Origin of the sequence: Nitrococcus mobilis Nb-231 (genome assembly GCF_000153205.1) — a bacterium.
GTDB classification, from domain to species: domain Bacteria; phylum Pseudomonadota; class Gammaproteobacteria; order Nitrococcales; family Nitrococcaceae; genus Nitrococcus; species Nitrococcus mobilis.
Map to the genome: position 1 here is coordinate 2,865,157 of NZ_CH672427.1, position 41,231 is coordinate 2,906,387.

Sequence of the window (41,231 nt, forward strand, 5' to 3'; positions counted from 1 at the left end):
GTAGAAAATAGCTTAATGGAGTTTGGCGATGCGCTGATGCTGATGTGAACCATTCCATGGACGCTGGCTCCGTTTGGTCGTTATACTAAATAATTCTTAACTATGAAGAATCAACTGTTAATATCGTATAGTTAATTTTTCGTTACAAGGTATTTGCCGCTTATGTTGTACGGCCTATTCGAGTTGCCTGTGTGGGGTTATGTGCTAGTCACGCTCGGGTTGACCCACGTTACGATTGTTAGCGTGACCATCTACCTGCATCGCCATCAGGCCCATCGTGGCATGGATTTGCACCCGGCGATTGCGCACTTCTTCCGTTTTTGGTTGTGGTTGACTACGGGGATGGTCACCTCCGAGTGGGTGGCGGTACACCGCAAGCACCATGCCAAAGTCGAGACCGGGGACGACCCGCACAGTCCCCAGGTGCTTGGCCTCAACGAGGTGCTCTGGCGGGGGACGGAGCTCTATAAAGCGGCGGTAAAGGATCCGGAAATTGTCGCAGCCTATGCGCATGGAACCCCCAACGACTGGATCGAACGCCATGTTTACCGACCGTACTCGTATTGGGGTCTTGGGTTGATGCTGCTCATCGATCTGCTTTGTTTCGGTGTGGTAGGTCTTACTATTTGGGCCGTGCAGATGCTGTGGATTCCATTCTGGGCGGCCGGCGTAGTCAATGGCGTAGGGCATGCGCTCGGTTATCGAAACTTCGAGCCGCCGGATGCATCGACCAACATCATTCCGTTAGGCATCTTGATCGGTGGGGAGGAACTGCATAATAACCATCACGCGTTTCCGAGTTCGGCCAAATTCGCCAGCAAGCCTTGGGAGTTTGACATCGGCTGGATGTATATCCGGCTCTTGCAACACTTGCGCCTAGCTCGAGTCAAACGGGTCGCGCCACACCCGGCCATCCGGGATAAGGCCGAGGTGGATATGGAGACAGCTGCGGCGGTGGTGCGAGCCCGGATGCACGTTTTGGCGATTTACGCGCGCCAGGTATTACTGCCTACCTTACGGGAAGAGTTGCAGCGTGCTGATGCGTCCTGCCGGCGCCTGCTCAAACGGGGGCGGCGCGCACTGCTGCGTGAGCAGAGTCTGCTCGATCGCCGAGCCGAGGCACGGTTGGAGAATGCGCTAGCGCAGAGCCAGCGTCTGAAGACGGTGTATCAGTTCAGGTTGCGTTTGCAGCGACTATGGGGTAGCTCCAATCTCTCTCACGAAACGTTGCTAACCGGGTTGCGGGAGTGGTGTGCGCAAGCCGAGCTCAGCGGTATTCAGGCTCTCCAAGAGTTCGCTCGCGGCCTGCGTGGCTTTACGGTGGTGCATCCGGCACTACGCTAAAAGGACAATAAAACCGAGCGTAACCGACCGCGCCGTGCCCGGTTACGCTTGGTGTTCTTCGCGGCAGCCCAGAATTACTTCAGCTTCGCCTCTTTATAGATCACGTGCTTACGCACGACCGGATCGTATTTGCGAAACTCAAGCTTATTGGGTGTATTCCGCTTGTTCTTGCTCGTAGTATAGAAGTGGCCGGTTCCGGCTGACGACACAAGCTTGATCTTCTCGCGCATGGCAGCTTACCTCAGATTTTTTCTCCGCGCAGACGGATGTCCTTGAGCACCTGGGCTATACCGATTTTATCGATTATTCGCATGCCCTTGGAAGAGACACGCAACCGAACCCAGCGTTGCTCGGTTTCCACCCAAAAACGATGGTAGTGGAGGTTGGGTAGGAAACGGCGCTTAGTCTTGTTATTGGCATGTGAGACGTTATTACCGGTGGTCGGGCGCTTGCCCGTCACCTGGCAAACTTTAGCCATGGCTGCTGCCTCCTCCTATGGGGTTCCCGATGGTGTCGCATGGATTGCGTAGATAATAGTCGCCTGCCCAGATACCGTACGTTGCCCCGGCGTTTGCGAGTCCCGAGCATTGAGTGTCTGGGCGGGGCCGGATTTTCTCTTTGAAAAGGCCCGACTTTTTGAAATCGTGTCGGCTTCTGAACCCTGCTTAGAACGATCGATGTCCGCAGCCTTGTGAAAAGAGGGGTTTATACCAGCATGCGGGTCCGCGTTCAACCTTGCCTACCTTGAATTTTCAGGGCGCGCCACCATTTTGTGCGTAACGAGTACGACGCTGTGTCGAAATCATATCAAGGAGGTGCTTTATGGCCATTCGTCGTTACGAGCCTTGGACGTTGTTCAACGAGTTGAGCAAGGAGCTTTCACGGATCTATGAGGGGCCGCCCGGTACGGATTCCAGCAGCCTCGCCACAAGTGACTGGGTACCGGCGGTCGATATCCGCGAGGAGGCCGGGCACTATGTAATCGACGCCGATCTGCCAGGCGTTCGGCCCGATGACATTGAAATCAGCATGGAAAATGGCATGCTGACCATAAAGGGAAGTCGTCAAGCGCAATCCCAGGAGTCGGGACCGGATTACAAGCGCACCGAACGGGCCAGCGGCGTTTTTTATCGCCGCTTCAGTTTGCCGGATACGGCGGATGCCGAGCGCATCAGCGCGCGTAGCGAGCATGGGGTGCTGCAGGTTACGATTCCTAAGCAGGAAAAGCTGCAGCCTCGACGGGTCAAAGTCGAGGGTTGACGATCCCCACCTGCGCGGGTCCGCTCAAGCGGGCCCGTGTGAATGATTGTGAGGTTTAGCGCGCGGCCACGGTGATGGAGTATAAGGACTACTATAAAATCTTGGGCGTTTCAAAAGATGCATCCGGTGACGAGATCAAGCGCGCTTATCGCAAGCTTGCCCGTAAATATCATCCGGATGTCAGTAAAGCCCCGGATGCCGAGCAGCGGTTCAAAGAAGTCGCCGAGGCTTATGAGGCGCTTAAGGATCCGGACAAGCGGCGCGCCTACGACCAGCTCGGCAGCGATTGGCGTGCCGGCGAGCAGTTCCGACCGCCGCCCGATTGGCAATTCAGAGGGGAATCCGGCTCCGGGGGCTTCAGCGATTTCTTTGATACGTTGTTTGGTGGGAGCGGCGATTCGCCGTTTGATGAGATGTTCGGCGGCGCTACCCCCCCGAGGGGGAGTTTTGCCAGGCGCGGTGAGGATCAGCTAGCAAAGATCACGATAACCCTAGAGGAAGCCTACCACGGGACGACCCGCGCCATCACGATGGAAGGTCAGGAAATCGATGGTCAGGGCCGCGCCCGGCGGACCCAGCGTAATCTGCGGGTCCAGATTCCTAGCGGCGTCCGCGAGGGCCAGCGTATCCGCTTGGCAGGGCAGGGTGGTTCAGGGCTAGGCGATGCCGGCTCCGGCGATCTATTCCTCGAGGTTCATATCGCGCCGCATAAGCTTTATCGGCTGCACGGCAAGGATGTGCACCTCGAGCTGCCGATCGCACCCTGGGAGGCGGCGCTGGGCACGACGCTCAATGTGCCGACCCTCGGTGGTCGGGTAGATCTGAAGATTCCGGCAAATTCCCAAAGCGGTCGGCGACTGCGGTTGCGGGGGCGCGGTTTGCCGGGTGATCCACCGGGCGATCAATATCTGGAGCTGCGCATTGTTAATCCCCTCGTTCAAACTGAACGGGCGCGCGAGCTGTTCCGTGAGCTCGAGCGGGAGCTGGGCTTCAATCCGCGAGCCGGATTTGGAAAGTAGTAATACGCCAAGCTTGCGGGAGAAGGCTGCCTTGAAAAGACGCTGCGTATCCCCAATCTTACCTCCGGGCTTCAGGTGGTTCAGCGCTTGAGGCCGGGTAACTTTGAAACGTGGCCAGCGCGCAAGGAGACAGCTATGGCGACTAAAAATGTTCCTCCCACCAATACGCATCACACCACCGATCATTTTGCCAAAGTAGCGCATGAAGCGGTCGATCGCGCCGCTCGGCATGGTGCTCAAGCTGAAGAGCATTTGCGCGAGGCTGGGGATCATTATAGCGAGCAGTCGCGTCAGGCGATCGATTGGATGACCCGGTACATACACGAACATCCATACGCCGCCCTCGGCTGGGCCGTAGCCGGCGGTTTCGTCCTCGGAAAGCTGCTGCGGTCTCGCTGAGAATTATGACTAATAAGGCGGAGCCGGATGCGGAGCGTGCCTCTGCAGAGGAGGACTCAGGAGCTCCGCCGTTAAGTGAAATCGTCGGTGCGTTGCTCAGCGCAAGCCAGCGGTTCGTTCGGGATGTGGGCGAGTTGTTGGGGCTGGAGACGCGGCGGGCTTTCCAGGCGCTTGCTTGGATGGCGGCGCTGGCGGTATGGGCGGGATTGCTGGGAGCGGGCACGTGGTTCTTGCTGCTCGCGGCGGCCTACACGGCGTTGATTGATTCGGGGATGGTCAGCGCGGCCGCGCTTTTGCTGCTCGCCGGGCTCAACCTGCTGGGAGCAGTTCTGGGTATAGTCATAATTCGCCGCTTAAGTAGGGCGTTGTTGTTTCGAGCCGTTCGTCGAGTAGTACTCGGGGAGTCGAGATATGCGTCGGTTAAGCCGCAGAATACGGGAGTGTGAAGCCGCTATCGGCGTGGATCGCCGCAATCTCGCCACCGCGGTGAGTGCATTGCGAGCTGGCGTCCGCCGCCGTGCCGGTAGCCCGCGAGCATTGGGCGTGGCATTCGGCGGCGGTTTAGTGCTTGGCTTGTTCGAGGGCGGTCGGGTATCTGCCCACGCAAACTTCCCGAGCAGTGCGTCGATGGTCAAGCGCTTCGCACGCGAAGCGCTTTGGCCACTTGGGATGAGCGCACTGCGTGTTCAGCTCCGCCGTGTGCTCGATGACGGCGCTGCTGCTCAGCGCCGCTGATAGACTTCGGCATCGGAGTCTCGAAACTCGCGGGCTTTATCACGCAAACCCTGCTCGACCGCTTCCTGCGGATCGGCGATTTTGTTTTGCTCGGCGTATTCGCGTACCTCCTGAGAGATTTTCATCGAACAGAAACGGGGTCCGCACATAGAGCAGAAGTGCGCTAGCTTATGCGCTTCCTTGGGTAGCGTTGCATCGTGAAACGCTTGCGCACGCTCGGGATCCAACCCCAAGTTAAACTGATCCAACCAACGAAATTCGAAGCGCGCCTTGGATAGGGCATTATCACGCAGTTGCGCTGCGGGATGGCCTTTGGCGAGATCGGCGGCATGCGCAGCGATCTTGTAGGCCACGATCCCCTCGCGCACATCGTGCTTGTCCGGCAGCCCCAGATGCTCCTTGGGCGTGACGTAGCAGAGCATTGCGGTGCCGTACCAGCCGATCATGGCCGCGCCGATTGCCGAAGTGATGTGGTCATAGCCTGGGGCAATGTCGGTCGTGAGTGGCCCCAGGGTATAGAAAGGCGCCTCATCACATAGGCGCAGCTGCTCGGTCATGTTCTCATGGATGAGTTGCATGGGCACGTGGCCAGGCCCTTCGATCATGACTTGGCAGTCGTGGGCCCAGGCCACTTGCGTCAGCTCTCCGAGCGTACGAAGCTCGGCCATCTGCGCCGCGTCGTTGGCATCCGCAATGGATCCCGGCCGCAGGCCGTCGCCGAGGGAGAAGGCGACATCATAGGCGCTCATGATCGCGCAGATCTCTTCGAAGTGCTCGTAGAGAAAGCTTTCGCGGTGGTGGGCTAAGCACCACTTGGCCATGATCGAACCGCCGCGCGAGACGATGCCAGTGACGCGCCCGGCGGTCAGCGGCACAAAGGCGAGTCGTACACCGGCATGGATGGTGAAATAATCGACGCCCTGCTCAGCCTGCTCGATCAGTGTGTCTCGGAAGATCTCCCAACTTAGCTCTTCGGCTTTACCGTCCACTTTCTCCAAGGCCTGATAAATCGGTACCGTGCCGACCGGTACCGGCGAATTGCGCAGTACCCATTCCCGGGTCTCGTGGATGTGCTGCCCGGTGGACAGATCCATGATGGTGTCGGCGCCCCAACGCGTGGCCCAGACCATTTTTTCGACCTCTTCCTCGATAGACGAGGTCACGGCCGAATTCCCCATGTTGGCGTTGATTTTCACTAAGAAATTCCGGCCGATGATCATCGGTTCGGACTCGGGGTGGTTGATATTGGCCGGAATGATGGCGCGGCCACGCGCCACCTCGCTGCGTACGAACTCCGGCGTGATCCGCTCGGGAATCTGGGCGCCGAACGATTGGCCGGGATGGCATCGCGCAAGCCCGCTCGCCGTTTGATAGCGTTCCTGGAGTTGGTTTTCGCGAATGGCGATGTATTCCATCTCCGACGTAATGATGCCGCGGCGGGCATAATGCATTTGTGTGACGTTGCGGCCTGACTGGGCTCGGCGCGGTGCGCGGCTATGCGTAAAACGCAGCGCCACAGTGGCTGGATCGGACCCGCGCCGCTTCCCGTAGCGTGAGCTCGGGCCTTCGAGCTGCTCGCAGTCGCCACGCTCCTCGATCCAACCGGCCCGCATTGCCGGCAAACCGCGGCGCAAGTCTACCTGATGGCCGGGGTCGGTATAGGGTCCGGAAGTGTCGTAAAGATAAAATGGAGCGTTGTGCTCAGGGCCGGTCGCCGAGGGCGTATCCGTGAGTGTAACCTCGCGCATGGGTACCCGAAGGTCCGCACGCGAGCCCTCGACGTAGATTTTGCGCGAGTTTGGAAACGGGCGTAGCACGGACTCATCCAGCCGCCCGGTACGGCTGCCCGGGGACTCTTGGGATCTGGCGCTCATCGTGTTGCCTCCTTACACTGATCGCAGAATGACGACACGGGGTGGGCGCGGGTGATAATCCGGGTGCCGGAAGCTTCCCTACGCCGGTGCTAACCGGGTCAGGTTCCAAGGGACTCTCTCAGCCCCCGGTCTTACCGGGAGCACCCCCACTTCGTCGAACAAGCGCTGTCAGTTTGAACTCGATTGGCGGCACTGGCTAGTCTGATGTGCCGGCGTAGTGCAAGCAACCGCTTGCTTGGCCTGTGCAAACCTTCTAGGCTTAAGCGCTATTTGCGCTGGGGTTATAGAGACAGTGATACGATGGTCGAGCTGAATTTTGCACAGGCGCGGTTCAATATGGTCGAGCAGCAGGTTCGGCCGTGGGAAGTGCTCGACGAGCGCGTGCTCGAGGTGCTCGAATCTTTGCCACGCGAGGCGTTCGTTCCAAAGCATTATCGCAATCTGGCCTACGCCGATCTCCAGCTCCCATTGCCGTACGGTGAAGTGATGATGGAGCCACGGCTCGAGGCTCGTCTGCTGCAGGCGCTCACTCCACATCCTGATGAAAGCGTGCTCGAGATTGGTACGGGCACCGGTTTTCTAAGCGCCTGTCTAGCGCAACTGGTGAGTCAGGTAACGAGTGTGGACATTCAACCGGAGTTCTGCAAGTTGGCCGCGGCGCAGCTCTCCGCGCAAGCAATTCGCAACGTACGTCTCGAGGTGGGCGATGCGGCTCGGGGTTGGGGTGGCGGTCAGCGCTATGACATGATTGCGGTTACTGGGTCTTTACCCGAGCTGCATGAAAATTACCATCGCAGCCTGAGCATTGGGGGGCGGTTGTTCGTGATCGTGGGGGAGCGACCGATTATGGAAGCGTTGCTCATCACGCGGGTGGGAGAGGATCAGTGGGCTACCGAGAGCTTGCTGGACACCAGCATCCGCCCCCTGCGCAATGCGCGTAGAACGGTGCGCTTCGAGCTTTGAAGAGTTTGGCTGGCTTGGGCTTGCAAGTGCACTGTCTCAAATTTTCGCAGCCTTGGAGAACCAGCGGATGGTTATCTCATTCACGGAGTTGCTGTGGCGCGTCCTGAGTCGAACGGAGTTCATGTCGGAGTGGGGCGGCCTTGAGCGAGCATGGACGTGAGCGCTCGATGAGTAGTGTGAGCCCTGACGGGCCAAAGCCGGGTACGGCGGTGCGAGTTATAGCCAGCCGTATCGGTACGCGATTGGCGGGCTTGGTGCTCGCTTCCGCCAGCTTCTGCACCTACGCGGGTGATGATTTGCTCAGCCTCTATGGGGTGGCCCGCGTCAACAACCCCGTGCTCAGGCAGTCCTTGGCGAACTACCAAGCCGTGCAGGAGCGCTGGCCACAGGCCCTGGCCGGCTTACTGCCGAATATCAGCGTGCAAGCCAGCCGCGAGCGCGTTCATTTGGACCAGACAACCAGTTTCGCCAGCGTCGATACCTATTTCTTCAATACCCAATACAGTATCGATCTGACTCAGCCGATCTTCGATTACAGCGCCTACCAGCGCCTGGATCAGGCCGATGCCCAGATCGCCCAGGCGGCAGCCCAGGTGCACGCGGCCGAGCAGGACTTGATGTTTAGGTTGGCGCAACGCTACTTCGATGTGCTCGCGGGACGAGCCGACCTGAGCTTCGCCCGCTCCGATCTCAAGGCCATCGAGCGCCAGCTCGAGCAGGCGGGGCAGCGCTTCGAGGTCGGCCTGATCGCACATACCGCGGTGGAGGAAGCCCGCGCTCGGCGTGACTTGGCGGCGAGCCGGCTTATTCAGGCTGAAAATGAGGTGGCCAACCGGTTAGAAGCGGTGCGACAGGTCATCGGCAAGCAACCGCAGTCGCTGGCTGATCTGGTCCGTAAGCCCAAGCTGAAGGGACCGCAGCCGGCTGAGGAGGGGCGCTGGCAAGCCGCGGCGATAGAACAAAATTGGCAGCTAATCGCCGCGCGCAAAGGGGCGGAGGCAGCTATGGAGAATATCCAGGTGCAGCGCGGCGGGCATTTGCCGACCATCGGTTTGACGGCCAATGCCACGCATCAGGATACGGGCGGAGTCTTCGGCGGCACATCCGATCGGCAGAGCATTGGTGTTCGGGGCGAGTTGCCGATCTTTCAGGGCTTCGCGGTGAGTTCCAGAGTCAGCGAGGCGCAGGCGCGTTATACCCAATCCCGCGAGCAGCTCGAAGAAACCCGGCGCCGTGTCGGCCGGGAGACATCCAATGCCTATCGAGCGGTGCAGACCAGTATCCGGCAGGTACAAGCGCTACAGCAGGCGGTGGTGTCGAATCGCAGTGCACTGAAGGCGACCCAGGCGGGCTACGAGGCCGGAACCCGCACGATCGTCGATGTCCTCGACGCGCAAAGCAATCTATTTAGTGCCGAACGGGATTATCAGCAGGCCCAATATGCCTATCTCGTCAGCACGTTGCGGCTCAAACAGACGGCCGGCACGCTGGACCCGCAAGATCTAACGGCGGTCAACAGCCTGCTCGGTTCCCGCTGAGCCCGATAGTGGCAGGTGGTTCGGTCAGCAGCGGATGAATGGTTTCATAGAGCCGCTGCGTCGCTCCCTTGTTGACCTCGAGCTGTTGTCGCGCCCGCTCGCCTAGAGCGAGTCGGCGGCGCTTGTTGCCAAGCAAGTCTGCAACAGCTTGTGCGAGGAAAGCCGTATCGGTTACCCGCACCAATCCCTCTACGGCTTCCAGGCCGGCGACGAGTTCGGCACAGTTGGACACATGCGGTCCGACCAACACCGGTATGCCGAGTGCCGCGGGTTCAAGCACGTTGTGTCCGCCCGCGGCGACCAGGCTGCCGCCGACAAAAGCTACGTCGGCTGCTGCATAGAGCAGCGGCAGCTCGCCCATGGTATCGGCTAGATAGACCTGCGTTGTTGAACGGACGCGCTCCCTGGTGCTGCGCCGGGCTGTCTCCAGGCCGCTGCGGCGGCACAGCGTGGCGATGGCCTCGAAGCGCTCCGGATGGCGGGGCACCAGTATGAGGAGGGCCTGCGGGGCATATGCATGCATAGTCCGCTGCGCTTCCAATACCAGGGGTTCTTCCCCTTGATGAGTGCTCGCGGCGATCCAGACCGGGCGCTGTGGGTCTAATGCGGCGCGCAGCGCGTGGCCAGCCATCAGGCTGACCGCGCTGATTTCGAGATCGAATTTCATATTGCCGTTGATCTGCACTCGCTGCACGGGCGCGCCTAATGTCCGGAAGCGGCGCGCGTCTGCCTCGCTCTGGGCCGCGATGGTGTGGAAGGCGCCGAGGGCGGGTCGCAGCAAGCCGGCCACGCGCCGATAGCCGGCGGCCGAACGCGCCGATAGACGCGCGTTCGCCAGCACCACGGGGATGCCACGGCGTTGCGCGGTGGCCAGTAGATTGGGCCAGATTTCCGTTTCCATGACGACCACTAGCCGCGGTGCTACGCGACGGAAAAAGCGCGCCACTACATCCGGCAGATCGTAAGGCGCGTAGTAATGGCGTACACGTGTGCCGAGCAGGGCGCGCACGCGCTGCGAGCCTGTCGGCGTGGTGGTGGTGACCACGATGGGAATACCAGGGTGCTCCGTCAGCAAGCGCTCGATCAGTGGGGCCGCCGCGACAGTCTCGCCCACGGAGACGGCATGGATCCAGACAGGACGACCCGCGATCGCGGGGATCAAGGCGAAGCGCTCTGCCCAACGCCGCCGATAGGCCGGCGCGCGGCGGGAGCGAAGCAGCAAGCGTGCCAGGACGACTGGCAGGCTCAGATAGAGCAGGATCGAATAGAGGCTACGCCAATGCATCCGTGTGCTGGTCTCCTTGCCGATGGTGCCAGGGCTAGAACAGCCCCTCTCGCAAGGTCTGGTATACTCGACGTGGCCTCTTGATGGAAGCGATGCCAGGGTGAGTGAACGCCGAGCCCGGAAGATTTATGCGGCCCGTTATTGGTCGAGTTGGCTCGGCGTGGGTTTGTTGCGCTGCATCGCCTGCCTCCCTTTTCCCTGGGCGCTTGCGGTGGGTGATCTCTTAGGACGGTTGTCCTACTATCTCGTACCCTATCGGCGCCGTGTCGTTGAAGCCAATCTCGCCCTGTGCTTACCGGATCTTAACGTTGCCGAACGCGCGGCCTTGGTCCGGCAGAACCTGCGTTTTACCGGGCGTGGCTTGGTGGAGGTCGGTATCGCTTGGTGGGGTAATCCCACTCTCATCCACCGTTTGGGCCATTTCGAGGGGCTTGAATACCTAGCGCAGGCGTTGAGCGAAGGGCGCGGCGTCATTTTACTCGGCGCGCACTTTACTCCGCTGGAGCTCACCGGGCGCATCATGCTCACTCAGATCCCCTTTCAAGTCATCTATCGAGAGCACCGTAACCCGGTGATCGAGCATTGTATGCGCGAGAATCGCCGCCGCCACTACGAGCGCATCGTGTGGCGTCGCGACCTGCGCAGTCTGGTGCGGGCGCTGCGTGAGCGGCGGGTCATCTGGTATCCACCGGATCAGGACTACGGGCGTCCACACTCGGTTTTCGCACCGTTTTTCGGTATTCCCGCAGCAACGCTTACCGCCACCGCGCGGCTCGTCCGACTCACCGGCGCGGCGGTCATTCCCATCTACGGCACGGCTCGGAAATCCGGTGACGGCTACACGATCCGCTTGTATCCGCCGTTGTGGGATTTTCCCTCGGGGGATGACAAGCAAGATGCCACCCGGCTCAATGCTGTGCTCGAGACTGCAATTCGTCGCCACCCCGAGCAGTATTATTGGGTGCATCGGCGTTTCAAAACACGCCCCGATGGCGCTTTGGGGCCTTACCCGATTCGCCGGCGCAAGCGGCTGCGACACAAACCATGAGAATCCCCGATTTTCACGAGCTTAACGTTTTGGTCGCAGGCGATGCCATGCTGGATCGCTATTGGTACGGTGAGGCCGGCCGTATTTCTCCCGAGGCACCGGTGCCGGTCGTGGCTATAGCCCGCAGCGAAAATCGCCCGGGCGGGGCCGCCAATGTTGCGCTGGCGCTCGCCGCACTCGGGGTCCAGACAACTCTTGTGGCTCCGATCGGTCACGATGAGGCGGGGACGGTGTTGCGCGGGCTGCTGGCCGCTGCCGGGGTCAGAACGCATTGGCTCGAGCAGCCGACCGGCACCACCATCACCAAGCTGCGGATAATCAGTCAACACCAGCAGATGCTGCGAGTCGATTTCGAGGGCTCAGCAGCGGCGGTTGCGGGGGTCTCGCCGGAGATCCTGGGGCAGAGCCTTTCCCGCGTGGATGCGGTCATATTCTCCGATTACGCCAAGGGAGCGCTGGCGCAGGTGGCGCCGCTGATTCATGCTTGTCGAGAAGCCGGACGACCGGTGTTGATCGATCCCAAGCGCTCGGAGTTCGCAGCGTACGCCGGTGCCAGTGTTCTCACTCCGAACCGCGCCGAGTTCGAGCGCATGGTTGGGCGCTGCGGCTCTGAGTTCGAGCGGGTCGAGCGCGCCCGCGAGTTGCTGTTGCGATTGGATCTCACGGCGATGCTGCTTACTCGGGGCGAGGAAGGAATGACCTTGATTGAACGCGATCGGGAAGCAGTCCATATCGCCGCGCGGGCCCAGGAAGTATTCGACGTGACGGGTGCGGGTGATACGGTGGTGGCCGTCCTCGGTGCCGCGCTAGCAGCGGGGGAGGAACTGGCGCAGGCGGCGGCGCTGGCCAATCTCGCCGCGGGCGTAGTCGTGGGGAAGCTTGGCACGGCCACGGTCAGTCTGACCGAGCTGCATGCGGCGGCGCAGCGCTGGCTTCCAGCAGCCGACGGCCCCTGCGGTATCGTTACCGAGGGCGAGCTGATCGCTTTGATGGACGGGCTGCGCCAGCGCCAGGATGTCGTGGTCATGACTAATGGCTGCTTCGATATCCTGCATCCCGGGCACATCGCCTACCTCGAGCAAGCCAAAGCCTGCGGGGACTGGCTGATCGTAGCGGTGAACGACGATGATTCGGTGCGCCGCCTCAAAGGCCGCGGTCGACCCATCAATCCGTTGGCGCAGCGGATGGCGGTTTTAGCCGGTTTGGCTGCGGTGGACTGGGTGGTGTCGTTCAGCGAGGATACGCCGGTACGCTTGATCGAGGCGATCGGTCCGGATGTGCTCGTCAAAGGGGGTGATTATCGGTTGGAGGAGGTGGCGGGTCACGAAGGAGTGCTTGCCCGGGGTGGGCAGGTACGGCTCCTGCCGCTCGAAGGCGGCTACTCGACCACCGGCATCGTGGAGCGAATCTATCGCGGCGGTAGCCGGCGCTGACCGCGGGTATCGAAGAGAACAAGCATGGCGGCGCCTCGCTCAGCACAAGCCAAACCCGCGGTTTCCATTTTGAGGTACCACCAGGTGGGCTATTTTGCGGCGCCGCGTCGGCACCGAACGTGCTACTGTCACGTACGCCGCTTCCGCTCGCAGATGAACTATCTCAAGTCCTTCGACTATAACGTCATCAGCCTGGATGAAGCGGTAGCCGGGCTGTTCGATGATCGTCCATTGCCGCCCCGGTCGGTAGTGCTCACCTTCGATGATGGCTATGAAGGCTTTCATGAGCATGCTTTCCCTATTCTTGCGCAGCATGGTTTCACCGCTACGATTTTCATCGTAACGGGCTTAGTGGGTCGCTGTGCCGAGTGGCTAAGCGCCGACCAAGTGAAGGCGCCGCTGATGTCGGCGGAGACTCTATGCGAGCTGCACCGCGCGGGGATCACATTCGGCTCGCACAGCAACACTCATCCTCGGCTCTCCGGTCTCTCCGTGTCCAAGCAGCGCGACCAGATTTTCCGCAGTAAAGCGGTGTTGGAGGAATTGCTGGCGGAAGAGGTGCGGCATTTCTGCTATCCCTATGGCGATTATGGGCGACAAACCCGGGAGTTGGTGGAAGAGGCCGACTACGCTAGCGCCTTGACTTGTTTGCGCGGCGCGGCGAACACTGCGCCCAATCGCTTTGAGATCCCGCGTAAGGCGATCTCGTTCGGCGATAATCTGGTCGGTTATTTTTGGAAGCTGCATATGAAGCATCAACGCAAGGTTCAGCCTGCCGATCGATGAAGTCGCTGCACATCCTCGGCAATCGCCAGTTGGGCGGGGCGGAGCGGTTTTATATCCGCCTGCTCCAGGCATTGAATGTGCCTGGGCACGAAACGATCGTCGCTAACCACGCCGGTCGCCCGGTCGCAACGCTCCTGGAGCGTCTCGGCGTGCCCCAGCGCCATCTCCCGTTCGTCAATAAAGGGGATGCGTTCTCTGTCCTGCGTTTGCGCCACCTTGGCCGCGCCGGAGCACTGGCAGTGGTGTAGCGGTATGAATCGCATCCTCATCATTCGGCTCTCGGCGATCGGTGATATCGTCATGGCCTCTGGGCTGATTCCGGCGTTGCGCCGCAAGTGGCCGCATGCCCATTTAGCGTGGTTGGCCGAGCCACCGGGGGCAAGCTTACTCGAGGCGAATCCGCGCTTGGACGAGGTGATCGTCTGGCCGCGGGCACAGTGGCGGCGACTGCGCGCCGAGCGGCGCTATCCTGAGCTGTTGGGCTCGATCCGCCGTTTCGTAGGTGGGCTGCGTGCGCGTCACTATGATCTGGTGTTGGATCTCCAAGGGCTGGCCAAAAGCGCGCTGTGGGCTTGGCTCAGTGGCGCGCCGCAGCGCATCGGCCTCGCCTCGCGTGAGGGCAGTCGGGGACTGATGACCCAGGTGCTCCAGCCGCCCCGCTCCGACCCCCGTATCGGTTCCGAATACCGCTACCTTGCCGAATGGTTCGGTATCACGGCGAGTTGTTTCCCAATGGATCTGGCACTGACCGCGGCCGATCGGCAGGGCGTGCGTGAGGCATTGGCCCGCCACGCGCTCGAGGGTGACTACGCGGTGCTGTGTCCGTTCACGACCCGGCTGCAGAAGCATTGGTTCGATGAATCCTGGCGTGAGCTGGCTGAGGTGCTCGCCGCGCGGTTCGGGCTGGCGTCGGTACTGCTGGGTGGTCCAGAGGTGCGCGGGAGGGGTGAGCGGATTGCTTGCGAGACGGGCGTTCCTCTGGTGAACCTAGCCGGTGCCCTGACCTTGCGGGAGAGTGCGGCCGCCATCGCCGGGGCGCGGCTTTTAGTCGGTGTCGATACGGGCCTGACCCACATCGGCACGGCCGCCGGCATACCCACGGTGGCGCTGTTCGGCTCCACCCGCCCCTATCTCGAGACGGACAGCCCTTTGACGCGGGTGCTCTATGGGGCGCTGTGGTGTTCGCCTTGCCGGCGCCGGCCGATCTGTGGCGGAGCCTACAGTTGCATGCGTCTGCATCGCCCCGCGCAGGTGCTCGCCGCGGTGCAATCGCTGCTGGAGGCAGCGCGGTGAAGGTGCTGCATGTCGAAAGCGGCCGGCATCTCTACGGTGGTGCACTGCAGGTGCTATTTTTGCTGCGCGGCTTGCAGGGCCTCGTCACCGAGCAAGTCCTGGTTTGTCCGCCAGACAGTGCCATTCGGCAACGGGGTGGGGCTTACGCGGATCGGGTCCACGCTGTTCCCATGCGGGGTGACGGCGATCTTCTCCTGATCCCCCGTCTGCGGCGCGTTCTCCGCACCGAGCAGCCCGATCTGGTGCACCTGCATAGCCGTCGTGGGGCCGATGTCCTGGGCGGCATCGCGGCCCGACTCGCCGGTATCCCTGTGATTGTCAGTCGCCGGGTCGACAATCCTGAACCGCGCTGGCAGGTTGCCGTGAAATACCGGCTCCACTCGCATGTGGTGACTATTTCAGAGGCGATCCGGCAGGTTTTATTGGCCGCGGGCTTACCCTCGGAGAAGGTAACCTGTGTGCCGAGTGCGGTGGATAGCGAGCTCTACCGACCTCAGGCGGAGTATGCTTGGTTCCGCCAGACGTTCGCCTTGAGCCGCGACGAGCGCACAGTGGGTATGGTCGCGCAGTTCATCCCGCGCAAGGGGCATCGGGTGTTGCTGGAGGCGATCCCGCAAGTGTTGCGCCGACACCCGCAGACGCGCTTTCTGCTCTTTGGTCAGGGACCGCGGCAAAGCGCAATTCGCCGCAGCGCCGAGCGGCAAGGGTGGGCGCAGCGCGTCGTATTCGCCGGCTGTCGCGACGATCTGCCGCGAATATTGCCTTGCCTGGATCTGTTGGTGCACCCGGCGTTTTTGGAGGGGTTGGGAGTCAGCCTGCTGCAGGCCGCTGCCTGTGGTCTGCCTGTGGTGGCAAGCCGCGTCGGCGGCATTCCCGAGGTCGTGCGGCCCGGCGAGAACGGTGAGCTTGTGGCACCCGGCGACGCCGAGCAGCTCGCTGTTGCCATCAACCGCTTGCTTGCCGACCGAGAGTTGGCCGCCCGGTACGGTCAGGCCGGGCGCGAGCGAGTGTTGCGCTCGTTCTCGATCCGGGCGATGGCCGAAGGCAACGCCGCTGTCTATGCGCGGGTGCTGGGGCGGACTCGAGCCTTGCCAAGCCATCCCGGACTCGCTTGAGAATACTTCTCGTCGCTTGGCTGGAAACGAGCTTCCCTCATGGCCGCGGTGCTGATCGCCTGCAGCGAGCTTACCGCTGCCCCGGCTGCCGTTTCTCGTTAGTATATCGTGAGATCGCGACGCGGCTGACGCCATGCGGCTGATAGCTGGCGATAAGTTCTCTCGCAGGGAACGTAACCTGAAAGGTTGCACAGTGTAACCGTATCGGTTTCACTCCTTGAATGATCAGAAGCTTTGCTCACAAAGGCCTGGAGCGATTCTACCAAACGGGTGGCAAATCGGGCATTCAGGCAGAACATGCTACGCGACTGCGGCTAATCCTCTCTAACTTGGATCAAGCGGAAGGTCCGAAGGACATGAATTTACCCGGTCTTAGATTGTATGAACTTAAAGGTAATCGTGAGGGCATTTGGACGGTTAAGGTCAGTGGCAACTGGTGCGTGACGTTTCGCTTTGTGGGCCGTGATGTAGAAACTGTGAATTACGAAGATTACCATTGACGAGGTTGGCTCATGAATATGCATAACCCCGCCCATCCGGGTGAGATTCTAAGAGAACTGCTAATTGAGCCTCTGGGACTGTCTATTACCGAGGCTGCCCGCCATTTGGGCATCAGCCGAAAGACCCTTTCCAAGGTGCTCAACGGTCGTGGCATGGTTACGCCGGAGATGGCGCTGCGGCTTGAAATGACATTCAGTAAGCCGAATGCGACCCACTGGCTCAGATTGCAAAACGCCTATGATCTCTGGCAAACCCGGCAACATTGTGCCGCTATCCACGTTACGCCTGTTGAAACCCGTGTTGCTTAATCTCTCTGTATCTCTCTGTTTGCCCAGCAGTTGCCGGCGGCTGAGCCCTCGCGATTGGATGCCGCTTGCCACGAAAACAGAATGAACCGCCGAATCCAGGCGACGTAGGCCCAATCGATCCGAATGCCGTATTGCTTGAACCGTATGCGATCACGCACTCGATCCAACAACAAACGCGGCCTCCCGACATGTCCGTTCTCCATCCGCGGTTATTGTCCGAGTTGCCACACACATCTCCATGTGTCTCAATGCGGTAGACGGAACGGGCTAAGAATATAGGACAATTTTGTCTGCGGATGGACGTATGTGGGGTCGACATTGATTTAATTTAAGTGATTAGAATCATGCGATTACAAGAGCTTTTCGTAACTTCTCATTAAGTCCGGGCGTAATGTGTGCGGGGTGGCGGAGGTAAGATTACGGTCGTGCATTAAATGCAAAATTATCAAGTGCTTATTGTTGATGGTAAGCAACGAACCACTCTCTTCAATGTCTTCTTGCCCGGACTTAATGAGAAGTTACAGCTTTTCGTAGTAATTCTCATCCTGTTCTGCGCGCATTCGTCTACAGAAGATAGGCTGAACCGCCCCGACTTTCCCGGAGGCTCCAACTCTTGAGAGGATGGAGCTATGAAAACCTTGACGAAGTATTCACCTGAAGTCCGGGAGCGTGCTGTGCGGCTGGTGTTTGAACACCGTGCTGAGTACGAATCACAGTGGGCGGCGGTCTGCTCCATCGCCGGCAAAATCGGCTGCACGGCTGAGACGTTACGTCGCTGGGTGCGCCACGTGCTCGCACATGCAAATGGCCGCCTGGATCTAGCTAAGGAGGACACTCGCCGGAGTCTGGAGACGTGGTGCGGCGAGAACCGTGGGTTGTCTGCGTACTTCGATCTGCTGATTGTGTCCGCTGATTACACCCGAGCGGCGCAGATATTGGTTACAGACACCTTGTCCAATCTGAGAAACCGGGTGCGCGCAGAGTTTTCCGGCTAACCCCGCAATCGGCCGGAGCGCCAAACGGCGGTGCTCTTGGGTTCCCGTTGCGCAGGTAAGCGTTTGCAAATCGATAAGTGCTACTTTAGTAGCACATTATGCGCACTGAACTCGTCACGACATTGAAGCGAAAGGCCACTGAACTTCTGAGCGATCTCGCTCGGGACAAGGAGCCCATCTTGATCACGCAGCATGGCCTCCGTTCGGCGTATCTGGTTGATGTAGACAGCTACGAGAAACTCCAGGCAAAGATGAAACTGCTCGAAGGCATCGCTCGGGGTGAAAGGGCGGTAGATGAAGGCAGGACTCTCACCCATGAACAGGCCAAATTCAAGATGGGCTGGTGGCTGAGCTAGTGTGGTCGGAGCCGGCTTTGGCAGACCTGGATGCAATCGCAGACTACATTGCCTTGGAAAACCCGGCTGCAGCAAGACGTCTAGTCCGAAACATCTTCGATCACATTGATCAACTCGAGGCACACTCGGACAGTGGGGCATTTCCTCAAGAGCTCAAGGGTCGACGCTATCGACAGTTCGTCGAGCCTCCGTGTCGGGTCATCTACCGGCACGACGAGAAGCAACAGCCCGTTTTCATCCTCCACGTAATGCGAAGTGAACAGAAACTCCGTAGGAGCAAGCTGCGTAGAGGCCGAAAAAAGTGAAAATTAGCAATGCGCTGCAAGTGACCTCTGGTCCGCTGCGCGCTCCAGCCCAACTTGAATGCAAGAGGAAATAAGGTCAGGCGCATAATTTACGACCCCTCCTTTTTCCCTCGGCCTCCGATGGACCGCATATTGCTATTCCGTTAGGCTGAAGTTCCGTTAATTGGCGCGCAAGCCATTGAAATTATTGGTTCATGAAAATTTGTAGCCATGTAATGACATGCAATAATTTCAATAGATTAGCGTCGCTTCACGTAACTTCAGTTTAGTTGGCGCCCGCGCCAATTCCGGCCTCTTTTCGCCCCTGCGACAATTTGTCGCATTCCCAGTGCCCTGCTGTACTTGTAAATTTACGCGTTCGATTAGTTCCCGACTCTGCAACCGGATGACATGCACTCAAGGGCACGACACGCGTCCTTTGCCCGTGATTTTGTCTCGAGAAGAGAGAGACAGCGGAAATCAGAGGCCATAGATGAGATGACACACCGAAAATCCATCCTTTCCGCTATCTTCCTGCTCCTAGCGCTTCCGGCAGCAGCCGCTCAACCGGTAAAGCTTCCCGCCGTCGTCGTTAAAGGCTCCGCCGAGACCGATCGGAATTTCAGCCCGTCGCTGACATCGCCGGACATCGAAGTCGCACGGGAGCGTATCGAGCGCACGCCGGGCGGCGTGGATGTGATTGATGCGGAGGAATACAAGGCAGGTCGTGTGTCCACTCTTCAGGATGCGCTCAAGTTTTCGCCCGGCGTTTATGTGCAGCCGCGATTTGGCTCCGAGGAGTCCAGGCTTTCGATTCGCGGCTCCGGCCTACAGCGCACATTCCATCTGCGTGGCATTATGCTGTTGCAGGATGGCGTGCCCATCAATAAGGCTGACGGTGGCGGCGATTTCCAGGGGCTGGAACCACTGGCCACGCGTTACATCGAGGTTCAACGCGGCGCGAACGCACTGCAATACGGCTCGACCACGCTGGGCGGTGCGATCAATTTCGTCACGCCTACAGGCTACGATGCCGCGCCCTTTCAGTTGCGCGTCGAAGGCGGCAGCTTCAATTACTTGCGCGGGCAGGCCAGCGTCGCAGGCGTCAAGGGCGATGCCGATTATTATCTATCGCTCAGCCATTTCTCGCAGGAGGGCTTTCGCGACCACGCCGATCAGAACACCCAGCGTTTGTTCAGCGATGTGGGTTATCGCTTCAGCGATAATCTCGAATCGCGCCTGTATTTCTCCGGCATAATCACCGACTCGGAACTGCCGGGCACTTTGACCAAGGCGCAACTCAAGGACGATCCCCGACAGGCGAACGCATTCAGCGTGATGGGCGATCAGAAGCGCGACTTCAACCGTGCGCGTGTCGCCACCAAGACTACTTACCGTTTCGGCGACTCGCGCATCGAAGGCAGCCTGTTCTACACCTACGAGCATCTTAACCACCCAATTTTCCAGGTGCTGGACATCGAGTACAACGATTACGGCGCCTATCTGCGCTATATCTCGGAGGCTGAGCTGTTCGGCCGCCAGAATATTTTCACGCTGGGATTCTCACCCCAGCGCGGAACCGCGCGCGACGACCGCTTCGTCAATGTTGGCGGTCAGGAGGGTGTGCGCACCAACAAGCTCTTCCAGGTCGCCGAGAATTACACACTGTTCGCCGAAAACCAGCATTACGTGATCCCCAAGCTTGCCATCGTCGTCGGCGCACAATACACGCTTGCCCGGCGTAAGCTCGACGACCGCTTCTTCGACGATGGCGTGGATAACAGCTTTGATCGTAATTATTGGAACTTCAGCCCCAAACTGGGCGCGCGCTATGAGTTCACCCCGCACAATCAGATCTACGGCAACATCAGCAAGAGCTTCGAGCCACCGAGTTTTGCCGAGCTGGCGGGCGGCCCCAACGTCACACAGAACAGCGCGCAGAAAGCCTGGACCTTCGAGATCGGCACGCGCGGCGACACAGAATGCCGTTCCTGTCTGCCGGGTATGACGCACCTTGGTTGGGATTTGACCTACTATTACGCTGACGTAAAAGATGAATTACTCAGCCTGGTCGATCCCGCGACCGGCCTTCCGCTGGGCACCGTCAACGCGAACGACACCATCCACCAAGGTGTGGAGGTGGGTTTATCCCTGGAGTTCCTGAACCATCTGGCTTTGCGCAGCGCTTATCTTTGGAACGACTTCCGCTTCGATGACGACCCGGTCTTCGGCGACAACAAACTCGCCGGTATTCCCGAGCATCTTTTGAACACCGAGTTTCTCTATCAGCACGCTAGCGGATTCTATGCCGGCCCGAACTTTACCTGGTCGCCCTCCGACTTCGCTGTGGACCACGCCAACACCTTGTTCAACGACAACTACGCCGTGCTGGGCTTCAAGTTGGGTTACAAGCCCAGCACACTCCAGGGGTTCAGCGGCTTTATCGATATTCGAAACATCCTCAATAAGAAATATGCGGCCGATACTGGCGTGCTTGCCAACGCCAACGGAATGGACGCTGCCGCCTTCCTGCCGGGCGACGGTGTGTCGGCCTACGCAGGCATCGAGTGGCGCCTTTGAGGAAAAAGAGGACCCGAGAAGCTGGGGACTACCTTCGGATTTTAGCGGTTGCCGACTGGGGGTAATCCGACGGACTGCATGCGATGGTGACGCATCAGGAAGATTGCCCGTGCACAAAACCAGCGCAGTTTGGCACTCAGTCACTCGACACTTGTCCACGGCGCGATTTGCTGCACGCACCTTGCCCGGTTTCGCGAGACGAGCCATCGCACTCTACGCGGTAACGGCACTGGGCTAAATGAAGGTTCTCACGATATCGGTGAACTCTGGAGTACGCAAATAGCCATATGATTTGTGGTGAATACCACCCCAGTCGTTCATAACCAAATCGTCTTTAACGCGGACGTCCGCCGCGTTGGGTTCATAGTCGTCGCGGAGGTAGACGTCAAAGGCAACAGGATCTCTGCGGTCAGCTAGGTTGGTCCAACTCTGCACGATGCTCGGGGCTCTCACCAGCGAGCTTTCTTTTATGATCTGATATTTAACGTGCGGAAGCCCCAGTGGTGAGCCTATAGTTACGAAGTGCGTAATCGCGAGCTTCGGTTCCTCGCGCCCGAGTTCCCGTAGTGTGTCGTAAGCTATTATGGATCCCATCGAATGGCTAACCAGCATGATTCGCTTGTCGCTGTTTTTGCGTATTGCCTTTTTTAGGCGATCTCGCAGCTCCGTTCGTTTTGCTTTGTCAGTGTAATACTTGTGCAGGTCTTGGAGCTTTTTTTCTAAAACGTGGTCTGCAGCAGCGTCCAGCCCGACTAACTTCTTCGCCGCATCGAGAATGTCTCCCCCAAAATCCAACGCCTGCGCCCATAGATAATCCTGCCAGCTGTCCTTGTAGCGCTTTAGCGCACCGGGCTTTGCTGCTTTATAGAGGTCTGGGTTCGGGTCCGGATTATCGTACATCACATCGGCCCAATATACAGACTGGAAGTTAATCTCTTTCCGAGTAATTTTTTGATTCTTAGCCAGTCCTTCGAGGATGGCATTATTCCAACCTTCAGCCAACACTTCAGCCGGTGGTTTATTCGATAAACCATGTACACCGATAATGACATTACTCATTATTTATCTCCTTATTAGGGTATATTTTACAGTTTTTTAGAAATGCCATACATTCCCCACTGAAGCAAGGCTTGCCACCCTCCTCGAATACGCTTGCGGAAACTCAAAATTACCGTCGCTTAAAATCCTTCGTCATCTGGGATCGGCTTACAGCTTCTATTCTTCTGACTACGTATTACCCCCCTTGCACGCTCAGCACGGTTGCAGCTTTGCCTCTCGCCCATGGCAACATCTTGTGGGCGTGACAACACTCACGACGAACTTATCCAGCTTATGCTGACAAATTCCCTCTTGTGTTACTTGTATAGTAGAGAAGGTAGCAAATAATTTTTCTTTTTCACTACCGTTCATCGGTCAGGCTCGTTTAACCCGGAAAATTCATGAATCACACACGCCCTCGCTTGCCCCTTGAATCCACAAGAGCTTTTGCTCAGTCGGCCGTAATCACCGATACGCCACTCCTTCACAAAAACTCCTGTGAATCTAATTTGCTGCGCCAGCATCGCGCGGATTCATGAAATTTCCGGGTTAAGTTAGATAATCCCCGTGTGGGGCGTATTTTTGGATGCGTCCAAGCAGCTCTAGATCGGTCTTGGGTTCCATGGCTGCCATTGCCTTCTGGGATTATTCAAATCTTACAACTACGCTGCACTCACCGCGCGCAGGGCGGTCCATGTCCGAGGCCCGACGATGCCGTCTGCTTTGAGATCTTGCGAGCGCTGAAAAGCTTGGACCGCCGCCAGGGTGTTCTGGCCGAAGATGCCGTCCTCCTCCAAGATATGGCCGGCCCGGCTCAGCATGGCCTGGAGATGCAGAACAGGTTGGCCGCGCGCCATCAGCCTCAGCAGGGGCTCGGTCGGACGGGGGACAGTAGGTATTGCATCCGCCGTGTCCGAGGTTAATGGGCTCACAGTCGGGGCGAGGCTGGAGCTGCCATGCGCATCAAGCCCCAGCACTTCACGATACGGAAAGACCGGGCAATCCTTCGTCGAGACTTCGCGATGCCCGTGGAACGTGACCATGCCACCGTAGGCCGTGTCGATCTCGCCGCAGAGCCTGATCAGGCTCTCATATTGCGCCTTTGTGAAGCGTTCGGCGGTCAGTCCGTGTAGGCAAATGGCGATGGTTCCAGCGTTGTTGCCGGCCTGCGCGGCGGGGATGCGCTCGAGCGGCCGACCTTCTTGCACCGTGCCGTCCTTCTTGATGAAAAAGTGATACCCGACATCCGACCAGTTGCGGCTGTTGACGTGCCAATCGCGCATGACGCTGATATCGTCGTGCTCCGGCCGGTCGCTGGCGCTGCAATGGATGAAGATGCGATCGACCTCGCGGCCAGGTGCCTTGAATGTCATGGTGATCTCCTCTCCAAGAGGCCGCCGCAGCGGCGAGGCCTCCTCTCCTTGGGTTGTTCTTCGTTCGCAAACAAAAAACGCCCGCCCGCGAGAGCAGTCCGCCGGAACATAACAGAGCTACCCAAGCACCGCCACCAGGTACTGGATCAATACGACGCCGCCGACCCCTCCGAAAGGCAGCAAGACCGCCTTGACGACCGGCTGCTGGATGAACGGGACGAACGCGCCTTTGCGGAGATGGCGGATTTCCTCAACGAGCAGATGAAGTTGCTCGGCGTGCTGCCCCGGCACAGATGGATCTCCTTTGACCCGAACACACTCATCCGTTAGCCGCTCTATGGCCCATGAGCGGGCTTTCTCGGCCGCTCGCTCCAGAGCAATGCCGCAGGTGGCGGCGAAGACGAACAAAAGCGTGAGCACCAGGACAAGGCCGATCGGCATGTTCCAGTTATCGAAATAGGGAAGCCGCGAGAGGATCATGATCGACAAGACGATGAACGGAAAGACGATCAATTGACCAATCACTCCGGTTCGCTCCGCTATCAATTTGATCTTGAGCGAGGGCCCCAAATACGTTTCCTCCACTCGATGCGGTTGCGAGGGGCGCTCTATGATTTCCCGTTGCCACGGCTGATTCTCATCGGCGAGTTGTCTTATGAAGCGCACCGCGAGGCGGGTGGCATCCACTACAAAGAACACCAGCGCGACCATCATGCCCACGCTGATAATAAGCATCCCTTGATCGACCAGGTCGCTGATCTCACCGCGATAAGGTCGGCCCGGCGGCCCGAAGGTGCGGATTAACAAACTCCCAAGAAGCATAAACAAAACCCCGTAGAGAAGCGTCCTTTTGATACGGTTCCGGCACGAGCCCAGCGCCAAGTATTCTTGCCACAGGAGATCGACGCTGCGTTGGGCACCACTATTGCGCCCCCACCGGTGCAATGCCAGCGTCGACACCATCCCCAGCTCCCTGACGAGGTTTTTGGCTGGGCGGCGAGACAAAGAAAATTGCCGAGCTACGCGATCGTTGTCGATGTCGATGTCGTGCTTCGCCTTCCAGAAGAACACTAATGAGAGCACGCTAGCCAAGCCCCTGAGTAACTCAGTGGGCCAGATGCTGACGCCCTCGAGCCAGAGCAGCGGCTCTTCTGCATATCGATTCGAGTAAAGGGGGTAGCCGACCGCTAGGGCGAACAGGACGACCAGAAGCACAGGCGTTAGCACCAAGACGGGATGGGAGCGAATCTCGCGGACCAACGCGTGCATGGCCTGCGCCACGGATTCGCTCGCAAGGTACAGCAATCCCAACAGCAACACCGGCACCGCTAAGTACCAACCCACGGCCGGGAACGGTCGGCGGCGTGACGGATGGATGCTGAAATTATTGTCATTCGGGACGGTCAAGTCGATTGGGCCGCTGCGCCCGATTTCAAAGATTCGCGGCGAGTGAGCGATCAATTCGACAATGGTCTTTGGGTCTGGCGGGCGATCAGTCGGTTGCGGATGCTGCTGCAGGCGCTCCTCCGGTCGCTGCGTGATATTTCGTGTTTGAATGGACGTGGGGGGATCCAAAGCCAGCTGGGAAGCGGCATAAAACAGCGAGGTTTGGTAGCCGTCCCGGAAAGGGGGGATATCGCCCTGGAGCGCTGGGCTTAGCTTCAATCCAAAACCGGACGCTACGATGAGGTTTCTCGTCCATTCGTACTCGGCCGGATGGGCCAAGCGCGCGTCCAAATCCGTAGTGAAAAAAATGGCTCTGGGGAAGCGTTTTTTTAGGGCCTGCAAGAGCAATAGCTTGTCATAGACGTCGCTGCCGAGTACGCCGATCGCTTGGAGCGTTTGTTCCTTTGCCGCCAATTCCGCCTGCAGCGCGTAGAGGCTTTGGGAGAGCCGGTGCAGGTAGTCGAACTGGCCACGGCCCTCCGGGCGTTCGATTCGTTCGGCGTTCTCGGTTTTCTCCGTAACGCGTCTGGCATTTTGGCCCGCTTTTTCCGGCATGCCCGGGAGCTGACCGTCTATACCGCGGAGATAGCTGAAGCGGTGGATCCAGTTAGGTGGCTCGGCAAGGCGGCAAGCCTCTTCGTTGTCGGCATTCCCCTTGCTTAAGCCACAGTGCCAGTCTCGCACGACGCCGGTGAACGCTTCCGGCAAGGAGCGGCCATAGAAGCTATCCCATTCCGCAATGAGTGCAATATGATCCGTGTGAATTCCCTTATGCGGCGAAAACTGCAAGCCCTTCTTATTTTGTTCGCAGATTCTCGCCAGCTGATTTCGGCAGCGATTCTCCCCGGAGTTGCAAACGGCATTGACTCCGCGGCGCCTTAGTTCACATATCAGCGCTTCAGCCAGATCCTTGTCGGTCGCGATGGTCCGCAGCAAATGCGTTCCTGTCACTTCATTTCGAGGCTTCGGCAGGAATTCATCCGCGACCGTTGCGGAAGGCGAATAGATTTCCACTTCATTCGAAAGCGCCGATCCTTTGCTTTGATTGAGTTCCTGTGCCATCGCCTGGAGGGTGGTCGATCCGGCCGGTCCCAGGATTTTGAATTGCAGATTGGTTCGCCCTTCCCGCACGAGTTCGAGCAGCTCACTGAGCTTAGTAAGGGGTTCGTCGTGAAAGGCATCGTCGTCTAGCCACAAGAGCAGCAAAGGCGGTTGGGACTCGGTGTTCTGCGACTGGATAGGGCTGAACCATTCATAAGGGATGCGGCGTGGCAGCGGTTGCTTGGCATTTTCTTTAGCGTTATTGATTGCCTCGTCTGGCTCGAAATAGCCGATGTGCTCGGAATCGTCGGGGCCATACCCGGCCCGGCCCAAAGCGGATATGACGGCGTAGCGGCTGCGCAACCGCCATTCGCGATACTCGGCATAGGGTCCACCAAATACCATGACGCCCATGACGATAAGCTTTTTTTCCTTGCCGCCGCTGCCCGCTTGGTCCAAATAGGTGTTGATTTGAGATCGCAGCGCCTCGAAGGTATGCCGCGGGCCCCGCTGTGCCTGCGCAAAGGACTCTAGGTATTGATCCGTTGCCTGCTCGGCATCGCGGCCTTTGTACAAGGCTACTGCCGCGAACGGGTCCTGCCACAGGCGGGCCGGCACGTCCTCGGCGCTGTGGACAACCAGCTCCGTTTTCTCCCGCGGGGCGGCGGGTCGAGAGCCCTTCAGTGGAGCATGCTGATAGAGCGCGGCGCTGAGCAGCGCCAACAAAACAACCACTCCAGAAAGTGGTAAGGCCGGACCCGGTCGCTCCGGTGTTTCCATGCGGCGTCTCCCTGGCACCGCTCAAGGCTGCCTGTCCAAAGAATATAGTCTTCAGGGGGCGCCGTTGCGACCGGATGTGTTACTGAGGCAACTCCACTGCCGCGGCATCAAGTTGAATGATGGGTCTGTGGAAATGAGACGCGATGAGATGAGCAAGATATGGCCTGGCGAAACCGGATAGCCATCACGAATGACGAGCATGCGCGCCGTTTCGCCGACTATCCGACTCGGCGCCAGGCTACAGAATGGACAGGGTGGCTCCATTTCCTTTATCAGGGATTCTATTGCTTTCGCGCGGCAATCTTCCTGTTTTTCGGGCGTCGGAGCGAAAAGGATCTCTAGCCCGGGAGTTTCATAAATCCGCGCGATGATCGCGCAACAAATTGAATTAACAGGAGTTTTGTGAAGAAGCGGCGTATCGGTGACTACGCCCGACTGAGCAAAATCTTCTGTGAATTCAAGGGGCAAGCGAGGGCGTGTGCGATTTATGAAATTTCCGGGCTAGGTGTCAAGGAACCTGACATCTAGGCTGCTGAAGTAAGGACCAGCGCCTGGGTTGAGAGACAATACACTCGTTAAGTAATCAGTATGGCGCGCCCGGCAGGATTCGAACCTGCGACCTTCGGCTCCGGAGGCCGACGCTCTATCCAGCTGAGCTACGGGCGCCGCGCCACATTACGATACCGCTGAAGAGCGGCTGTGTCCAAGTGGAAATAATGCGCCCTGCGGCTGGCGAGTTGGCAACTACAGCTCATTTTATTATAGTAAACCGAATGTATATTTTTCTTGTTGCCGTATCGGCGTCGAAGTAGGAGGAATCTGATGAGTCAAGAGCAAGAGCAAGACCGGCAGTTTATTCGCAACTTTATGGCGGTCCTCGTTGCCCTGACGGTGATGGGAATCGGTTGCGGTGTCCTAGCCAATATCGTGGCAGGGTAATGCTGTGGCCGGTGCTTAAGGATCATTTTGATTAATTGACCCGTTCGCCCAACGCCCTTCGGCAAGCTCAGGAGTAGTTTGTCGAAGGGCAGGGCATGAATGGAAAATTTCAGGGCTTCCTTAGAGCCTGTTCGCAATCTTCTAATGAGCAGAACAAGGAACGCCAGATGGACGAACTGCAGACTGGTATTAAGCGTACGCGCGCAGTTCTTCCATAAGCGGCGGCATTTTTCCAGCCAGCCGAAGGAGCGTTCCACAACCCAACGCTGGGGCAGCACGACAAAGGTGTGCGCTTCGTTGCGTTTGACCACCTGTACCGTCGCCTGAAGCTTCTTTTGTACGGCTTGCGCAAAAGGGCGCCCCGTGTAGCCCCATCCACCAATACGCTCTGAATCGACTGCAGATTGGATGCGCAGCGATCCATGGCCGCCAAGGCCCCTTTGCGGTCGGTCACATCGGCCGTGGTGATCGCAATGGCATGCGGCAACCCTTGGGTATCCACCGCAATAGGGCGCTTGATTCTCGAGACCTTCTTGCCCGCGTCATATCCCTTGTGTTCAGCACTGTCCGTGTTCTTCACACTCTGTGCATCAACGATCAAGAAGCTCGTTGTGGCGCTGCGCCCCTGTTTGGTACGGGCCGCGCCAACCTGATTTTTTTAACGCCTGCTCCAGCAGGCTGCCACCCTCTCCTCGCGGTTCGCTCCACTTGGCAAAGTAGGAATGAACCGTGCGCCACTTCGGAAACTCGCTCGGCAACATCCGCCACTGACAACCGCTTTTGAGTAAATACAGGATCGCGCAGAACACCTCGTAGAGATCCACCGTCCTCGGTTTGGTGCGCTTGCGCGCACTCTCCAGTAAGGGCCTGATCTGTTCAAACTGCTCGCGTGTGATATCGCTTGAATATTGCTTCCTCACCCCCTCATTATCAGGGAGAAGAGAGATTATGAAGAGGCTCTTAGGAGGATCGGATGAGCCAAGAGCAAGACCGGCCGTTTACTCGCAACCTTATGACGGTCCTCGTTGCCCGGGCGGTAGTGGGAATCGCCTGCGGTGTCCTAAGCTAACGTCGTGGCAGGCGCCTACTTGGTGCTTCAGAGGGCGCAAGAAGTCAGGACCACGACAGGCGGTTTATTTGTGATTGCATAAGCGTTGATTGTTGCCTTGACTCTAGTGGCAAAAGTATTGCCGCGTCCCTGCTAATATGTATTGGCGGCTGCCTGGCTTTTTAGGAGGACGCGATGAGTCAGGAACAAGATCGGCGATTTATTCGTAATTTTATAGTCGTGCTCGCGGCGCTGGCTCTGGCCGGAGTATTGTTTGCCATCCTCGCCAACATTGTGGTAGACGATTTTGAACAGCCCGGGCAGCGAGCTCAGCAAATTGCCCGATTGCAAGCCGAATTGCAAGCCGAGCGCATGCAACCGGTCGGCCAAGTCAATACGACCGACGAGTCCGCGACGGCCGCCGGTGAGAGCGATGCACGTAGCGGTGAGCAGGTAGTCAAGCAGGTGTGCTCGGCCTGTCATACAGCCCAGTTCATGAACGCACCGCAGATCGGTAACAAGGCTGAGTGGGCGCCCCGTGCTAAAGAAGGCTTGGATACGCTGACAACGCATGTCTTGCAAGGGTTCGGTAATATGCCTCCGCAGAGCGGCTCTGTCAGCGAAGCGGAGGTGCGCGCTGCCATCGAGTACATGGTGGAGAACAAGACGGGTATTGATCTGAACTAGGTCGATGATTCTCTCTTCTACCTCGCCCCGACCTTCGGTCGGGGCGTTGTTTTATGGGCCGGGGACCTGACAACTATATTTTTTCCTTCTCGCGTAAATACTGCCGGCCTGCCCAGTCCCGCGCGAATTGCCAGGCGACGCGGCCGCTGCGTGAGCCACGAGCGAGGGCAAAGCACAGTGCGGCCTGGCGGACTGCCTCCGGTTTATTTATGGTTACACCGAGCTCCGCCAGCCAACTGAAACAGATATCCAAATAATTCTCTTGATTGAATGGGTAGAAAGAGAGCCATAAGCCGAACCGCTCGGACAGCGAGATCTTCTCTTCTACTGCTTCCCCATGATGAATCTCACCATCGATATTACGTGCCGCCTCATTCTCGCTCAGGTATTCGGGCAGCAGATGCCGCCGGTTGGAGGTCGCGTAGATCAGCAGGTTATCCGGCGTTGCCGTCAGCGACCCGTCTAAGGCCGCCTTGAGCGCCTTATAGCTGGGGTCACCGGCCTCGAAGGAAAGATCGTCGCAGAAAAGGATGAACCGCTCGGTCCGGTCATGGATCGGTTCCATGATCTGTGGGAGATCCACTAAGTCGTGACCTTCCACCTGAATCTCCCGCAACCCTTGTTCGGCATATTCGTTGAGCAGTGCTTTGATCAGTGAGGATTTGCCGGTACCGCGCGAGCCCCAGAGCAGGACGTTGTTGGCGGGCAACCCGGCGAGAAACTGTCGGGTATTGCGGTCGATTTCAGCTACTTGCTGCTCGATATTGCGCAAGCTCTGAAGCCGGATACGGTGTGGATGTCGCACCGGCTCCAGGTAACCCTCTCCGGTGTCACGGCGCCAGCGAAAGGCAATCGCATCATCCCAGCACAGTGCTCTTCGGGTCGGCGGCACGAGGGCCTCAAGTCGTTCCAGCAAGCGCTCGGCGTGGGTGAACACCTGTTCGAGCTTGTCCATTGAGTACCCCTAATTCTGTTCTCGAGCGAGAAGCAGTTTGCGCGGCGGCCACACCTGGAGGGGAAAGAAGTTTGAATAATCTCTTGACTGATGCGAATAGTTATCATTACATAAGCAGGTGATTCGATAAGCTACCGGAGATAAGCGATGCACTACCGGATCGATGCGTATTTGGTGCATGGTAATCCACGGCTACAGATCAAGGAGGCCGAGTCCGGCACCGTTCGTTTGGTGTGGGACTATCCGAAGCGGCCAGAGACCAAGCCGGACTCCGAGCAAGCACTTGCCCAGTCGCTTGCTACAGAAGAAGCGCTCCATAAGCTGTTTCGAGGTCTGTTTCTGTTGACTACCACTCAGTATCTCAACAGCCAGGTTAAGGGTGATTGAGCTTTTCGCCAAGCGATGAGTGCTTTCCATTGGCAGTACTAACCCGCGTCGATCTGTCGCTCGGCCCGCCGCGCGGGCAGCACGATGGTGATCGCGAGACCACCGTGGAGATTGGCGGCGCCGATCCGCCCGTCATGCGACGTTACTGCACGGTGGGCAATGGCGAGCCCGAGGTCGTAACCACCGCTGTCAATGGTCTCGATCCGTGCCCAGCCATCCGGCCGCTCGCCGAGCTTGCGGCGCAGATTGCTCACGTGCTACGTCTATGTTGCGGTCAAAGGGTTGCAGGGGTGTCCTACGGCTTTACGAGAGATATCGTCGCGCGACACCGGGTATCCGACCGCCCGCAGCAGTACCGCCAATACGTCGAACTCCGCGCTGGTGAGCTCCGCCGATGCCCCGCCGCACTCATGGCGGCGTCCGGTAATGGGTGCCGTCGTAGCGTATTGAAGTCGCGTTTGAAATCTGTCACCTCGGTTCAGTATCTCGGCCGCCCACATCATGCTTGTGGCTGTGCGGGAGGCGGCTCGTGCTGGAGTAGTGAGGTTGAGGCGGGCATTTGACGCCCTCGAGGGAATCGAGTAGTGCTCGACACGCTCAAGTACAGCAAGCAATTACAGCAGGCGGATGTTAGCCGGGAGCAAGCCGAAGCGCTGCATGAAGCGGCCAGCGAATCGGTGGCGGCACGCGCACAGCTCGAAAGCGTGGGGCTGGAGCTAGTCGGTCGTATCGACCATGCGGTGCAGCGCCTTGATGCGAAGATGGACGCGCTGCGCTCCGAGCGCATGAGCGCAGAGCAGCACCTGGACGCCAAGATCGATGGTGTAGAGCAACGCCTGGACACCAAGATCAATAGTGGAGGGCAATGCTTGAACGCCAAGATCGCAGGTGTCGATCTCAAGCTAAGCGCTGAGATCAGGCAACTGCGCTGGATGATGGGTGTATTGGTCGCGCTCAATGCAGCCATTTTAGTTAAGCTGCTGCTCATCTGAGTATTCTATTAATTTCTTCAGCAAATCATGGACTGTGTGGTGATCGAGGTTATGCATATAGTGTGCACCTCGCGGTCTGCGTTCTGATGTTCACCTGGTGGCCACGGGCAAATCCGACGAGGATGTCGGTGCTTCTCGTTATTCGTAACCAAGCAAGCAACAAAAAAGCCGACCTGTGGTCGGTTTCGCAGTCATGCTGAGCTGAGCAAGTGCTTCACTATCTGGCTAGAGCTCCAATTATTTGGCCGCTATTTTTTTAGGGGCGGCGAGTCCCTGCTGCCAAGCCCCGTTGGGCCATTCTGAGTTTTAATTTTGCCTTTACTAAGCCTGCCGAATTGTTGACTCACCCACCAAAGCACGTCTAGCGTCGAAATTCTGGTGACTTCGTCACGGTGTGACGTAATAGCATGATAACTGGCTCAAATATCGGTTGGCATGGGCGGTAGCAATTCCCGGTGATCGAGTCTTTGCTAGGTTTCGCGCTGCCCGGTAGGGTCCGCTTTTTCTGTGGGCACGACAACCTGCCACCGTGGTGGTGGCGCCGTCGCTCGGGAGCTGGTGGGCTTTATCTGGGATATCGTCGGCCAGAAGATGGCAAAGCGCGCGCCCCAGTCAGACCACTAAGGCACTCGCACCACGGCAAACCGGGAACGAGTTCGTATCTTCCCTTGGCGCATTCAGTGGCTTGGGAACAGCGTAAGTGGCTCGACGTTGAGCAGGGGTCGTCAGTGCTACGTGCGCCTTGCACGCACGGGCGCTGTTCGCTCGCCGGCGGGCCGCCGGCGAAAGTATATCCATCCAGTCGATAGCATGCATGAAACCACATCAACACCTCTTCGCCGGAGCCTTCGTGGCGGCATTGCTAGGCGGACTTGCGCTGTTGCTCTCTTACCCAAGCCCATAGCACGCGGCGGCTACCGTGGCCCACTGAGGCGACTGGATAAGCGCGGGCATAACCTCTTTTCATCGTGGCAGTGCGCAGGGGCACATGCAGCAGGTGTGCGAAAGGGGTGCCGCAGCGGTGCAAGGCGCAAAGAGAAAAATTGCTGGCTGGCCGAGCGTCCCTGCCCTCGGCTGGCTGGCGACCACCAATAGTCACGGATGTGGATAAAGCGGGGTTGTTGCCGTTTTTCTTGCTTGCTGAATAAGCGATGTGCGGTTACCTGGTTTACACCTCCTTGGTAAGAATCAGCCGTTCGTTGCGGGTAAGTCGCAGAATATAGCGCTCGCCGTGGTGATTGATGGCCACGGTACGGTTGCCGTGAAAGAGATCCCGTGTATCGAGGCCTGGCGGTAAAATCGGCGGTTCAGTGCTTGCCTGATTGCGGGATCGGCACAGGGTTTCCATTTTCCTGGTGGCCATGCTATCTCCTCCTGTTGACTTGAATGATAATGATTTTTGTTATCGTGTCAACCGCCCCTCCTATACCGCGAAGACACGTCAGTGCGATGGCGTAATTCCTCACGTACAATTCGTCCGCATACCCTCGGGCCGACCGAGTCGGCCCATGTCCCATACTCCCGGAAGGTTTCGCATGGCTTCGAATTTCAGCTGGAACGGATTCTTGATCCGCTTCGTAGCGGCACTGATCCTGGTCTTCGCGACCTACAATCCGGAACACCTATCCTATTTCCACTGGGTGGTCACGAATCGCGATACACAGCAGTTGGCGCTGAAAGTGTTCACCGGCGTGGTGCTGCTGATCGGCTGGACGGTATTCCTACGAGCGACCCTGCGCTCACTCGGCCTGATCGGCACTGCGCTCGCGGTTGCTTTTTTCGGCACTTTGCTGTGGGTGGTGATCGATTTCGGCTGGGTGGCAGCGAACAACAGGCGGCTGATGAGCTACCTGTTGCTGCTTACACTGACGGCGGTGCTGTCTACCGGAATGTCTTGGTCGCACATTCGTCGGCGCATGAGCGGGCAGGTGGATGTCGACGACGTCGATGAGTGACGGCGCGGACCGAGGTTATTTTAAGGAAACCCTGCAGTCAGATTGATTAGCCAAAGAAATACAAACGGAATATCCGCAATGCCGAACTCGCGCCCAGAGGAGTGTCGAATAATGAAGCATACCCACCGCGCGGTTATGAGCTACGCAGTCGGGTTAATGCTATTGCTCGGAATAGCGGCAGCAGCACACGCAGCGCCCATTACCCTAGTCGACCGGCAAAACCAAGGAACCGTTGACGGGACGAACGGCGGCGCGAGTTTCGGGCAGTCGTTCACCCCCACCTTGCCGGCCATCGATGCGATTGAATTCTTTATGGCCGGTCTGGGCCAAACCGTCATGGTGAACATCCTCGACGGCTTGGCCGGCGCCGACGGCCTAGGCGGCCCCGTCATCGCCACCTCGGATCCCGTTACGGTGTTCACCCTGAGCGGCCCGCAGAACATCCACTTCGATTTCCCCGCCCGAGTCGCCCTGACACCGGGGCAGCTCTACGTCGCGCAGCTGTTCACTCCGGGCGGGATCGAGGGCGTTAGTTGGACTACCGGTGATGCCTATGGCGGCGGTCAATTCCTGCAGGAGGGGCTCGCGTCGAGTGATTTTGTGGCGCGAGATCTGATCTTCGCCGAGGGCCTGACCTACTCACTTTCGCTGCCCGAATCGAGCTGGCTCTTCAGCCTGGGGCTCTTAGGCGCAGGACTTGCTACTCGGCGCCGTCAGCCGCCGCCCAATACATGTGCGGCCGCGTGATTAAGGCACACGGACCACCGCTGGAGCCCCGCTTCAAGTCACGGTGGCCTTGCGTTTGAACTCAGGCTTGTTCCAGGCCTGACTCGCCATGACCCGGTGCAGAGCGGCCACCGCGTCCCAGATATCGACATAGCGCAGATAAAGCGGCGCGAGGCCGAAGCGCAGAATGTCGGGGGCACGGAAATCGCCGATCACGCCCTCGACGATCAGCGCCTGGATGATGGCATAACCCTGCGGATGCCGAACAGCAACCTGGCTGCCACGTCGTGTCGAGTCATGCGGACAGGCATGCTCGAAGCCGAAAGCCGCGCACTCCTGGTCGAGTAAGCGCAAGTACAAATCACCCAGGCGCCGGGACTTCTCGCGCACCAGCTGCAGGTCCGCCTCCAGCAACAAATCGACGCCGACCTCCAGCGCGGCGAGCCCCAACACCGGCGGCGTCCCGACGAGATGACGCTCGATCCCGGCGGCCGGACGATAATCCGGTGCGAACGTGAACGGTGCCGCATGCCCCATCCAGCCGGCGATGGTCGGCTGCGCGTCCCGTAGATGGCGCCGGGCGATAAAGAGATAGGCGGGCGCACCGGGGCCGCCGTTAAGATACTTATAGCCACAACCCACCGCCATATCGACCCCGGCCGCATTGAGTTCGATGGGCATCGCACCGGCGCTATGGCTTAGATCCCAGAGCGTGAGGACGCCTTTTGCTTGTGCCTGACGGGTCAACGCAGCCAAGTCGTGGAGGCGTCCGCTGCGGTAATCGACTTGGGTCATCACCAGCACCGCGACTTTCTCGTCCAGGGCGTCGGAGAGCTCGTCGGCATGCACCAAGCGCAGCTCATGGCCTTGGCCCAGCAACTCGATGAGTCCCTCGATGATGTAGAGATCCGTGGGAAAGTTGGTACGCTCGGAGACGATGATCCTGCGCCTCGGGCGCAGGCGCAGCGCCGCGGCGAGCAGCTTGAAAAGATTGATCGAGGTCGAATCCGCGGCGATGACCTCGTCATCGCGCGCACCGATCAGCCGGGCGATCTTGGCACCGATGCGCCGCGGCATACCGATCCAGTCGTGCCTGTTCCACGAGCGGATTAGGTCCTCACCCCATTGCACCCGCACGAGCTCATCAAGCCGCTGTCGAGCACCAACCGGCAACGCCCCGAGCGAATTGCCATCGAGATAGATGAGGCCGCTTGGCAGCTCGAAGCGTCCGCGCAACGTGCCGAGCGGATCTTCGCGATCGAGCCGTTCGCAATCATCTCGGGACAGGCCGTACATCAACTGGTCTCCCGCACCACCGCTCGATTCGCCTCGAACGGTCTATCTTCGATACGCTCTAGGAAATTGGAGCCGAACGGCGTAACCGTGTAAAGAGCGAACATGGCAACTCGGCACCGCTACAGCATCGGCATTCACGGCGGCGCGGGTAACCGTCCCGCGCCGGCGGCCAACATAGGGCTCATCAGGGAAAGCCTGAGAACGATCCTGGAGCAAGGCAGCGCCCGACTCGCTGCCGGCGCGACGGCGCTTGACACCGTCGTGCATTGCACCCGCCTGCTCGAAGATGATCCCCTCTATAACGCCGGCTACGGTAGTGTTCCCAACTCGGCCGGCCGCTTCGAGCTGGAGGCGTGCGTGATGGAGGGGCGGACCCTAGAGGCAGGTGCAGTCACTTATGTCGAGCGCATCCGCAACCCGGTCGAGCTCGCTCGCCGAATCATGGAGCAGACACCGCATGTCATGCTCGCTGGACGTGGAGCCGGCGACTTTGCCGCAACCAACGGCATCGCAACCGTCAGCCAAGCCTACTTCCAAGAGGGTTGGCACAAATACGGCCGGGCCGACGAGCATGGCTACGGCACGGTCGGGGCGGTGGCTCGGGACTGCGCTGGCAATCTGGCCGCCGCCACGTCGACCGGGGGGCAAAAGGGCAAGCGGCCGGGCCGGGTGGGTGACAGCCCACTCGTTGGCGCCGGCACTTATGCCGACAATGAGGGCTGCGCTGTCTCCTGTACAGGATGGGGCGAAGATTTCATCCGCACGGCGTTGGCCGCTTACCTTGATTTTCTGATCGTCCGTGAAGGCCTCGAGGCTCATACGGCCGCCCGGATCGCCATCGAATATCTGGTCGCAAAGGTCAACGGCAACGGCGGTTTCATTCTGGTCGATCGAACCGGCGCGATCGCCACTGCCCAGTCAAGCACGTATTTGCACTGTGGCTGGATCGAACACGGCGGCAAGCCAACGACCGCTTTGCGATCACCCATCCAGATCGCCCGCGCAGAAGGTTGACCGCCGGCGCTTCAACAAGCCCTACAAAAGGGTACGTACCGTCCACAGCTCGGGGAAGAAACGCAGGTCGAGCACTTTTTTCAAATAACCCACGCCCGAGGAACCGCCGGTGCCGCGCTTGAAGCCGATGATGCGCTCCACCGTCTTCATGTGCTCGAAGCGCCAGCGCTGAAAAGCGTGCTCGAGGTCGACGAGTTTCTCGGCGAGTTCGTAGAGATCCCAATGGTCCTCCACATTGTGATAGACGCTTTGCCAGGCGGCTTCGACCCGTTCATCGGGTTCATAGGGCTCGCTCCAGTCCCGCTCGAGCTTTGCCGATGGTACTGGCAGGCCGCGGCGATGCAGCAGCCGGAGGGTTTCATCGTATAGACTTGGGCGCTCCAGCGCCTGTTGCAGACGCGCGTATACGGCGGGGTCATTGTGGTGGACTTCGATCAGGCGCCGGTTTTTGTTGCCGAGGAGAAATTCGATCAGCCGGTACTGGTAGGACTGAAAGCCCGAGCTGTGGCCGAGCGTGTCGCGGAAGCTCGAGTAGTCGGTAGGGGTCAATGTGGCCAACACGCTCCAGGACTGAATGAGCTGGCGCTGGATGGCCGCGACCCGGGCGAGCATCTTGAACGCTGGTCCGAGCCGCTCCGTACGCACGCAACCCAAGGCGGCGGACAGTTCGAAGACAATGAGCTTCATCCAGAGCTCGCTCGTCTGGTGAATGGTAATGAACAGCATCTCGTCGTGCTGGCGCGATAGCGGCTTTTGGCAGCCTAGCAAGCGATCCAAGCAAAGATACTGCCCGTAGGACATCTCGGCACTGAAATCCCAGTGAATTGCCTCATCACCGAGATCGACGACCCGCGTAGGCGGGCCGGAACTCTGACCGGCCTTGCTCATGGCGTCACGCTCATCTCCCTTGCGGCCGCTGCCCATCGGAGCTCACCTCGATTATCCCCGCAGTACATTCAGTCTATGCTGCAAGAAGCCGCACTCGAAATGCATCCCAGCAGAAAAAGAGCGAAACGGGCCTGATTATGAGGAGGATTTGGGCATGAAGCGGGATAAGGACAAAGAAGCGGTGGACCAGAGCCGACGCGCTTTGCTGCGCACCGGCGCCCTATTCGGAGGCCTAATGCTTCTGGGCGGCGGCGCGGGCAATGCATTGGCCACGACGGTGCGTCTACCTATGGCCAATGGAGAACGCCCGCTGGCACGCTATCCGCAGAAACGCGCACTGCTCGTGCTGACCTCGCGTCCTGTACAGCTCGAGACCCCGATGGCGGTCTTCAACCAAGGGGTGATCACCCCCAACGATGCGTTCTTCGTGCGCTGGCATCTCGCCAACGTGCCGACTCGCATCGACGGGCGCCGCTTTACGATCCGTATTCACGGGCGAGTTAAACAGCCGCTGGAGCTCACCCCGGCGCAGCTCGCAAGCGATTTCGAGCCGGTCGAGCTCACGGCCGTCTGCCAGTGCTCCGGCAACAGCCGCGGCCTGTTCGAGCCACGGGTAGCGGGCGGTCAATGGGCCAACGGCGCCATGGGCAATGCTCATTGGAAAGGCGTGCGCCTGCGTGAGGTTCTCGATAAGGCCGGCCTCAGAGCTGATGCGGTACAGGTCCGCTTCAACGGCGCTGAGGGGCCAACGTTACCTCAAATTCCCGACTTCATGAAATCCTTGGACCTAGATATGGCGCGCAGTGAGGACGTGCTGATCGCCTATGCGATGAACGGCGCACCGCTGCCCTTGCTCAACGGCTACCCCCTGCGCCTGGTGGTACCGGGTTGGTACGCGACCTATTGGGTGAAGATGCTCGATGAGATCGAAGTACTCAATCATGCGGATCAGAGCTTTTGGACCGCCAAGGCCTACCGCGTTCCGGCCAATGCCTGCGGCTGCTTGAAGCCCGGCGAGAAAAACGTCCCGCTGGTTCCGATCAGCCGCATGAACGTACGCTCCTTCATCACCAGTGTGGCCGACGGCGCGCAGATCCCCGCAGGGCGGAAGCTCGAAGTGCGTGGCATCGCCTTCGACGGCGGATTCGGGATCAAGCGTGTACTCTTCTCCAGCGACGGCGGTCGCCACTGGTTGGAGGCCCGCCTCGGTAAGGATCACGGCAAATACAGTTTCCGCGAGTGGCAAGCCAGCTTCCGGCCGCACAAGGGGCAGTCCTACTCACTCCTTGCCCTGGCAATCAACACGATCGGCGAAAGCCAGCGCTTCACGCCACGGTGGAACCCGACCGGCTACCTGCGCAACGTGGTCGAAACCGTCAAGGTCAGCGCCGTCTGAGGAGAATCGCGCCATGCAGCACATTGGCAATCGTCTTGGATATCGCTTGGCATCGAGTATCGGTTGCGTCTTCCTAGCCCTGCCGATTCCCGCATTCGCTCTGGCGTTCGGCGCCGTTACGGTGAAACTGCCGCCGGCGGCCGAGCTCCCCGGCCAACCGCCCAGCGTGGCTCAGGCCTGCGGGATCTGCCATTCTGGGGATTACATCACCACGCAACCGCCGCTTACACAGCAGCAGTGGAAGAGTGTGGCGACCACAATGGTCAACCGTTACGGCTGCCCGATCTCCACGCAGGACATCCCGATCATTACCAAGTGGCTGGTCAAGGTTAACGGTAAAAACAGATGACACTGGCCACTTCAGGCATGGCCGTGTAACCCCGAATCATTTTGGGGCATAACTGCACAATTTGAGTGCAAAACAACCCACCCAGAAACCCTGCCCAAGCAATAGTTCGGTCACGGACGCCGCTCAGGGCCATGCAAGGCCATGCGCGCCTCATTGGCACGGCATTTGTTAGTACTTAACTCAGCCACGGCGAATTATGATTCGCCCGCAACCAGTCGACCCGGGCACCGCAATCCGTGGCGAGTCGGCCCATCGAGAATCTCTCAAACAACAGGAGTCGCACCATGGACAAACAAGCTATGCGCGCAGCCATCCTCGAGGCCAAGGCCCAAAAAGGCATCACCTGGGAACAGCTGGGGCAAACCATCGACATGTCACCGGTATGGACGGCTTCGGCCTGTCTGGGCGAGAACAGCATGCCGGCGGAACTGGCGCGCGAGATCTGCCATACTTTGGAGCTTTCCAGCGAAGTGGCTACCGCGCTGCAAGAATGCCCTCTCAAAGGCAGCAACAGCGAAGAGACCGTGCCACGCGATCCGCTCATCTATCGCCTCTACGAAGTCATGACGGTCTATGGCGAGAGCATCAAGCAGGTCATCCATGAAAAATTCGGCGATGGCATCATGAGCGCCATCGACTTCACCCTCGACGTCGACGTGGAAAAGGATCCCAAAGGCGACCGGGTGGTATTGACCTGGAACGGCAAGTTTCTCCCTTACAAGCGTTGGTAACAACGACCACGGCCCCATCTGCTGCCGGCGACAGCATGCCGATGGGGCCCATTTATCAGCGCGGGCAAAGATCTCCCCAGCGCTGAATCCACGCGCCGCCACGGCGGTCCGTGCCGGCGGCGCGTCTTGCATGCGTCCACCTGTATAAAGGGTACGCAACACGCTTTATCCCACCGCGACGAGGCTAAAATTTATAGTGTAGGGACGCAAAAAAGTTGCGCACGGAGCAGGGCGCCGGCCTTGCACAGCATCGCTGTTCAGCACCCGGTTAAACGCTCCCAAGGGATTGATTTAGCTCTTATCGAGAAGATAATTGATCCCGGCCGTAACCGAAAGCCCTTGGTCGGGAAATCGGTATTGCCCATGGGGCACCTCGAAAAGCCTGTTTGCCGTTCGCTGGTAGAATTCACTCATTCTGAGCCACGTACGGGTTGAGCGCCATGCAGCGGCAACTCGAATGAATTTTACCCGGCTGTCAGATGTCAGCGGTTGGGTTCTGGATAATCGAGGGCCTGCCGAAAATCGAAGCTCAACAAATCCCCAATCCAAGCGCTTAGCTCGAGTCGGGGTCCGAGGCCGGCTGCACCAGTGCATCGAGCAGATAGTACTTGCCTAAGAATTAGGCTTTACAAGCATACGGTGGAATGCCGCCAAGCGGGGTGCGACAATTTGTCGCATTTACTCATGCCCCATAGCAAGCCATCTTGTAATAGAATCCCGCAATGTCGAACGGCGCACGCCATGAGCACTGGCCGCCGAATTCGAAAACCGCTAAAGAGACACTTGGCAAACGCACGACCAACCCGATTCATAGCGGTTGAATCCACTAACAGCCGCTGGTGAAATTGGAATGAATCGGCGTAGCCGGCAGCGTTCATACGGCGCCCTGCGCAACCAGGAGATAGGATGGCTAAGAAACTGCTGGCGAGTGCATTGCTCGCCCTGTCGGGGCTTGTCTTCGCCGACGAAGGCGTAAGCATCGATCAGGCCTGGATCCGGCTGCTGCCGGCCGAACTACCGGCGGGCGGTTATTTCGTGCTCGATAATCATACCGATCATACGATCACCCTAGCG

At 58.9% G+C, this 41,231-nt stretch carries 40 protein-coding genes, 1 tRNA gene, 2 pseudogenes and 1 riboswitch; of the genes and pseudogenes, 29 read left to right on the top strand and 14 right to left on the bottom strand.

Annotated elements, in window-relative coordinates; translation table 11 throughout:
* The first annotated feature begins 162 nt into the window (after window positions 1–162).
* Window positions 163–1,344: a DesA family fatty acid desaturase gene (locus NB231_RS13025; RefSeq protein WP_005003619.1), complete on the top strand. Its 1,182-nt coding sequence runs from the start codon at window positions 163–165 to the stop codon at window positions 1,342–1,344.
* Between the two features lie 74 nt (window positions 1,345–1,418).
* Here NB231_RS13025 and rpmG read toward each other — a convergent pair whose 3' ends face one another.
* Both rpmG and rpmB read right to left on the bottom strand, forming a co-directional pair.
* Entirely contained in the window at window positions 1,419–1,574 is a 156-nt protein-coding gene (rpmG, locus tag NB231_RS13030) for a 50S ribosomal protein L33 (RefSeq protein WP_005003622.1), read from the bottom strand.
* Window positions 1,575–1,585: 11 nt separating this feature from the next.
* Window positions 1,586–1,822 (bottom strand): 50S ribosomal protein L28, encoded by a 237-nt coding sequence (gene rpmB / locus NB231_RS13035; RefSeq protein WP_005003623.1) that lies wholly within the window; start codon window positions 1,820–1,822, stop codon window positions 1,586–1,588.
* 344 nt (window positions 1,823–2,166) lie between these two features.
* Between rpmB and NB231_RS13040 the strand changes: the two genes are divergently transcribed.
* From NB231_RS13040 to NB231_RS13060, 5 genes are all read left to right on the top strand, one after another.
* The gene (locus NB231_RS13040) at window positions 2,167–2,604 is read left to right on the top strand and encodes an Hsp20/alpha crystallin family protein (protein ID WP_005003625.1); all 438 of its coding nucleotides are present in this window, start codon (window positions 2,167–2,169) and stop codon (window positions 2,602–2,604) included.
* 74 nt (window positions 2,605–2,678) lie between these two features.
* Window positions 2,679–3,623: a DnaJ C-terminal domain-containing protein gene (locus tag NB231_RS13045; protein ID WP_005003627.1), complete on the top strand. Its 945-nt coding sequence runs from the start codon at window positions 2,679–2,681 to the stop codon at window positions 3,621–3,623.
* A 135-nt stretch (window positions 3,624–3,758) separates the two neighbouring features.
* Window positions 3,759–4,022, top strand: coding sequence for a DUF883 family protein (locus NB231_RS13050; RefSeq protein ID WP_005003630.1), 264 nt, complete (start codon window positions 3,759–3,761; stop codon window positions 4,020–4,022).
* Between the two features lie 5 nt (window positions 4,023–4,027).
* Window positions 4,028–4,468 carry a phage holin family protein gene (locus NB231_RS17010; protein WP_005003631.1) on the top strand — a complete coding sequence of 147 codons (441 nt, stop codon included), beginning with the start codon at window positions 4,028–4,030 and terminating at the stop codon, window positions 4,466–4,468.
* Window positions 4,434–4,757, top strand: a complete 324-nt coding sequence (locus tag NB231_RS13060; protein WP_156777012.1) for a hypothetical protein — start codon at window positions 4,434–4,436, stop codon at window positions 4,755–4,757. The genes NB231_RS17010 and NB231_RS13060 overlap by 35 nt, the downstream gene beginning before the upstream one ends.
* On the opposite strand, the gene thiC is transcribed toward NB231_RS13060, so the two are convergent.
* Window positions 4,745–6,631, bottom strand: coding sequence for a phosphomethylpyrimidine synthase ThiC (gene thiC, locus NB231_RS13065; protein WP_005003639.1), 1,887 nt, complete (start codon window positions 6,629–6,631; stop codon window positions 4,745–4,747). The two genes, NB231_RS13060 and thiC, sit on opposite strands and share 13 nt — an antisense overlap.
* Before the next feature lie 57 nt (window positions 6,632–6,688).
* A riboswitch (TPP riboswitch) is annotated at window positions 6,689–6,789 on the bottom strand.
* Between the two features lie 142 nt (window positions 6,790–6,931).
* On the opposite strand from thiC, the gene NB231_RS13070 reads away from it, so the two are divergent.
* Together NB231_RS13070 and NB231_RS13075 are read left to right on the top strand one after the other, a co-directional pair.
* Window positions 6,932–7,594: a protein-L-isoaspartate O-methyltransferase family protein gene (locus NB231_RS13070; RefSeq protein ID WP_005003641.1), complete on the top strand. Its 663-nt coding sequence runs from the start codon at window positions 6,932–6,934 to the stop codon at window positions 7,592–7,594.
* A 167-nt stretch (window positions 7,595–7,761) separates the two neighbouring features.
* Window positions 7,762–9,132, top strand: coding sequence for a TolC family outer membrane protein (locus tag NB231_RS13075; RefSeq protein ID WP_156777013.1), 1,371 nt, complete (start codon window positions 7,762–7,764; stop codon window positions 9,130–9,132).
* Here NB231_RS13075 and waaA read toward each other — a convergent pair.
* Window positions 9,107–10,417, bottom strand: coding sequence for a lipid IV(A) 3-deoxy-D-manno-octulosonic acid transferase (gene waaA, locus NB231_RS13080; protein WP_005003644.1), 1,311 nt, complete (start codon window positions 10,415–10,417; stop codon window positions 9,107–9,109). The two genes, NB231_RS13075 and waaA, sit on opposite strands and share 26 nt — an antisense overlap.
* Window positions 10,418–10,517: 100 nt before the next feature.
* On the opposite strand from waaA, the gene lpxL reads away from it, so the two are divergent.
* The 12 genes and pseudogenes from lpxL to NB231_RS13135 all read left to right on the top strand — a co-directional run bounded on the left by lpxL (window position 10,518) and on the right by NB231_RS13135 (window position 21,116).
* Complete coding sequence (gene lpxL, locus NB231_RS13085) at window positions 10,518–11,465, top strand: LpxL/LpxP family Kdo(2)-lipid IV(A) lauroyl/palmitoleoyl acyltransferase (protein ID WP_005003647.1); 948 nt, start codon at window positions 10,518–10,520, stop codon at window positions 11,463–11,465.
* A complete protein-coding gene (gene hldE / locus NB231_RS13090; RefSeq protein ID WP_005003650.1) occupies window positions 11,462–12,898 on the top strand; it encodes a bifunctional D-glycero-beta-D-manno-heptose-7-phosphate kinase/D-glycero-beta-D-manno-heptose 1-phosphate adenylyltransferase HldE in 1,437 nt (478 codons plus the stop codon). The genes lpxL and hldE overlap by 4 nt, the downstream gene beginning before the upstream one ends.
* Window positions 12,899–13,051: 153 nt before the next feature.
* Entirely contained in the window at window positions 13,052–13,684 is a 633-nt protein-coding gene (locus tag NB231_RS13095; protein ID WP_232210471.1) for a polysaccharide deacetylase family protein, read from the top strand.
* Window positions 13,681–13,932, top strand: a complete 252-nt coding sequence (locus tag NB231_RS13100) for a glycosyltransferase family protein (protein ID WP_005003654.1) — start codon at window positions 13,681–13,683, stop codon at window positions 13,930–13,932. The genes NB231_RS13095 and NB231_RS13100 overlap by 4 nt, the downstream gene beginning before the upstream one ends.
* Before the next feature lie 4 nt (window positions 13,933–13,936).
* Window positions 13,937–14,977 (top strand): glycosyltransferase family 9 protein, encoded by a 1,041-nt coding sequence (locus NB231_RS13105; RefSeq protein ID WP_005003656.1) that lies wholly within the window; start codon window positions 13,937–13,939, stop codon window positions 14,975–14,977.
* Entirely contained in the window at window positions 14,974–16,092 is a 1,119-nt protein-coding gene (locus NB231_RS13110; protein ID WP_005003658.1) for a glycosyltransferase, read from the top strand. The genes NB231_RS13105 and NB231_RS13110 overlap by 4 nt, the downstream gene beginning before the upstream one ends.
* 221 nt (window positions 16,093–16,313) lie before the next feature.
* On the top strand, window positions 16,314–16,592 hold the full coding sequence (locus tag NB231_RS17920; protein ID WP_005003668.1) for a type II toxin-antitoxin system RelE/ParE family toxin: 279 nt from the start codon (window positions 16,314–16,316) through the stop codon (window positions 16,590–16,592).
* Between the two features lie 12 nt (window positions 16,593–16,604).
* On the top strand, window positions 16,605–16,901 hold the full coding sequence (locus tag NB231_RS13115) for a HigA family addiction module antitoxin (protein ID WP_005003671.1): 297 nt from the start codon (window positions 16,605–16,607) through the stop codon (window positions 16,899–16,901).
* 629 nt (window positions 16,902–17,530) lie between these two features.
* Window positions 17,531–17,686: pseudogene (locus tag NB231_RS20370) on the top strand (transposase); the annotation flags it as partial.
* Between the two features lie 308 nt (window positions 17,687–17,994).
* Window positions 17,995–18,252, top strand: coding sequence for a type II toxin-antitoxin system Phd/YefM family antitoxin (locus tag NB231_RS13130; RefSeq protein ID WP_005003675.1), 258 nt, complete (start codon window positions 17,995–17,997; stop codon window positions 18,250–18,252).
* Window positions 18,240–18,557, top strand: a complete 318-nt coding sequence (locus tag NB231_RS17925; RefSeq protein WP_084766336.1) for a type II toxin-antitoxin system RelE/ParE family toxin — start codon at window positions 18,240–18,242, stop codon at window positions 18,555–18,557. Before NB231_RS13130 ends, NB231_RS17925 begins: the two co-directional genes overlap by 13 nt.
* Window positions 18,558–19,034: 477 nt before the next feature.
* Complete coding sequence (locus NB231_RS13135) at window positions 19,035–21,116, top strand: TonB-dependent receptor family protein (RefSeq protein WP_005003678.1); 2,082 nt, start codon at window positions 19,035–19,037, stop codon at window positions 21,114–21,116.
* Window positions 21,117–21,350: 234 nt separating this feature from the next.
* Here NB231_RS13135 and NB231_RS13140 read toward each other — a convergent pair whose 3' ends face one another.
* From NB231_RS13140 to NB231_RS17930, 5 genes and pseudogenes are all read right to left on the bottom strand, one after another.
* Window positions 21,351–22,175 carry an alpha/beta hydrolase gene (locus tag NB231_RS13140; RefSeq protein WP_040662406.1) on the bottom strand — a complete coding sequence of 275 codons (825 nt, stop codon included), beginning with the start codon at window positions 22,173–22,175 and terminating at the stop codon, window positions 21,351–21,353.
* Between the two features lie 641 nt (window positions 22,176–22,816).
* Window positions 22,817–23,527 carry a peptidoglycan recognition protein family protein gene (locus NB231_RS13145; protein WP_005003682.1) on the bottom strand — a complete coding sequence of 237 codons (711 nt, stop codon included), beginning with the start codon at window positions 23,525–23,527 and terminating at the stop codon, window positions 22,817–22,819.
* A gap of 117 nt (window positions 23,528–23,644) precedes the next feature.
* Entirely contained in the window at window positions 23,645–26,794 is a 3,150-nt protein-coding gene (locus tag NB231_RS13150; RefSeq protein ID WP_005003684.1) for a hypothetical protein, read from the bottom strand.
* Between the two features lie 589 nt (window positions 26,795–27,383).
* A tRNA-Arg gene (locus NB231_RS13160) sits at window positions 27,384–27,460 on the bottom strand.
* A gap of 407 nt (window positions 27,461–27,867) precedes the next feature.
* Window positions 27,868–28,653, bottom strand: a pseudogene (locus NB231_RS17930) (IS5 family transposase); the annotation flags it as partial.
* Window positions 28,654–28,976: 323 nt separating this feature from the next.
* On the opposite strand from NB231_RS17930, the gene NB231_RS13170 reads away from it, so the two are divergent.
* The gene (locus tag NB231_RS13170; RefSeq protein WP_005003693.1) at window positions 28,977–29,468 is read left to right on the top strand and encodes a c-type cytochrome; all 492 of its coding nucleotides are present in this window, start codon (window positions 28,977–28,979) and stop codon (window positions 29,466–29,468) included.
* A 73-nt stretch (window positions 29,469–29,541) separates the two neighbouring features.
* Here NB231_RS13170 and NB231_RS13175 read toward each other — a convergent pair whose 3' ends face one another.
* On the bottom strand, window positions 29,542–30,423 hold the full coding sequence (locus NB231_RS13175; RefSeq protein ID WP_005003696.1) for an ATP-binding protein: 882 nt from the start codon (window positions 30,421–30,423) through the stop codon (window positions 29,542–29,544).
* A gap of 147 nt (window positions 30,424–30,570) precedes the next feature.
* On the opposite strand from NB231_RS13175, the gene NB231_RS13180 reads away from it, so the two are divergent.
* The gene (locus NB231_RS13180) at window positions 30,571–30,810 is read left to right on the top strand and encodes a hypothetical protein (RefSeq protein ID WP_005003698.1); all 240 of its coding nucleotides are present in this window, start codon (window positions 30,571–30,573) and stop codon (window positions 30,808–30,810) included.
* Window positions 30,811–30,848: 38 nt separating this feature from the next.
* On the opposite strand, the gene NB231_RS13185 is transcribed toward NB231_RS13180, so the two are convergent.
* A complete protein-coding gene (locus NB231_RS13185; RefSeq protein ID WP_005003700.1) occupies window positions 30,849–31,064 on the bottom strand; it encodes a hypothetical protein in 216 nt (71 codons plus the stop codon).
* 330 nt (window positions 31,065–31,394) lie between these two features.
* On the opposite strand from NB231_RS13185, the gene NB231_RS13190 reads away from it, so the two are divergent.
* A complete protein-coding gene (locus NB231_RS13190) occupies window positions 31,395–31,802 on the top strand; it encodes a hypothetical protein (protein ID WP_005003701.1) in 408 nt (135 codons plus the stop codon).
* 1,168 nt (window positions 31,803–32,970) lie between these two features.
* On the opposite strand, the gene NB231_RS13195 is transcribed toward NB231_RS13190, so the two are convergent.
* The gene (locus NB231_RS13195; protein WP_040662410.1) at window positions 32,971–33,165 is read right to left on the bottom strand and encodes a hemin uptake protein HemP; all 195 of its coding nucleotides are present in this window, start codon (window positions 33,163–33,165) and stop codon (window positions 32,971–32,973) included.
* Window positions 33,166–33,337: 172 nt separating this feature from the next.
* Here NB231_RS13195 and NB231_RS13200 point away from each other — a divergent pair, with 172 nt between their 5' ends.
* Together NB231_RS13200 and NB231_RS13205 are read left to right on the top strand one after the other, a co-directional pair.
* Window positions 33,338–33,757 (top strand): DUF6524 family protein, encoded by a 420-nt coding sequence (locus NB231_RS13200; RefSeq protein WP_005003705.1) that lies wholly within the window; start codon window positions 33,338–33,340, stop codon window positions 33,755–33,757.
* Window positions 33,758–33,868: 111 nt separating this feature from the next.
* Entirely contained in the window at window positions 33,869–34,504 is a 636-nt protein-coding gene (locus NB231_RS13205) for a hypothetical protein (protein ID WP_005003707.1), read from the top strand.
* 33 nt (window positions 34,505–34,537) lie between these two features.
* On the opposite strand, the gene kynU is transcribed toward NB231_RS13205, so the two are convergent.
* Entirely contained in the window at window positions 34,538–35,779 is a 1,242-nt protein-coding gene (gene kynU, locus NB231_RS13210) for a kynureninase (RefSeq protein WP_005003709.1), read from the bottom strand.
* 102 nt (window positions 35,780–35,881) lie between these two features.
* On the opposite strand from kynU, the gene NB231_RS13215 reads away from it, so the two are divergent.
* Entirely contained in the window at window positions 35,882–36,793 is a 912-nt protein-coding gene (locus NB231_RS13215; protein ID WP_005003713.1) for an isoaspartyl peptidase/L-asparaginase family protein, read from the top strand.
* A 21-nt stretch (window positions 36,794–36,814) separates the two neighbouring features.
* Here NB231_RS13215 and kynA read toward each other — a convergent pair whose 3' ends face one another.
* Window positions 36,815–37,717: a tryptophan 2,3-dioxygenase gene (gene kynA / locus NB231_RS13220; RefSeq protein ID WP_005003715.1), complete on the bottom strand. Its 903-nt coding sequence runs from the start codon at window positions 37,715–37,717 to the stop codon at window positions 36,815–36,817.
* A gap of 118 nt (window positions 37,718–37,835) precedes the next feature.
* On the opposite strand from kynA, the gene NB231_RS13225 reads away from it, so the two are divergent.
* The 3 genes from NB231_RS13225 (at window position 37,836) to cynS (ending at window position 40,157) form a co-directional block, all read left to right on the top strand.
* Complete coding sequence (locus NB231_RS13225) at window positions 37,836–39,077, top strand: molybdopterin-dependent oxidoreductase (protein ID WP_005003718.1); 1,242 nt, start codon at window positions 37,836–37,838, stop codon at window positions 39,075–39,077.
* 13 nt (window positions 39,078–39,090) lie between these two features.
* Window positions 39,091–39,426, top strand: coding sequence for a hypothetical protein (locus NB231_RS13230; RefSeq protein ID WP_005003719.1), 336 nt, complete (start codon window positions 39,091–39,093; stop codon window positions 39,424–39,426).
* A 284-nt stretch (window positions 39,427–39,710) separates the two neighbouring features.
* Window positions 39,711–40,157, top strand: a complete 447-nt coding sequence (gene cynS, locus NB231_RS13235; protein WP_005003722.1) for a cyanase — start codon at window positions 39,711–39,713, stop codon at window positions 40,155–40,157.
* The last annotated feature ends 1,074 nt before the right edge of the window (window positions 40,158–41,231 follow it).

Bases quoted from the DNA above. Each gene is read 5' to 3' on its own strand.
- waaA (WP_005003644.1), bottom strand. From the start codon at position 10,417: ATGCATTGGCGTAGCCTCTATTCGATCCTGCTCTATCTGAGCCTGCCA.
- NB231_RS13075 (WP_156777013.1), top strand. From the start codon at position 7,762: ATGAGTAGTGTGAGCCCTGACGGGCCAAAGCCGGGTACGGCGGTGCGA.
- NB231_RS13175 (WP_005003696.1), bottom strand. From the start codon at position 30,423: ATGGACAAGCTCGAACAGGTGTTCACCCACGCCGAGCGCTTGCTGGAA.
- NB231_RS13135 (WP_005003678.1), top strand. From the start codon at position 19,035: ATGACACACCGAAAATCCATCCTTTCCGCTATCTTCCTGCTCCTAGCG.
- rpmG (WP_005003622.1), bottom strand. From the start codon at position 1,574: ATGCGCGAGAAGATCAAGCTTGTGTCGTCAGCCGGAACCGGCCACTTC.
- thiC (WP_005003639.1), bottom strand. From the start codon at position 6,631: ATGAGCGCCAGATCCCAAGAGTCCCCGGGCAGCCGTACCGGGCGGCTG.
- cynS (WP_005003722.1), top strand. From the start codon at position 39,711: ATGGACAAACAAGCTATGCGCGCAGCCATCCTCGAGGCCAAGGCCCAA.
- hldE (WP_005003650.1), top strand. From the start codon at position 11,462: ATGAGAATCCCCGATTTTCACGAGCTTAACGTTTTGGTCGCAGGCGAT.
- kynA (WP_005003715.1), bottom strand. From the start codon at position 37,717: ATGGGCAGCGGCCGCAAGGGAGATGAGCGTGACGCCATGAGCAAGGCC.
- NB231_RS13195 (WP_040662410.1), bottom strand. From the start codon at position 33,165: ATGGCCACCAGGAAAATGGAAACCCTGTGCCGATCCCGCAATCAGGCA.
- NB231_RS13225 (WP_005003718.1), top strand. From the start codon at position 37,836: ATGAAGCGGGATAAGGACAAAGAAGCGGTGGACCAGAGCCGACGCGCT.
- NB231_RS17010 (WP_005003631.1), top strand. From the start codon at position 4,028: ATGACTAATAAGGCGGAGCCGGATGCGGAGCGTGCCTCTGCAGAGGAG.
- NB231_RS13115 (WP_005003671.1), top strand. From the start codon at position 16,605: ATGAATATGCATAACCCCGCCCATCCGGGTGAGATTCTAAGAGAACTG.
- kynU (WP_005003709.1), bottom strand. From the start codon at position 35,779: ATGTACGGCCTGTCCCGAGATGATTGCGAACGGCTCGATCGCGAAGAT.
- NB231_RS13205 (WP_005003707.1), top strand. From the start codon at position 33,869: ATGAAGCATACCCACCGCGCGGTTATGAGCTACGCAGTCGGGTTAATG.
- NB231_RS13095 (WP_232210471.1), top strand. From the start codon at position 13,052: ATGAACTATCTCAAGTCCTTCGACTATAACGTCATCAGCCTGGATGAA.
- NB231_RS13100 (WP_005003654.1), top strand. From the start codon at position 13,681: ATGAAGTCGCTGCACATCCTCGGCAATCGCCAGTTGGGCGGGGCGGAG.
- NB231_RS13060 (WP_156777012.1), top strand. From the start codon at position 4,434: ATGCGTCGGTTAAGCCGCAGAATACGGGAGTGTGAAGCCGCTATCGGC.
- NB231_RS13025 (WP_005003619.1), top strand. From the start codon at position 163: ATGTTGTACGGCCTATTCGAGTTGCCTGTGTGGGGTTATGTGCTAGTC.
- NB231_RS13045 (WP_005003627.1), top strand. From the start codon at position 2,679: ATGGAGTATAAGGACTACTATAAAATCTTGGGCGTTTCAAAAGATGCA.
- NB231_RS17920 (WP_005003668.1), top strand. From the start codon at position 16,314: ATGATCAGAAGCTTTGCTCACAAAGGCCTGGAGCGATTCTACCAAACG.
- rpmB (WP_005003623.1), bottom strand. From the start codon at position 1,822: ATGGCTAAAGTTTGCCAGGTGACGGGCAAGCGCCCGACCACCGGTAAT.
- NB231_RS13170 (WP_005003693.1), top strand. From the start codon at position 28,977: ATGAGTCAGGAACAAGATCGGCGATTTATTCGTAATTTTATAGTCGTG.
- NB231_RS13145 (WP_005003682.1), bottom strand. From the start codon at position 23,527: ATGACATTCAAGGCACCTGGCCGCGAGGTCGATCGCATCTTCATCCAT.
- NB231_RS13140 (WP_040662406.1), bottom strand. From the start codon at position 22,175: ATGAGTAATGTCATTATCGGTGTACATGGTTTATCGAATAAACCACCG.
- NB231_RS13070 (WP_005003641.1), top strand. From the start codon at position 6,932: ATGGTCGAGCTGAATTTTGCACAGGCGCGGTTCAATATGGTCGAGCAG.
- NB231_RS13050 (WP_005003630.1), top strand. From the start codon at position 3,759: ATGGCGACTAAAAATGTTCCTCCCACCAATACGCATCACACCACCGAT.
- NB231_RS13150 (WP_005003684.1), bottom strand. From the start codon at position 26,794: ATGGAAACACCGGAGCGACCGGGTCCGGCCTTACCACTTTCTGGAGTG.
- NB231_RS13215 (WP_005003713.1), top strand. From the start codon at position 35,882: ATGGCAACTCGGCACCGCTACAGCATCGGCATTCACGGCGGCGCGGGT.
- NB231_RS13200 (WP_005003705.1), top strand. From the start codon at position 33,338: ATGGCTTCGAATTTCAGCTGGAACGGATTCTTGATCCGCTTCGTAGCG.
- NB231_RS13130 (WP_005003675.1), top strand. From the start codon at position 17,995: ATGCGCACTGAACTCGTCACGACATTGAAGCGAAAGGCCACTGAACTT.
- NB231_RS13105 (WP_005003656.1), top strand. From the start codon at position 13,937: ATGAATCGCATCCTCATCATTCGGCTCTCGGCGATCGGTGATATCGTC.
- NB231_RS13230 (WP_005003719.1), top strand. From the start codon at position 39,091: ATGCAGCACATTGGCAATCGTCTTGGATATCGCTTGGCATCGAGTATC.
- NB231_RS13040 (WP_005003625.1), top strand. From the start codon at position 2,167: ATGGCCATTCGTCGTTACGAGCCTTGGACGTTGTTCAACGAGTTGAGC.
- NB231_RS13180 (WP_005003698.1), top strand. From the start codon at position 30,571: ATGCACTACCGGATCGATGCGTATTTGGTGCATGGTAATCCACGGCTA.